The organism is Helcobacillus massiliensis, from assembly GCF_014191425.1.
GTDB lineage: Bacteria > Actinomycetota > Actinomycetes > Actinomycetales > Dermabacteraceae > Helcobacillus > Helcobacillus massiliensis.
The window spans coordinates 1-49,458 of sequence record NZ_JACHWP010000010.1 but is presented as its reverse complement, the minus strand read 5'-3'; the positions used below and the strand labels follow the sequence as shown (position 1 = coordinate 49,458).

The window sequence follows — 49,458 nt, the reverse complement described above, 5'->3', positions numbered from 1 at the left end:
TGGGACTTCCCGACCACCGTTCTCGACGTGGTCACGATGGGCACCTACGGCACGCTCGGCTGGGTCCGCCGCCCCGGCAAAGCCGAGCGCGCCCGCGCGATCGCAGCACTGGAACAGACCGGGATCCCCGATCTTGCCTCCCGGCAGATCGGAGAGCTCTCCGGCGGACAGCGCCAGCGCGTGTTCCTCGCCCGCACCCTCGTGCAGGCTCCCGAGCTGTACTTCATGGACGAGCCGTTCCAGGGCATCGACGCGAAGAGCCAGCAGGCCATCGTCACCGTGCTGCACGCGCTCAGGGAGCAGGGCAAGACCGTCGTGATCGTGCACCACGACCTGGCGACCGTGCGCGACTACTGCGACCACGTCACTCTGCTGAACCGCCGCATCGTCGCCTCCGGTCCCGCCGACGAGGCGTTCACCAAGGAGAACATCCGCACCGCCTACGAGGTCACCGCGGACGATGACACCTTCCTCGAGTTCGCGTCATGAGCCTGATCGAGTTCTTCGATAACCACACCTACCGGATGGTGTTCTTCGGCACGATGACGATCGGCCTGGTCGCCGGCGCGCTCGGGAGCTTCGCGTATCTGCGCAAGCAGTCCCTTATCAGCGATGTCAGCTCCCACGCGGCCCTCCCCGGCACCCTGCTGGCCTTCCTCACCGCCGTGGTCGTCCTCGGCGTCGACGGGCGCAACATGATCGGGCTCATCATCGGAGCGGTCGTCGTCGGCACGATCGCGGTGCTGTTCGCCAACGGCGTGACCCGCACCTCGAAGATCCACATCGACACCGCGATGGCTGTGGCGCTGACGATCTTCTTCGGCGCGGGGATGCTGCTCATGCGGATCATCGCCAACGGCGTCTTCCCCGGCAAGGGTGGCATCCAGGACTATCTCTTCGGCAACGCCTCTGTCATCACCATCGCCGATCTGACCACCAGCATCATCGTCGGGTCGCTCGCGCTGGTATTGATGCTGGTGTTCTGGAAGGAGTTCGCGCTGCGCACCTTCGATCCCGACCACTCCACCGTGCTCGGCTTCCGAGCGCGCACTATCGACATGCTCATGTTCACCACGATCGTGATCGCCACTGTGATCGGGGTGAAGGCCGTCGGTCTCGTTCTCATGGTCGCGTTCGTCGTCACCCCGCCCGCCGCCGCCCGCCAGTGGACGCGCACTCTGCCCGGCATGGTGGCCTTGTCGGCCGTGTTCGGCGCGCTGGGCAGCGGCGTCGGCGCCTACCTGTCGATCGTGCTCGGCAAGGTGCCCACCGGGCCGTTGATCGTGCTCACCCTGTTCGCGATCTTCCTGTTCTCGCTGCTGTTCTCGCCGCGGCGCAGCATCATCACCCGGATTGTCACCCGGGCGCGGGCGCGATCCGCTCTGAAACGCGAACTCGTCCTGGAAGGAGCCGCCCGATGAGCTTCGTCGTCGGCACGACCCTCCTCGCCGTCGTCACGGCCCTGGCCTGCGCACTGCCGGGCACTTTCGTGGTGCTGCGGAAGAACTCGATGCTGGTCGACGCGATCAGCCACGCGGTGCTTCCCGGGATCGTCGTCGGTTACTTTTTCACCCACAACCTCGACTCGCCTCTCCTCATCATCGGAGCTGCACTCGCCGGCCTCATCGTCATGCTCGGCAGTGAATGGCTCACCCGCACGGGTCTGCTCACCGGAGACGCCCCACAGGGGCTCATCTTCCCCGCCCTGTTCAGTGCCGGCGTGATCCTCGTCAGTCTGAACTTCGCCAACGTCCACCTCGACACTCACGCCGTGCTCGTCGGAGACCTCAACCTCGCCGCGTGGGAGCAGCTCATTATCGGCGGCACCTCGTGGGGCCCGTCCTATCTGTATGTGATGCTGGGCGTGCTCGCCCTGAACATCGTGTTCCTCGGCGCGTTCTACTCCAAGCTCAAGGTCACCACCTTCGACGCGCAGTTCGCCACCAGCCTCGGCATTCGCACCGGCTTGGTGAACACCGCGTTCATGTTCCTGGTCTCGCTCACCGTCACCGCAGCGTTCAACGCCGCGGGGGCGATCCTCGTCATCGCGCTCATGATCGTCCCGCCTGCCACTGCGTACCTGCTCAGCCGGTCCCTGCCGGTCATGATCGCCCTCACCGCTGTCATCGCCGTCGCGGGTGCTCTCGCGGGGTTCTGGATCGCCTATGTGTTCAATGCCGCCACCAGCGCCGGGATGGCCGTGTTCTACGGGCTCGTCTTCGTGATCGTGCTCGCCGCCACCCGGCTGGCGCAGCGTGCGCGGCAACGGGAGAGGCGACGCCCCCGGGTGGTAGCACCCGCCTGACCGGGGCCGGGGCGGGAGGGAAGCGCATGCGTGAGACGACGGCGACGCAGTACCTCAAGACGATCTGGCGCCTGGAAGAACGCGGACTGGCCCGCGTGGGCGTCACCACACTCACGGAACACCTCCGCAAGTCACCAGCGACCGTCTCCCAAGCCGTCCAATCCCTCACCTCGACAGGTCTGATAACCCACGAGCGCTACGGCCCCATCACCCTCACCCGTCCTGGACGCAGGGTTGCGGTCGTCGCGATCCGTCAGGAGCGCATTGCCCGCGCGTTCCTCCACAAAGTGCTCTCCTGGCCGTGGCCGAACATCGGCGAGGAAGCCGCAACTCTCAGCCCTGCTCTCAACGACGAGCTGGCCGAACGGATGCACCTCACCGCGGGAGCGCCGGGCGCAGACCCGTATGGGCACCCCATCCCGGACGAGCAGGGGAACATCACGAGGATCAATGACCGTCCACTCAGCAGCTTCGCCGCGCCAATGACCGTCCGGGTGACTCGCGTCGATGACCGCGATACCAGCATCCTCGAACGGTTCCATAAGCTCGGACTCATCCCTCACGCAGTGGTGCAGATCAGCGGCCTCGACCAAGCCATCGGCGTCATTACCCTGACCACACCATGTGGTCCGGCGAGCATCGGACTGGGCAGCGCCGAACACACCGCGGCGATTGCCACACCTCCAACGCGCACGCGCTGACGGCTACGAGACCGGCGTCACCCATACCGCGTCGGTAGCCGACCGGCCCAACGGCAACGGTCTCCCGCCCTCCTCGGTCACCACCTCGATGGTGTCCGAATAGGGGGCGGCAGCCCGAGTCTCCAGCACAGTCCCGTACCCGATACCGTGATCCGCGAAGAACTGCAGCAGCTGCGAGTCCTTGTCCGAGATCCGCTCGACACGAACCTGCCGCCCTGCGTCCAGCCCCGTTAACAACACCGCATCGGGCCTGGAGACAGTGCCGTCCGCGCCGGGGATCGGATCGCCATGAGGGTCGCGGTCAGGATGCCCGAGATGTTCATCGATCCGGTCGATCATGAAGTCCGAGACCGCGTGCTCCAGCGTCTCCGCCTCATCGTGCACTTGATCCCATCGGTACCCAAGCACCTCCACCAGGAACGCCTCGATCAGTCGGTGTCGACGCACCATCGCCACCGCGTGCGTCCGCCCTGCCTCGGTCAACGTCACCGCGCCATACGGGGTGTGCTCCAGCAAGCCCTGATCGGTCAGCTTCCTGATCGCATCCGATGCCGTCGACAGCTTCACCCCCGTCCTCGCAGCTACGGTCGACGCTGTTACTGGCTCGTCAGACCACTCCCCAAGGCTCCACACCGCCTTGAGGTAGTTCTGACTACTCGCTGAAAGAACTGAAACCGTCACGCGATGAGAGTACCAAACATCACAATACGATGCGCCGAACTTTAGGTCTGCTTCGGCGAATCATTCACCTCAGGCCTTGGCAGCCGTGACTGGCCCGAGAGCCCGCTATTTCCCCACACGTCTGGCACTAAGAGTGCGGGCCGCGCCCTGCGCGCGCACCTGACCCCCGAGATCGCCCCTCCCGTGACGGTCTCGGGGAGGGGCCGTCGTGGTGATGACGATCCGGGTCATGTCGTCCGGCAAGGGGTACGAGTACCTGTTGAAATCGGTCGTCGTTGGTGACGGCGACCGGGTGATGAGCAGCCCGCTGACCCGGTATTAGACCGAGACCGGGAGCCCGCCCGGAACGTGGGTCGGTACCGGACTGCTGAGTCTCGACGACGGGCTCACCCGCGCGTTGGCGGAGGGCGACACGGTGACCGAGGATCACCTGGCCCGACTGCTGGGCGAGGGCATTCACCCGGTCACCGGCGCGAAGCTCGGCAAGAGGTTCCCCTCGCTGCAGCCGCCGCGCGAGCGGATTGCGGCCCGTGTTGCGCGCCTCGATCCCGGATTGCGGGGCGAAGCGCGGGCAGAGGCGGTGCAGCGCATCCGCGAGGAAGAGGTTGCGAAGAAGCCGCGCACCGCCGTTGCAGGGTTCGACCTCACGTTCTCACCACCCAAGTCGGTCAGCGCGATCTGGGGCGTGGCCGACGCGGGCACGCAAACGCTGATTGCACAGGCGCATCACGCCGCGATGCGCGACACGATCGCATTGCTGGAAGATCGCGTCGCCGTGACACGGGTTGGCCGGGGTGGTATTGCGCAGATGCCGGTCGTGGGAGTGATCGCGACCGCGTTTGACCATTACGACTCGCGGGCAGCGGATCCGCAACTGCATACGCACGTCGTGGTGTCGAACAAGGTGCAGGGCGAGCACGGACGGCAGCCCTCACCCGCGACGATTGCGAAGTTGCGGCAGCAGGCGACCTTGGAGACGCGGCCTGAGAAAGAACTGCACTCGCAGGCAAAGCTGACCGCCGATTGGCGGGAGCGGGCCGAGGTGGTGCTCGGCGAGGATGCCACGACTTGGGCGCAGCATCTACTCGACCGGGGTGCGGCCGAGGCGCGGCTGCGTGCGGACGATCTCGGGCTGGAGCAGATCGAGGATCTTGCCTCCGGGGCCGCCTGGCGGTCCTCATCCCGATCTATGCAGTGTTTGCGCTGGTCATGGTGAGTGTGGGTGTGGCGGCAGGTCGGGCGGTCCGGTTGGATGGGGCGGGCCGACGGGCCCTGGTCTTCTCCGGTGCCACCCGGAACTCGCTGGTGGTGCTGCCGCTCGCACTGGCGCTGCCGCCGGCGTTCGCTCTCGCGCCGGTGGCGGTGCTGACGCAGACCCTGGTGGAGCTGGTCGTCATGGTGGTGATGGTGGCGGTGCTGGAGCGCAGGCCTGTAACCGAGCGGCGGCCGGTGCTCGAGCGCAGTTCTGACAGTGCGCTTGACCCTGACGCGGCGTGAGGCGGAACGGTGGAGCCATGGCACGAGATGACGACACAGATCAGCAGCGGCTCGGCGTGGATCAGCCGGCTCGCGACCGCTCCGTGGGGGAGGTCGCCGACCTCTTCCGGGTGACGGTGCGGACCCTGCATCACTGGGAGGAGATCGGGCTGATCTCTCCGAGCGGCCGCACCTGGTCCGGGTACCGGCAGTTCTCCCCGGAGGACTGCGAACGGATCCAGCAGGTGCTGATCTACCGCGCCACCGGCATGCCGCTGAAGCGGATCGCCGAGGTGATCGCGGAGCCGAGCACTCGCGCCATCGACCACCTGCGCGAACAGCGCCGGCTGCTGGAGAACAGGCTGCAGCAGCTGGAAGGGATGGTCGCCGCACTCGACGCCCTGATGGAGGACGCCATGACCACTGACAAGACCACGAACACCCGCACCGGCGGCGACCCGACCGGCGCCGACGCGGCAGGAGACGCCGCGTCGGCCACCAGACGGGGGGACCGGTCACCGCTGAGTGTTGAGCAGCGCGCCCAGATCCTCGGCGACGCCCAGTTTCCCGTCTACGCAGCTGAAGCGGAGGACCGATGGGGCGGCACGGATGACTGGGCCGTCTCGCAGAAGCGTGCCGACGCCATGACCGCGGATGACTGGACCGCCGCGAAGGCCGGCACCGACCAGCTCGAAGCCGACCTCGCGGACGCGCTCGCGCGCGGCGTGGAGCCGGGCAGCGACGAAGCGAATGCGCAGGCGCACGGGGTGGACCTGTCGGCCGTCCAGTGGGAGTGAACGGACAGAGCTGACCGAACTTCAGCAGAACGGCATACCTGTGGGGCCCGGCGCAGCCCAGTCCGAGCCAGTGCCCGGGCCCCGTCACGCCCCGGGGAGGCGGAGCTGCGCACCGTCAGCGGCGGACGGTCGGCAGCATCGCGGCGCGGGAGTCAGAGGTGCTGACCACGGTCTTCCCGAACGGGAAGCACGTCACCGGGATCAGCTTGATGTTCGCCCACGCCAACGGCAGGCCGATGATGGTGACGGCCTGCGCCAGCGCCGTGGTGACGTGCGCGATCGCGAGCCACAGACCCGCCACCAGGAACCAGACGATGTTGCCGAGCCCGCTCAGGGCCGACGCGTGCCCGGTGTCCACGGCCTCGCGGCCGAACGGCCACAGCACGAAGCCGGCGAGGCGGAACGACGCCACGCCGAACGGGATCGGCACGATCGGCAGGCACGCGAGGACACCGAACACGATGTAGGCGATGAACAGGGGCACGCCAGCGGTGACGAGCCAGATCAGGTTGAGGATGAAGCGAATGAGTCCCATGGACTGAGCCTAGGCAGATCGCATGTGCGACGGGTGGGATCCGTCGGCCTCCCCGGCCTCGCCTGACCCGCGTCACCTCCGTCATGGCGGGTCTGGTCATGCTGGGGCTCGGGGCGACGCTGCTGGAGGAGAAGGGGTTCGAGATCCTGGCATAAGCGCCTGATTCGTCACACATAAGCTGTAGTTATCGCGCGGTGGGGCGGTGGCGCCTACAGTGGGTGCCATGAGCACCAGCACCGATCCCCGCACCGAGAGCGCCCCCGCGCCCGGAGGCCCCCAGAACCCGTCGGGCCGCCCCGGCCCCGTCCGCCGCGCCTTCGACGCCGTCGCCGGCATCCCCTTCGGCTACCAGGTCATCGCCGGCCTCATCCTCGGCGTGATCCTCGGCTTCATCGCCGCCCAGATGGGCCCCGCCGCCCCCGCCACCGGTGACGCCGACCCCGTCCCCAACTGGCTCACCGTCACCCTCGACACCATCGGCACCACCTTCATCACCCTGCTGAAGGCCCTGGTCCCGCCGCTGATCTTCCTCGCCGTCGTCGCCTCCATCGCGAACCTCCGCGAGGTCACCGGCGCCGCCCGCCTCGCCTGGAAGACCCTCCTGTGGTTCGGCATCACCGCCCTCATCTCCGTGGGCGTCGGCATGGCAGTCGGCACGGTAATGAACCTCGGCTCCAACACCGGCCTCAGCGCGGACGCCGCCCAGGCGCCCGACAAGTCCGGCACCTGGCTCGACTTCCTCACCGGGCTCGTCCCCTCCAACTTCATCGGCCTCACCGCCTCCGCATCCGACGACGGCGTGAAGCTCACATTCAACGCCCTGCAGATCCTCGTCATCTCCATCGCCGTCGGCATCGCCACCCTGTCCATCGGTGAGAAGGCCGAACCGTTCCTCGCGTTCGTCCGCGCCGCCCTGGAAGTGGTGCAGAAGGTCCTCTGGTGGGTCATCCGACTCGCCCCCATCGGCACTATCGGCCTCATCGGCTACGCCGTGGTCGACTACGGCTGGTCCACGATCGGCGCGCTCGGCTCCTTCGTGCTCGCCCTCTACATCGGACTCGCCATCGTCGCGGTCGTCGTGTACCCGCTGGTGCTGAAGGCCAACGGCCTCGGCGTCATGGACTTCTACCGCGGCGTGTGGCCCGCCACCCAGCTTGGCTTCGTGTCCCGCAGCTCGCTGGGCACCATGCCCGTCACCAAGGCCGTCACCGAGAAGAACCTCGGTGTCCCCGCCCACTACGCCTCGTTCGCGGTGCCGTTCGGCTCCGTCTCGAAGATGGACGGCTGCGCCGCCGTGTACCCCGCCCTGGCCGCCATCTTCGTGGCGAACTTCTTCCAGGTGCCGCTGGGCGTCACTGACTACCTGCTGATCGCGTTCGTGTCCGTCCTCGGATCGGCCGCCACTGCGGGCATGACCGGTGCCGTGGTGATGCTGACCCTGACCCTGTCCACCCTGGGCCTTCCGCTCGCCGGCGTGGGCCTGCTCATGGCCGTGGACCCGATCGTCGACATGGGCCGCACCGCCCTCAACGTCACGGGGCAGGCGCTCGTGCCGGCCGTGGTGTCCAAGCGCGAAGGCATCCTCGACGAGGCCGCGTACCGGTCGCGGGAGAACACCGCCGTCGCCGGCTGAGGCGCCGCGGCGGCGGGTCCGCGGGGACCCGCGCCGGGCCAGCCTCAGGTCCGCGCCGGGCCGCCGGGTCCGGCCTCCGCGCCGGGCCAGTCTCGGGTCCATGTCGGCCCAGCTGAACAAAAACCGACCGGAAAACGCTGTTGACGACTTCTAGAGCGCCGCAGAGTCGATTTCCGGTCGGTTTTTGCACGGCCGCCGCTGCCCCGCAGCCCCGCTGATCCGCTGCCCCGGCACCCCGGACCCCCGCTGCTCCGCTGCCGTCGGCTGGAGGCGGCCGGGCTGTCCGTGGCGCGCGGCCGCCCCAGCGTCCCGCAGCAGGCCCGGCCGAACGCCGCGCATCAACTGAGACGGTGTTCCACTCAGTGAAACTCGCCCGTATCATTGCCGCATGACCACGCCCGACCCCGCAGCAGATCCCGCAACGGCCGCAGATTTCGTGGCCGCCCGCGCCAAGGAACCCGGCGCAGCCGTCGGCGCCGGCGCCCGCGTTGACGCCCGCCCCGGGGACTCTGCACAGCCCGCCACCGACCGGCTCGTGCGGTGCACCCCTGCTGACGCTCCGGCGCTCGCGGCGCTGCGCCGCGAACGAGAACAGTGGATGCAGGAGCAGGGCATCACCCAGTGGAAGCTCGGTTCCCTCCCGGAGGAGAAGATCCGCGAGCAGATCGCAGACGGCGATTGGTTCGCGCTGCTCATCCCGGACGGTCCGCACGCCGGTGAGATCGGCGCAGCCGCTCGCATTCTCGATGCGGACCCGCTCTATTGGGGCCACACGGATCTGCACGATGACCCCGCCACGTACACGCACGCGCTGATGGTGTCGCCGCGCGCGGCCGGCCGCGGGTTCGCCGCGCGGTTCCTGGAGGCGGGGCGCGCTGATGCCCGCAGTCGCGGCGCCCAGTTCCAGCGCCTCGACTGCCGGGACCAGCTGCTGCGGATCTACGAGCCGCTGGGGTTCGTCCGCGTCGGCGAGAAGGAGTTCCCGGCCGACCAGGTGGGGCTGTCCGGTTTCAGCGGCTACCGCGTCAACCTCATGCAGAGGGAGGCCTGATCACCTGATGGCCCAGTTGGAGGATCTGGGTCCCGTGGAGCAGCTGCGGGCGGGGCGTCTGCCGCTGCGGATCCTCTGGCTGTTCCTCGGTCTGACGGGTTTCGGTGTGGGCGCGGGGATGCTGCTCCTCTCGGCGCTCGGCACGCAGCCGTGGAACGTGATGGAGGCGGCCATCGCGGAAAGAACCGGGCTGACCATCGGCACCGTTGTGGTGATCGTGGCGTTCCTCGTGCTGGCGCTGTGGGTCCCGCTGCGGGAGAAGCCGGGCCTGGGCACGTTCGCGAACGCCCTGTGGATCGGCCCGGTCATGGACGTGACGATCGCGCTGATCCCCGCGCCGGAGGGCCTGCCCGGCAGGGTGGTGATGATGTTCGGCGGGATCCTCGTGGTGGGCGTGTTCGATGCCGTCTACATCGGCGCGCAGCTGGGGCCCGGCCCCCGCGACGGTCTGATGACGGGCCTGCACAGGCGCTTCGGGATGCCCGTCGGCCCGATCCGCCTCGGCATCGAAGTGGCGGTGCTGGCGGTGGGGTGGCTGCTCGGCGGCCCGGTCGGTGTGGGCACGGTGGCGTTCGCGCTGCTGGTGGGCCCGGTGGTGCACTGGGCGCTGCCGCGGGTGACGATCCCGGTGACGCCGCCTCGTCGGCGCGGGACGACGCCGCCACGCCCGCGCGGGACGGGGATTCAGGCGGGCCAGCGGTAGCCGCGGGTGGTGGCGGTGCGCTCCCACCCGAGCGCGTCGTACAGGGCGAGGGCGGCCTCGGAGGTGTCGGCGACGGTCAGGGTCATGTCCTCGCCCGGCAGGTGCGCGGCGAGCGCCCCGATCAGGCGGCGCGCCACGCCCTGCCGACGGTGCGCGGGGTCCACCGCGAGGAAGTCCAGGTAGACGTCGCCGTCGTCCTCCTGCCCGGTGATGAAGCCGATGACCTTCCCGTCACTGCTGCCGGGGCTGCTGTCCGCGACGAGCGTGCGGTACCCCTGGTCGCCGTCCACCAGCTGCCGCGCCGTCGCGTACGTTCCCGGGAACGCCGCCTCGTGCAGTGCGCGGACCGCGTCGAGGTCGCCCGGCCGGACGGGGCGGACGGATCCGTCGGCCTGTGCCGCTGCCTCCCGGCTGATCCTCATCACGCAGTGCGCCGTCCCGCCGCGCCAGCCCTGGTCGGCGGCGAGGTCGGCGAGGCGCGTGTTGGAGAGGTCGGCGTAGATCTCGTGGCGGCCGACGGGTGCCTGCTCAACGGCGGCGCGCAGCAGGTCCACGGCGTCGCGGTCCCAGGTGTCGGGGGTGCACCAGGGTCCGTGGATCCAGCTCATGCCCACCTCATCGTCCCATTCGAGGAGGACCGCGCCGGTGATGGAGCCGTCCGAGTCGAGGCAGACGCGCAGGGTGTCCATCCAGTCCTGGTCCAGGTCCTCCAGTTCGGTCTCCAGACCCTCCTCGAGGGTGCCGACGTATGCGGTCGCCGTGGCGGGGTCCGTCTGCATCGAGGCGATGAAGCGGAGGGCGGCGGCACGGTCGGAGCAGGCGGCGGGGGCGCTCGCGGGTGTGGGCTCAGTCATGGCCGTGAGTGTACGACCACTTCTCCACAGAGCCCAGCGATTTCCTCCCGGCCGACGGGTTCTGCAGAAGGCTGGGCGCATGACGAAGAGAACCGCACCCAGCACCCGCCATCCGGCGTTCGACACCGCCTGCCCGCCCGGGCTCGACACCCTCGCCCACTACCTCATGCTCGCCATCGCGACCGGCACCCCGCCGGGGACCGTGGCCGGCCTGCTCGATTCGATGTCCCGCCTCGGCGGCATCGCCGACTTCTTCCCCGACCAGGCCCCCATCGACCTGGAGGAGGCGCTCGCGCTCCTGGGGGAGATCATCGGCGCGCACAATGCCTGCACCCGCACCCACTCCCCGCACACGCGCATCTTCCGCCGCGCTCAACAGGACTTCCTGGCCGACGGGGTCGTCCTTCACCTCAGCACCTCGCTGGACGATCCGCCGGAGGATGTGAAGGCGATGTACCTGGAGCGCATGGCGGACCGGTACGAGCCGTTCGGTGTGCACCTGCGCGCGTTCGTCAGCTCCACCGCGGCGGGGTCCTTGGAGATGCTGCGCACGGGCACACTGCGGCTGCAGGTGCGGATGATGGAGGATGCGCACCTCGAGGCGGACGGGGCCGAGCAGGGCGCGGCGCGGGACGAGCTCGCCGACGATGTCGCCGACTACTTCCGCTGCCACGGTTGGAGCGTTGCCCGCGAGGAGGAGGCGGTGATCCGCATTGAGGGCCTCACCTGGCGTGTTGTCGCCGACGCTGCACCGTGCGGTCCGCTCGAGGCGCACTCCTGTTATGACTGCCCGGACTGCTGACAGTGCGCTGTTGACGACGCGCTGCTGATGGCGCGGGGTCGGCAGTGCGGTGTTCGGTCAGGGCGTCTGTTCGCCGTGGCCCGACGGGTTTGAGCCGTTGTCCCCGCCCAGTCCCTGCAGGATGCTCGTCTCCTCCGCTGCCGCGCCCGAAGGGTCCACGCCGAATGCCCGCAGCGTGAAGTCCCCGGTCCGGTCGCGGTCCATCACGCAGATGGATGCATTCGGCAGCGGGTCGAGGATCGGGCCGGCGGCGAGGGCCAGCAGCACCTTCAGGGTGAGGCCGTGCGCCACCAGCATGACGGTGCGCCCCTCGGCCGGTCCCTCCGCGCCCTCTGCTGCGGCGGTTTCGCGCGCGACGATGTCGTTGAACGCCGACCGCACCCGTGCCACGAAGTCCGCGCCGCTCTCACCGCCGGGCAGGGCCTCGGCGGTGCCGGTGAACACGGAGCGGAAGAACCCGGCGAGGTCCGGGACATGGCGCTTGAACTCCTCTGAGGGCCTGCCGTCGAAGTCGCCGAAGCTCAGTTCCCGCAGCCCGTCCACAGGTTCCACGGTGAGGGCGTCGTGGTGATCGGCGATGATCTCGCCGGTGCGCATCGCGCGCGGCAGCGAACTGGCGTATGCGGCGGCGATCGGGGCGGCGGCGAGGAATTCGGCGGTGGTGCGGACGTTCGCTTCACCGTTCTCGGTGAGCGGGGCGTCGGTCCAGCCCTGCATGATGCCGGCGCTGTTGAACTCGGTGCGGCCGTGGCGGATCAGCAGGAACCGGGTCGTGCCTGCGGGCGGCGGCGCCGTGGCGAGGGCTGAGGCGTCGGCGGCGGCGGAGGCGTCGCATGCGGTGGGGGAGGTGTGCGGGGAGGTCATGCCTCCACCGTATCGGGGCGTCCGGGGCCCGGGGCCGGGGCGCGCTTGGGTGATGGTGCGGGCCGCGCCTGGGGGATGGTGCGGGCCGCGCGGCCGCGCAGGTGTGCCGGCGGCGCCTCTGGGCAACGGCGCCCGCGGCACGGGCGGTGACCGTATTCTGGGCGCATGGGCACCACGATCTATCTGACCGGTGAGGCGAAGTCACCGACCAACAACCCCATCACGTCGAAGTGGGGGCTTTTCTTCGTGGGCCTCATCGTGAATAATGAGACCCACGTCATAGTCAGGGCGGACTGCAGCGCCACCCTCGGGCTCACCGTGGACTTCATCCGCGAACTCCTCGAAGGCCGCTCCCTCCTCGACGATGACGCACTGGTCGACACGATCACCACGAGGTACCACGGGTCCTCGCAGCGCGCACTGGCCGCAGCCGTCCGCAACGCCGCCGCGAAGTACCGCGACCTCCTGGACCGCGACACCAGCACACCCTGACCCCATAACCGCACCGTCAGCCCGGAACCTCGCCGAACCGGAACCCGTCGGAAGCACTGCCCCGGCGCCGCCCCAGCGGCCGCCGACCGTCCAGCCGCCACCGCGCGGCCAGGCCGGACCGTGCGCACCGAGCGAGCGTTCCCCGCGGCAGGCTTCCGGCTCTCCAGGTCCTCGACGCCCGGGCAGGCATCCGCACAAGGAGCCCCGCCATGATCGAGAACGGCCTGCTGATGCTCAGCGTCATCCTCGGCCTGTCCTGCATCCTCATCGTCCTGGAGAAGACCACCGGCTGGAAGCTGTTCAAGTTCGTGCCCGGCATGGTCATGATGTACCTGATCTGCGCCGCGCTGAACTCCGTCGGCGTCTTCTCCGACGCTGAGGAGACCCGCCAGGTCGCCGCCGATGTCAAAACCGTCATCCTCCCCGCGATGATCTTCCTGTTCCTCTTCGGCTGCGACTTCCGCCGGATCATCAAACTCGGCCCGAAGCTGCTGCTCACGTACTTCGTGGCCGCGGCGTCCCTCGCCATCGGCGTCGTCGTGGTGTTCCTGGCGTTCAAGGCACTGCTCCACCCCGAATCGTGGAAGGTGTTCGGCGCCCTCCTCGCCTCCTGGACCGGCGGCAGCGCCAACATGGTCGCCGTGCAGGACGTCCTGCAGGCACCCGAAACGATCTTCGGCTACGCCCTCATCACCGACACCATCGTGTACTCCTTCTGGCTGATGGCGATGTTCTCCTCCGTCGCCGTCTCCGACCGCTTCAACCGCTTCACCAAGGCGGACACCTCCGTCATGGACACCGCCCTGGACCTCGGTGACACGGACGAGAAGCCCATCACCGCCGCATCCCTGGCCCTCACCGTGTTCGGGTCGCTGACCGTCGCGATCCTCGCCATCGAACTCGGCGACCTGCTGCCCGAAGTGGGCGATGTCCTCAACGGCACCGCCTGGACGATCATCATCGTGTCCATCCTCGGCGTGATCGTGGCGCACACCCCGCTCGGCAGGATCGGCGGCTCCACCGAGATCGCCACCCTCATGCTGTTCATCGTGATCGGCCAGATCGCCACCGGCTCCGACTTCTCCGCCATCACCCAGGCACCGCTGTACCTCGTGGCCGGCTTCCTCGTGCTGCTGGTGCACGTGATCATCATGGTCATCTACGCGAAGCTGACCCGGACTGAACTGTTCTCCCTGGCGGTGGCGTCGACGGCGAACATCGGCGGCATCGCGTCCGCCCCCGTGGTGGCGAGCGCGTTCAGCCGGCAGATGGTGCCCGTCGGCGTCCTCTACGCCCTCATCGGGTCGCTGCTGGGCACGTTCATGGGCCTGGCGGTCGCGCAGCTGCTCAGCCAGCTGGTCTGACCGGTGGAGGGCACCGTGCAGATGACTGCCGTGCAGATGACTGCTGTGACGCAGCCGCTGACCGTGCGGAGCGTGCGGGTCCACCGCCGCCGCGCCCCGCTGCTGCGGCCGTTCGTGACGGCGAAGCGCCGCACCGACGCGGTCGAGTACGTGGTGGTGGACGTCGAAGTGGAGGCGGCCGACGGGACCCGGGCGGCCGGCCAGGGCTCCGCGGCTGAGACCCGCGCCGTCACCGGCGAGGACGCCGACACGATGACCGCTGCTCTCCAGGGCCCGCTGGCGGCCGCGCTGGAGGGAGCCGATGGGACCGTCACCGACCTGGACCGACGCATCGCCGCCGCGGTCGACGGCGCCACCAGCGCGAAGTCCGCGCTGAGCGTGGCACTGCACGACGCATGGGCCCGCACCCTCGACCTCCCGCTCGTGCAGGCGCTCGCCGCGCTGCGGGGGTGGCCGGTGGATCCGGACTGGTCGATCGAGGCGGACATGACGGTGTCGCTGGAGGATCCGCGCACGATGGCGGGCCACGCCGAAGACGCGGCAGCCGACGGGTACCGCATCCTCAAGGTGAAGCTCGGATCCAGTGAACAGGAGGACCGGCAGCGGCTCGAAGCAGTGGTGCACCGAGTCCCCGGGGTGCGGCTGCGGCTGGACGCGAACCAGGGGTGGCAGCCCCAGGAGGCCATCCGGATCCTGAAGGGCCTGGAGGACTCGGGCCTGCCGGTGGACCTCGTGGAGCAGCCCTGCCCCGCCGCCGACATCACCGGGATGGCCGAAGTCCGTGAGGCGGTGGGCATCCCGATCATGGCGGACGAGTCCCTGTGGGACGCGGACGACGCCCGCGCACTCATCGATGCGGGTGCCGCCGACCTGTTCAACATCAAACTGGCCAAGACCGGCACCATCACCGGCGCCCTCGCCATCGCCGATGCGGCGCTGGAGGCGGGGATCGCCTGCATGGTGGGCGCGATGATGGAACCGCGGATCTCCATCACCGCCGCCGCCCATGTTGCGGCCGCGCACCCCGCTGTCACCATGATCGACCTCGACTCCCCGGACTGGTTCGCTGAGCGTGACCCCGTCGGCGGGTACGAGGTGGCCGACGGCACCCTCCGCCTCCTCGGCGGGGCGGGCCTCGGCCTGGAACGGCTCGACGAGAAGGAGACGAATCAATGAGCTGGAACGGCACCATCACCCGACGTCAGAGCATCGCCGCCGCGGGCACCGCTGCCGGTGCCGCAGCACTCGGCGGCACCGCGGCCGCCGTCGAACCCGTCGGCCGCCCCGCCGTCGCGGAGCCCGTCGGCCGCCCCGCCGCCGCGGAGCCCGTCGGCCGCCCCGCCGCCGCGGAGCCCGTCGGCCGCCCGTCCGCTGGGGAGGTCCGCGCCGGCGACCGCGCCTTCATCGCCGTGTCCGCCGCGACCGTGTGGGTGGAGCCCGGCCTGGAGCGCCCGCAGGACGCGCCGGCGCTGGCGAACCCCGTGGACATGGACGAGTGGAACGCGTCGATGGAGGACACGGAGGCCCGGCGGTGGCTCGTCGGCAAGCTGGAGACCGCGGCCGTGCTCGGCTCCGAAGTGATCGTCGATGAGGTCGCGGGGGAGTGGGCGCGGATCGTGGTGACGCACCAGGGCACGCCGCGCGATGCCCGCGGCTACCCCGGCTGGGTGCCGGTGCGCCAGCTGGTGGTGGATGAGCCCTTTGCCCGCGCCGCCGCCACCCGCCCCGTCGCCGTGGTGACCGCGTTCCGCACCGTTCTGCGGCCCACTCCCGCACCCGGTGGCGCGCCCGGTCGCGGTGGCGGCCTGGACGCGTCCTTCAACACGGAGCTGCCGGTGCTGGGGCGCGTCCGCGACCTGGTGAAGGTGCAGGTCCCGGGTGCGAAGCCGATGTACGTGCCCGCCTCCGACGTGGTGGTGCGCGGCCAGGGAGAGAAGCCGCCTGTGCCCACCGCGGAGGACATCATCGCGACTGGCGCGATGATGCTGGGGCTGCGCTACCTGTGGGGCGGTGTCAGCGCCTACGGGTACGACTGCTCCGGGTTCACGTTCTCGATCTTCCGCCACCACGGCATTGCGATGCACCGCGACGCCGGGCCGCAGCTCACCGACTCCGGGTTCGAGCCGGTGGACCGTGCGGACCTCGAGCCGGGCGACCTGCTGTTCTGGTCCACCAAGCCCGGGTCGGACTCGATCCGGCACGTCGCGATGTACATCGGCAACGACCAGATGATGCAGGCGCCGAACTCCGAGCGCTCCGTAGAGGTCACGGACTTCCCGCGTGACGGCATGGAGGACGACTGGGCGGGTGCGGTCCGCGTCCAGGCGCTCCGGCGGTGATGCGCTGATGTGCTGACGCCCCGGCGCGCCGACGCGCTGAGGCCTTGGGACCAGCGGCGTCCCGTGCCCCGAGGGGGAGGCGCGGGGCGCCGCTCATCTTCGCCCGGCTGCCGGCGGGCTGTTTCGGACGTCCGACGGAAGAGCCTGCTCTTACGGCGACCTCGATGTTGGTCCACAGGGACACGGCCTGTCATTCATCCACAATCTTCTCTAGGTCCCCTAGGGTGGCAAAACAATCCCCTATTGTCTTAGGGTATGGGTAGGCCGATTCCGTACCGTGAAGTCAAGAGAGAACTGGTCAGCCGCGGGTGGTTGCGAGCGCGCGTCAGAGGCTCACATGAGCAATGGGTGCCGCCGGAAGGCGGGAAGCCGTTGACAATCCCTCGACACCGCGAGATCTCTGCTGGTGTGATGCGCGTGATTGTCCGCCGGCTCGGCGGGTCGGTTCCGAGGAACTGGAGGTAGTGGTTGTGGCACAGAAAGTGATCCCGGCAGTTGTCCATCGGGAACCCACATGGTGGGTGATTGAACTTCCGTCATTGGACATCGCCACGCAGGCCCGGACGCTGCGGGAGGTTCGTGCGATGGCGACTGAAGCGGCCGCTCTTCAGCTTGATGTGGAGGACAGCGAGATCTGCATCGAGCTGGAGATCATCCTCCCCACCGACGTGGCCGAGCTCTGGCAGCGGGCACAGGGACTGGAGCGGGAGTCCCGTCGGATCTCCGCGGAAGCGGCCCAACTGTCGCGCCGAGTCGTTCGGGAACTGCGTGAATCAGGTATCAGTCAGCGTGACTCTGCCGAAGCACTGGGCCTGTCTCCGCAGCGAATCGCACAGTTGGAGAAGCGGACCGCGTGATTCGCCTCGGCGCGCCATGACCAACTGGGAGGGGAAAGCGGGGGTCAGAACGTGCCGGGCACGGACTGCTTCGCGGCGGCGCGGATCGCCTCGTCGGCCTCATCCTCGCTGGCGAAGCCCTGCGTCATCACCGCGATGACGACACCGGCATCGAGCCCGGCCGCGGGGCGGATCCACGCCGCGTCATGCCGGAACCCCGGCACCCAGCCCGACTTCGACCCGCACCGGAACCCGTCGGTCACCCCCACTGAGATGATGCGGATCTGCTGCGCGTCCAGCGCCTGCACCGCCAGCTCCCGCGAGGCGGGGGAGAGGGCCGCGGCGGTGCCGACGGGTGCCTCACTCACCAGGGCCCGCAGCATCACCGTGAGGTCCCGCGGGGTCGTCTCGTTCGTCAGGCCCGCTGCCAGCGCCGAGGCATCACCGATCTGTCGCTCCAGGCGCGTTCCCGTCAGAGCGAGCGCCTCGATCTCGCGGGCGACCGCGCCGTTCGGCAGCAGCCCCATCAGGTGATTCGTCGCCTCGTTCGAGGACCGGTCGATCATGCGCAGCGCCAGGTCACGCACCATGACCGGTGCGCCCTCGGCGGGATGCGTCGGGTCGAGATGGTCGCCGTCGAGGGTGAACGGTTCGCCGTCATGCCCAGTGAAGGTGCGGGTCGCAGGAACCACCGCGTCCAGATCCAGAGCGCCCGCATCCGAGGCGCGCAGAGTCGCCAGGAGGACCAGCAGTTTGATGGTGGACGCCGCATAGAACGGCCGGTCGGCACGGTCCTCGGTGATCACGGACCCGTCGGCGCGCACCGCACACACCGCGACGGCGCGCTCCGTGGGCGCAGCGGCAGTGGGCAGGGGCGACGCGGCAGGCTCCGGGGTGCTCATGCCCGTGACACTAGCAAGCCGCGCACCCGTCGGCTGGCGCCGAGACCTGGAAGAATCGGGGCATGCGCATCGTCATCGCCCCCGACTCGTTCAAGGAATCCGTCACCGCTGAGCGGGCCGCCGCCGCGATCGCCCACGGCGTCCGCACCGTGGTGCCCGGCGCCGACTGCCGCGAAGTCCCCATGTCCGACGGCGGCGAAGGCTTCACCGACGCGATCGCCGCCGGCCTCGGCGCCGACCTCATCGACGTCCCCACGACCGACCCCCTCGGCCGCCCCGTCACCGCCCGCATCGCCGTCGCGCCCGCCCGCCCCAGCGTGGGCGGGACCAGTGCCGACGGGACCTCCGCGACCGCGGTCCTCGACATCGCCAGCGCCGCCGGCCTCGACCTCCTCACCGCGGGCGAGCGCAATCCCCGCCGTGCCACCACCCGCGGGCTCGGCGCCCTGCTGCGCGAAGCCGCCCGACGGGTGCAGCCCGGCGGGCGGATCATCATCGGACTCGGCGGCTCCGCCACGAACGACGCCGGCATGGGCATGCTCGTTGACCTGGGCCTTCGCCTGCTCGACGACTCCGGCACCGACGTGGACCCCGTGCCTGAGGACCTCGGCCGGGTGGCGCGGGTGGACGCGACCGGGCTCGACCCAGTGCTGCGCAGAGTCAGCATTCACGCGGCGTGCGATGTCGCCAATCCTCTGCTCGGCGCGAACGGCGCCAGCGCGATCTTCGGACCGCAGAAGGGCGCGGACGACCAGGCCGTGCGGGAGCTCGACGCGGCGCTCGCGGCCGTGGTCCGCGCTGCGGCCGGGGTCGAGCTGCCCGGCAGCGAAGGCCGCACCATCGACCCCGCCTCCGCGAACGAACCGGGAGCCGGCGCCGCCGGCGGACTCGGCTGGGCCCTGCGCGCCGTGCTCGGCGCCGAGATGACGCCCGGGATCGAGCTGGTCGCGGACACCGTCGGCCTCGATGAGCAGGTGGCCGGCGCCGACCTCGTCATCACCGGTGAAGGCAGCGTGGACGCGCAGACCCTCGAAGGGAAGACCCCCGCGGGCGTCGCCGCGGCCGCGCAGCGCCACGGCGTGCCGTGCGTGGTCCTCGCGGGCCGCGTCCACGCCGACGCCGATGTGCTCCACGACCACGGCGTCACCGCGCTCGTGCCGATCGTCCAGGGCGTCACCGATCTTGAGGCCGCGCTCGCGGACGGCGAGGCCAACCTGGAGCGCGCCGCCGCGATGGTGATGCGGCTCGTGACCGCGCGCTGAGTCCCCCCGGGGGGTCAGGCGCTGGGCGAGGCCCCGTCGCCGCGAGTGCCGCGCGTACCGCCGCCGAGGAGGCGGAACACCACAGAGTCGTCGAGCCGGCCCATGCCCTCGTCATGCCCGCGCTGGTAGAGAGCCTGCGCCGCGCCCGCGAGCGGGGCCTCCTGGCCCACGAGACCAGCGGCCTCATTCACCAGCCCCATGTCCTTCACGAAGATGTCGAGCGCACTGCGGACATCATCGAACGCGCCGGCGACCATGCGGGAGCCGCGGTCACCGAACATGAACGACTGGGCGGCACCGGCGCCGAGCACCTCATGCACCTGCGCAATATCCAGTCCCATCGAATCAGCGAGCGCGAGCGCCTCACCGGCGGCGGCGATGTGCACACCGCACAGCAGCTGGTTGACCACCTTGAAGCGCTGCCCGTCGCCGACCTTCGAACCCACCACGGGCGCGTTCGACGCCATGGCGTCCAACAGGGGCCGTGCAGCGGCGACGTCCCCGTCGGCCCCCGACACCATGACCAGCAGGTCACCCAGGCCCGCGCGGGCCACGCCGCCGGAGACGGGCGCATCCACGAACCGTGCGGTGTGGGGAGCGAGCTTCGCAGCGGCCTCCTCGATCGCGGCGGGGCCGACGGTCGCCATCACCATCACCACCGTGTCCCGGGTGAGAACGTCGGCGATGCCGGTTTCGCCGAACAGCACGCTCATCAGCTGCGGCCCGGTGGCGACCATGATGACCACGGCGTCGGCGCCGGCAGCGGCGTCGCGGGCCGACGGGGCCGCGGCGACATCCGGGGCGACGGCCTCCAGGGATGCCGGGTTCATGTCGAACGCGGTGACGCGGTGGCCTGCCTGGGCGGTGACGCGGGCCATCGGTCCGCCCATGGCGCCGAGGCCGATCCAACCGACGTTCAGTGCGTCACCACCAGTGGGAGCGGTAACGGGCGCAGCATCGGAAGCGGGCACCGTGGCATCAGCAGTCTGATCGGTGGGGTGGGAGGGCGAGGTAGTGAAATCGGAAGACATGACGGTCCTTTCGGTCATGCGGCGGCAGCGACGGCTGCGCGGAGACGGTCGATGACGTCGGCGAGGGCCTCCCGGCCGCCGACATTGCCGGGGAACACCACATAGGGGACGCCGAGCACGTCCTCGGGTGCGTCCTCAGCGGTGAAGAGGCTGATCTGGCCGGGGAAGAACTGACCGGCCACGGTGGCCCGACGGATGCCGAGTCCGGATGCCGCCACCTCATGGGAGGTGATGCCGCCCTTGGCGACGACCCACGCGGGGCGGGCCGGCCGTACGCCCTGCACAACGGCGACCACGGCGTCGGAGACGCTCCGCGCGATCGCGAGGGACTCCTCCTTCGAATCGGTGGAGACCAGGGTGCGGCTGGTGTAGACCACGCAGTCGGAGCCGTCCAGCCCGGAGCGGATCGCGGCGATCGTCTCCTCCAGGTGCTGGTCGCGGCGCTCAGGATCCAGCAGCGCTTCCACGTCGAGTTCGAACTCGGTGAGGGCGCCGCGTTGCTGCACCACTTCCAGCTGCTGAGTCGTCAGCCCCACATGGGACCCGACCACGACCAGGCCGTGCTCACCTCGACCGGACGCCACCGGCAGATCGGCTTCGCCGAGCACCACAGCACTCGACTGGCCGGCCAGGGGTCGCACGAACGACGGGCCGCAGCGAGTGACGAACACGCGCCCGTCGGCCTGCAGGCGCCGAACGGCCTCCGCCACCACGTCCATGTCGCTGTACTCGGTCGCGTTGACCACCACCCAGGTGCGCGAGCGCGCCCCCGTGAGGACCGCTGCGACCCGGTCGACCCCGCCCTCGCGGATGTCGTCCAATGAGATCGAGAGGACGTCCCCAGCTGCGACCGCGCCACCGGAGCGCTCCTGCAGGAACGCCCGCAGATCCGAGTTCGAATACCCGAACGTGGCGTCACGGGCGAAGTCCGTGTCCTCCACGCGGCGCGCCTCGCCATCGACCACGGCGAAGTGGACATCGCCCTCGGTGAACCGGCCCGCCTCGATCATCGCGGGGCAGAACAGGAACGCGTCCACCTCGATGCCCTTCTCGGCAAGGGCATCGGCGATCGCCTCCGGCTCCGCGATCACGTGCCCCCGCAGCGTCGAATCCGAACGGGAGATGACATGCAGGCCCGCCGGATCCTCCAGGCGGTCCAGCACACCGCCCACGATGCGGCGGTTCAGCGCGACGGCGTCCCCTTCATCGAGGGCACGGGAATTGGTGAGCACGAAGCACGCGCCGGACCCGTCGGCCAGCAGATCTGCGGGGATCGCCGGATCGAGGTCGAACGCGGCCGAGACACCGGCCACGCACTGCGACCCCGTCGGGTCATCATCCAACACGAGCAGGCGGGGCTGAACAGGCAGCGATGCAGACAATGCAGTCTCCTTACGCAGGGGTGGGGTCAGCCGACGACGGCCAGCAGCGCCCAGAGGACCAGGGCGACAGCGAAGCCGGCGAGCGACATCAGGGTCACAGTGACGGTGTAGGACTTCAGAGCGGTGGAGGTCTCGACGCCGAAGTAGCGGCTCCACACCCAGAACAGGGAGTCGTTCACGTGGCTGAACGCCATCGAACCGATGCCGATTGTGACGGTGACCAGGGCGATCTGCGGGGCCGAGAGCCCCATGCTGGCGGTCATCGGCAGGATCAGCGGCGCCGTGGTCAGGGTGGCGACGGTGGCGGAGCCCTGCGCGGCACGGATCATCGCGGCGAGCAGCCACGCCAGCACGAGGATCGGCAGGCCGGTGGAGGTGAGCAGGTCGGCGACGGCGTCGGCCACACCGGTCGCGGTGAGGACCGCGCCGAAGGTGCCGCCGGCGCCGGTGATGAGGATGACGGCGGCGGTGGCGGGCAGGGCCGCGGCGAGGACCTCTTCGAGGCGCGACACGGACCAGCCGCGGGCGAAGCCGAGGGTGACGGATGCGAAGAGGACGCCGATCAGCAGGGCGATCGGGGAGTTGCCGATGAAGGCGAGGAAGTCCGCGATTGGGTCGCCCTCGTCCATGAACAGAGCGGACACGGTGCCGGTCATGATGAGCGCGAGCGGCAGCAGGATGGCCGCGAGGACCATGCCGACCGACGGGTCAGCGGCACGGGCGGATGCGCCGTCGGTGCCGTCGGTGTCATCGGCAGCGGCGCCGGACAGCTCGGCGTGCAGCTCAGGAACCGGGGAGAACACGCGCTTGGCGATCACGGAGGAGAGCCACTGGCCGACCAGCCACATGACGATCGAGGGGATCAGACCGATGACCAGGACGAGGCCGACGTCGGCCTTCATGACCTCGGCGCCGCCGACGATGCCGGGGTGCGGCGGCAGAACGACGTGGACCGTCAGGAGTGCGGCAACCGTCGGCAGGGCGTAGGCCAGCATGTTCACGCGGCCGCTCATGCGGCGGGCGACGGCCAGCACGATCGGGACGAGCACGATGGTGGCGACATCCACGAACACGGGGATGCCGAACAGGAAGGATGCGGCACCGAGGGCGAGTGGTGCGCGCTTCTCGCCGACTGCTCGTTCGAGGGCAGCTGCGAGGACGCGGGCGCCGCCGGAGATGTCGACGATCGCGCCGAGCATGGCGCCGAGGGTGACGATCAGGGCCACGCCCCCGAGGGTGCCTCCCATGCCGTCCTTGAGGAGGGGCACGACCTCGCGAAGGGGGATGCCCGCCACCAGCGCCAGGGCGACCGAGACCAGGAGAAGCGCCAGGAAGGGATGGGTGCGGGCCTTGATGATCAGGACCAGGATGGCGAGCACGGACGCGAGTCCGAGCAGCACGAGCACTGTGGGTGACATAGAAATCCTCGTTGATTCCATAGGGATCGCGGTGCTGGCGATCGGGATGTGTGCGGGGGAGAAGACCCCCGCGCCTATCAGATATCTGACAACTTAGGGCGCGGAGGGTAGTCTGTCAACGTCCCGGTTGATCCAGCAGAGCAGCCAGAAAGTGGAGACGTCGATGAAGACCGCCGACCGCGCGCTGCGCGGCATCCTCCAACGCATCGCCGACGGCACCTACCCGATCAAAGCCGAACTGCCCCCGGAGAGCGACATCGCCGCCGAGCTCGGCATGTCCCGCCTCTCGGTCCGTGAAGCCATGAGGGAGCTCATCGCCGACGGAGTCATCGCCGCCAAACAGGGACGCCGCCACCGCATCGCCCCCACCATTCACTGGTCGGTCCGCTCACGCGAACTCGCGACCACGGTCGCCGCGCTCGAGGGCGGCTCGCAGCGGCTGGTCGATGAACTGCTGGAAGCCAGGCAGGTCCTCGAAGTGGAGATCTGCCGCCTCGCCGCCACTCGCATCACCGATGAACAGCTCGAGCAGATGCAGCAGCAGGTGGACATCATGGAGTCGACCCGCGACTCACTCGATGAAGCCGACATCGCCGCCAACGTGGCCGCTGATCTGGTCTTCCACCAGGTGATCGTGGACGCGGCCAGGAACCGCTTCCTCGCCACCGGCATGCGCCCACTGGCCGACATGCTCTTCGCAGTGCGCGAGCAGACCTCCCGGAGCGCGGAGGTCCGCACCGACGCTCTGCACCACCATCGACAGATCCTCGCGGCGCTCACCGACCGCGACCCCGGCGCAGCGGCGGACGCCATGGCCGCCCACATGGACCAGACGATGGAGGCGAGCCACGGGCTCAGTCTCAGTTGACGCGCGATCCCGTCGGCCCCGGCTCTCGCTGTCCCTCGTTCCGGCCCCGCGCCGCCAGCTCACCCCCCCTTGTACGCGACTATTCGAAGGAGACTCATGCACGTTCTCATCACCGGCGGAGCCGGATTCCTCGGCACGATGCTCACCCAGGAGCTGCTCGACCAGACCGATGCCGGGCGGCTGGACGTGGGCGGCCGCGGCGGCATCACCGCCATCACCAGCCTCGACATGGCGCCGAGCCGAGTGGATGATGCGCGGGTGCGCTCCGTCGTCGGCGACCTCAACGACCCGGGCGACCTCGCTGACGCCCTCACCGGCGGGGCCGACGTCATCGTCCACCTCGCGGCGGTCCTCTCCGGCGGTTCCGAGCAGGACTTCGACCTCGCGGACCGCGTCAACATCGACGGCACTCGTGCTCTCCTCGACGCCGCTCGCCGTCAGAGCGCCGAGACCGGTGCCGCTGCGCGGTTCGTGTTCACCAGTTCCCTCGCCGTGTTCGGCGGAGACGTGCCCGGCACAGTGCCGGAGCACTGGGCCGCCCAGCCCGAATCCACCTACGGCGCGCACAAGGCGATCGGCGAACTGCTGGTCAACGAGTACGGGCGCAAGGGGTTCGTGGATGCGCGGATCTGCCGCCTCCCCACCATCTCTGTGCGCCCCGGCCGCCCGAACTCGGCCGCGTCCTCGTTCGCCAGCGGCATCATCCGCGAACCGCTGAACGGCGAAGTCGCGCCCCTGCCGGTCCCGCAGGACACGCGCCTGTGGCTGTCCTCCCCGCGTGTTGTGGTGCGCAACCTCGTGCGGGCCATCGCCATCGACGGGGCCGTTCTCGATGAATCCGCGAAGGGGCCATGGCGCGTGATGAACCTGCCGGGCATCACCGTCACGGTCGCCGAGATGCTCACCGCGCTCGAAGCGGTCGCCGGTCCAGAGGCCCGCGCCCTTGTGCGCGACGAACCGGATGCGGCGGTCGCCGCGATCGTCACCAGCTGGCCCGGGGCGTTCGATGTGGAGCGCCTGCGCGGGCTCGGCTTCGAGGCCGACGGGTCCGTCGAGGACATGGTGCGGCAGTACCGCGACGACTTCTGCGCCTGAGAGCGCCGGCGCTTCGACTCCGTGTCCGCGCGCTGAGCCGCGCCTCGCCCGCCGTCACCCGTCGGCGAGGAGGTCCTGGTACTCGGGGTGCCGGTCGATCCACCCGGCCACGAACGGGCAGGCGGGGTTGACGCGGTGTCCGTCGGCGCGGATCGCGTCGAGCGCGGCGCGGACGAGAGCGGATCCCACGCCCTGCCCCTCGAATTCGGGGTCCACCTCGGTATGGGGGATGGTGACGATGCCGCCGGGGGAGAGGCGGTAGTCGGCGAACCCGGCGAGGCGGTCGTCGAGGTGCGCTTCGAAGCGTGAGCGCTGCTGGTTGTCGGTGACGATCGGGGCGGCCATGGGTCCTCCTGGAGGTCGCTGGGCAGGTCCCACTTTAAATGTCGCACCCCTCTTCTAGGCTGGATGCATCACGCCCAGCCAGGGTCCTCGCCGGTCGCGCCGGCCGGGCTCCCGGCGGAGAAGAAGGGGATGAACATGCAGGTCAGGTTCGGGTGGACGCTCGATGGTGCGCCGTGGGCGCCGCGGATTGCGGCGGAGGGTGCGCGTGCGGATCTGACGCTGGGCCCACGCGGTCTGATCGAGCTGCTGCAGGTGCGGTTGGGTCTCGCGCATCCACCGGTGGCGCCGTCGGTGCGGGTCGCGCAGTACCGGTCGGCGATGCAGGTCGCGGACCATCACTGGTTCCGTGAGTCGTTCGCGGTGGATCCGTGGAACACGGCCGCGCATGTGCTGACGCTGCGGGATGCGGCGGTCGAGGCGGGGTGGGACGGTTCTCGTCCCCAGGACCCGTCGGTGCTGCCGCGCCTGGATGCGCTGGCGGCGATCGAAACGCAGATTCAGGTGGGTCCGGACGGTGCGGAAGGGACCACGCTCGTGCCGGGTGCCGCGGATGATCTGCGGGATGTGCTCTCTCACCTGACGGACCTGTCGGCGTCGGCTGCGGCGTGGCCGCTGGGGATCGACGTGATTCGCGTGCAGGAGCCGGTGGCGGAGCTGCCAGGCCTGTTCCCGGAGGTGTTCGCGCAGCTCACAGCGCTGGGAGTCGAGGTGGTGGATGCCGAGGTGGAGACCGAGGGGAATGGGCCGACGGGTGCCGCCACCGGCACGGTCCCGCGCCTGCGGATCATCGAGGCGCCGGAGGAGTTCAGCGCGGCGGAGGCCTGCGCGCGGGTCTTGGCGGATGTCGCTGAAGCGTCGGACGGAGAGGGCCCGTCGGCTGCGGCGGTGCTGGTGGGGGCACCCACGATCCTCCTCGATCACGAACTGGGCCGACGGGGCCTGCCGACCCTCGGCGCGGCGGATGCGTCCCGCAGCCGGCTCACGGGGCAGCTGCTGCCGCTGTTCCTGTCGATCATCCGGCCGCAGCTGGACGTGTACGACCTCGCGGCGTTCCTCGACTTCACCATCACCTGCACGGATGAGGACGGCGCCCTGATGCGGGTGGGGATTCTGCCGGCACCGGTGCGTCGGGCGCTGCTGGGGGCGCTCGAAAAGGAGCCCGGTGTGCAGCCCGCTGCTGCCGCGGGGGCCGCGGGAGCCTCAGCCCCTGCGGCCGGCGATGACGCCGCTGACGCCGATGACATGACCGCGTGGGACCGCGCCATCGCGGGCCTGGAACCGACGCACGCGCAGATCGCGCGGGACCTCACCGCGCTGCTCCAACCGGACGAGGAGGCGTACGGCGGAGGCGGCACCGTCAACACGGACCTGCTGACCGCCCGCCTCACCTGGCTGAACGACCGCCTCACCGCGCTCGGCCGCAGCGACGGCGCACGGGAGGCCGCGCAGCAGATCCGCGGCCACATCGACCTGTTCACCCGCCTCCTGGATGACACCACGAGCGACCCGACCGGCGGCAGGCGCCCCATCATGGAGAGGGAACTCGCGGACATCGTGGCCGCGTCGGCCCCCAGCACCCGGTCCAGCCTCACCACCCGCACCGCATCCGCCTGGACCGTCCTCACCGACCCGGCGCACCTCGACCCCGCACCCGGCACCCACCTCATCTGGTGGTCCGGGATCGACGACACCCGACCCACCCCCACCATCTGGGACCCGGCCGAAGCCGCCGAACTCACCCGCGCCGGCGCCCGCATCACCCCCGTGGAACAGGTCGCCGCGCTGCAGGTCGCGGGCCGTCTCACCGCCCTGCGCGCCTACGAGCAGATCACCGTGGTGATCCCGAAGCGCCGCGCCGGGGAGGCCATCGCGATCCACCCGTTGCTGTCTCACCTCGCGCTCGACATCGCCGCCCACGACCGCGAACTCCACGGGCGCGACGTCGACAAGGTCCTCACCCATCCCAAGATCCGCACCACCGCCGCGGACCAGGCCCGCGCCCTCCTCGACACCGGCCGCGCCACCCTGCCCGAGCTGCAGATCCCGACGCCGCCCACCACGCTCGAGCGCACCCTCCCCGGGGGAGGGGAGCACCTGCTGCCGCGTCGGCTCTCCTTCACCCAGATCGACACCCTGCTGTCCGACAACCTCACCTGGGTGCTGAAATACGGGTACGGCATCCGCCGCGGCCACATCGCCGAAGTGCCCGCCGGCAGCCGCATGATCGGCTCCTTCATCCACGCGGTCGTGGAGACCCTGGTGAAGCGCGAATCCGTCGGCCCCCAGCAGGTGCCCACCGAGGACACCATCACCGCCGTGTTCGATGAGCTCGCGCCCCGCTTCGCCAGCCCGCTCACCCTCCCCGGAGCCCGCGCCGAACGCGAGTCCGTACGCCGCAGCACCGTCGACGCGCTGAGCACCCTGTTCGGCACCCTCGCCGAGCAGGACATTGCGATCCGCGGCGTCGAAGAACCGTTCCATGTTCCCCTCGACCTCGCCATCACCCGGCCGGGCGAAACCGCAGAGCACCGCACCTCGGAGCTGATCGGCTCCATCGACCTCAGCGCGCGCGACCGGGGCGGCGACCCCGTCGTCATCGACCTGAAATGGACCCGTGCCGTCCGCTACTACCGCGACCTCGTCACCACCTCCCGCGCGCTGCAGCTCGCCACCTACCTGCACGCCCTCTCCCGCGAAGAGGGCCGCTCACCGGCCGACGGGTACGGCACCGCTGGGTACTTCCTGCTCGAACCCGGTGAGTTCATCAGCGACGACCCCCGTATCGGCGACCTACCGGCCGGGCCCGATACCCACCCGGAACTGTTCGCGAAGATGCGCGCCACCCTCGACCTCGAACTGTCCCGCATCGCTGCTGGTGACATCGGGTCCGACGCCGCCGACCTCGCCATCGCCACCGGACGCATCGGCGACTCCAGCTCGAGGACCCGCAAGGAGCATGCTGATGCCGTCGGCCTGCGGGACGCCGCTGCGGCCGAGGACGGTCGCCTGTTCCACGACCACCGCTTCGACTTCAACGACTTCACGCTGATCACCGGCCTGACGGGGGACTTCACATGAACCGCACACTCATCACCGCGTCCGCCGGCTCCGGCAAGACCTACACCCTTACCGAACGCATCGCCGCGCGCCTCGCCCCCGAGGACGGCAGTGAGGCGGTCAGCCCGTCCGGCATCATCGCCACCACGTTCACCAAACGCGCCGCCGCTGAGATCACCGAACGGCTCCAGCAGAAACTGCTCGACCGCGGCATGGTCGATGAGGCCGGTGAGATCTCCACCGCCCTCATCGGCACCGTCAACTCGGTCGCCGGCCGCATCGTCACGGACTACGCCATCGACACGGGCCTCTCACCCGAGCTGCGGATCCTCGACGAGCACGCCAGCGATGCCGCATTCCAAGCCGCGATCGACACCCGCATCGCCGAAGCGGAGGGCCGGCACATGCCGATGCTGCGCCGCCTGCGCCACAACGGCGACCCCGCCGACGACCGCCCCGCCTACATGCAGACCGAGATCGCGTGGGCAGCGCTCGTCAAACAGGTGGCGGACAGGGCCCGCGCCAACAACCTCACGGCCGCGGAGGTCAGGGCCGCGGCCGACGCCTCCTGGGCTGAGCTCGAAGCGCAGCTGAACCGCATCGCCCCCGTTGCCGACGAGGACGCCCGCGCCGAGTGGATGCGCATGTTCGACACCTGCCTCGACACCGTCCGCGCCGACGCCGCCGCCTGCGAGGACCCCGACGGGCCGCCCAGCCACTGGCCATCCGACGGCGCGAAGCTCAACTCCCGCTCGGTTGCCAACGTCGTCGGCTCCGTGCCGAGCCTGGAGGCGTACCGCCGCCGCATCCTGAAGGACGGCCGCGACCTCGACGCCGTGCCGTGGGCGGCATGGGCGAAGGCCGCCACCGGCAAAGTGCCCGCAGCCGCGGGTGGGAAAGCACCCGGCACCCGCATCGTCGCCGCGTTCGAACCGCTCACGGCACTGATCACCCCGGTCACATTCGAGGACATCGAGGACGGCCCATCCACGCAGGCGGCCGACGGGGGCCTCTTCTCCAACCCGGCGCTGCGCGACGACCTGCGCGCCCTCGTGGACCTCGTGTTCCACACCGCCGCGGACTCCCTCGACGCCTACCGGGAGCACAAGCGCGCCCTCGGCGTCATGGACTACGTGGACCAGGAAGTCCTCGCCCTCGAGCTCATCACCGACAACCGGCGAGTCCGCGACTCCCTCGCCGCACGGTTCCAGATGCTCGCCGTGGACGAATTCCAGGACACGTCCCCCATCCAGCTCGCCCTGTTCCTCGCCCTCGGGGAGCTCGTGGACCACGTGCTGTGGGTCGGTGACCGCAAACAGTCCATCTACGGGTTCCGCGGCGCCGCCCCCGACCTGATGGAAGCGGCCGTGGACGCCGGCGTGATCGGCGCGGCCAAGCCGCTGCGCTACTCCTACCGTTCCACGCTCGGCCCGCTCAGCGTCTCCAACGCCCTGTTCTCCGCCCTGTTCCACGACCAGCCGCAGGCTGACGTCACCCTCGACGTGCCCGACTCCCGCCAGAACATCCAGCACCTCGGCGGGGCCGAGTTCTGGACGTTCGAGAAGGAAGAGGCATCGCGGATGTCGAACGCGGTCGTCACCGCCGGCATCGCGAATGGTGTCGCGGACCTGCTGGAGCGCACCCCCGAGATCGATGGTGAGGCCGTGCGGCCGCGGAACGTGGCGGTGCTGGTGCGTGCGAACGCGCAGATCCCCGAGCTGGTGGCGGCGCTGGAGCAGCGGGGCGTCCCCGCGACCGGATCCGCCCAGAGCGTGCTCAGCACCCGCGAAGGGCAGGTGCTGCGGGCCGGTCTCGCGTCGTTGCTGGACGCGGAGGACACCCTCGCCCTCATCGAACTGGTGACCCTGCTGCCGGACCATGCCGCGCATTCGACCTGGTTCACGGACCTCGGTACCGCCCGCGGGGAGGACGGCCCGGAGGATCGGCCCGGGGCGGGTGATCGTCGTGCCCGCCGTGAGGTGTTCCGCCGCATGCAGGACGACCCGACCCTCGCCGCGCTGGGGCGGCTGCGCACAGCAGCGTCCGGCCTCACCCCGCACGAGCTCATCCTCGCTCTGATCGACGCGCTCGACCTGCCGCAGCGCATCAAATCGTGGACGTCGCCGGACGTCCGTCTGGAGACCCTCGACGTGTTCCGCCGCCTCGCCGCCGACTACGAGGAACGGCAGGAAGCGGAGAACGCGCCGCTCAGCATCACCGGGCTCATCGCCCACATCGACGCCGAAGCGGACAACATCGAACCCACCTCCGATGCGGACGCCGTCCTCGTCACCACCGTCCACCAGGCGAAGGGCCTCGGCTGGAAGGTGGTGGTGTCGGTCCTGCCGGATCAGAAGGACCACCGCCGCGATGCGATCACCGTGATCCCGCGCGGCCCGTCCGAGTTCGACGCTCACCATCCCCTGGAGGGTCGACGCCTCCAGTACCTGCCGGAGGTTCCCGGTCTTGGGCTGCTGGAGGACGTCATCGCCGCGAGCGAAGCCGGGAAGCGTGCCGCGGCGGCGGCACGGGAAGAGGCGAAGCGCGTGCAGTACGTGTCACTGACCCGCTCGAAGTTCATCACCGTCCTCACTGCCGCCAGTGACGACCTGACGAAAACAGTGCTGGGCTCCCTCGACGACTCTGTCACCGTCTCCCTCACCGGGGACGAGGCAGGGGAGCGGAAGACACCGGCACCGCGGCGGCTCACCGTTCAGGCGCCGACGGGTCCCGATGGGGAGCGCCGGTCCGGCAGCGCGGAGGTGGTGCACCGCGTGTTCACGGACTCCACGGCCCGCGTCGGCGGGCACGGTGCGGCGCGGTCCCCGATCGCTGCAGCTGACCTCCCGGTTCGCCCCGGTCCCATGGAGGTGTCCCTGCCGGCCCGCATCGCCGCCAGCAGCGTGCCCTCGGACGGGATCGACGCTGATGTGCGCATCGTCGCCAGCCTCGGCCCCGCCCTCATCGCGTCCGGCGACGAACGGTGGGAGCTCGTCGGCGAAGCAGTCCACGCCTATCTCGCCGCCCCCTACGCGCAGCTGCGGCAGGAGCAGCAGGTGGCGCTCGCGGAGCGCGTCCACCGCCGGTGGCTGTCCGCGCATCCGCGCGCTGCCGCGAAAGTGACCCCGCACCACTTGATGTCTGCGGGTCAGCGATGGGCGGACTGGTGCGATCGTGAATTTCCCGGCGCCCACACGGCGACGGAGCAGCCGCTCGCGTGGTGGAGCGCCGAGCAGCAGGAGATGGAGGGCTGGATGGATGCCCTGCTCACCCTCCCCGACGGCCGCACGATCGTGGTGGACCACAAGACGTTCCCGAACGAAGAGCCGTCGGCGATCATCCAGCACATCCGGGAGAGTTACCTCGGGCAGATGGCGACCTACGCCCGTGCGCTGGAGGAGACCACGGGGGTGCGGCCGTCGCGGCTCCTGATCCACCTGCCGCTCAGCGGAACCGTCGCCGAGGTGATAGTGCGGTGAGCCAGATGAACGACTCCGGAGGCGCGGCGCCCTCGGTGACGCCTCCTATCAATGAACCGGGCCTCCCGACCGGCGCCACTGTCCGTCCGGCGACGGACGCGGATGTGCACGCCGTTGCCGACGCGTTTCCGGACATGCAGCCGGATCGGTGGCGGGGCGGCGACAACCGCCGCTCCTTCGCTGCCCTCGCCGACGGACACGTGGTCGGACATTGTCGCGGGATCGACAACGTGTTCCACCCCGGCACTCGCACCCTGGTGTTCGAGATCGATGACGCGCACCGCGGCACTGATTTGGAGGATCTGCTGCTCGCCGCACAGATCGCGGTGTCCACGGTCCCGCTGACGGTGAAGCTCACCCGCGACACCCCCGCCATGACCGCGCTCAGCGCACGGCGTAGGGGTTTCGCGTACCAGCTCTGCCCGCCGTGGGCGTATGTCGTCGGCCCGGAGATGCGCGCCTGGGCTGCCCGACACATCGCTGCCCACCGGGCCCCCACTGCGGGGGATTCGCAGGCGCTCGCGCAGCTCGAAGCCGAGCACTACGCGGCCCAGCATGCCGCGTGGAACCCGTCGGCCCCCATCGACACGATGCTCGACGCGTTCGCCGATGACCACGACCCGGACGCGCCCGGGTATGACCGCGACCGCAGCGTCGTGATCGAACGGGACGGCAGGGTCGTTGCCGCCGCGCTCGTCTGGCCCGGCAGCAACGCCGTTCCCGACCTCGACCTCACCGGTGAGGCAGAAGAGGGCGGCAGAGAAGTCACGCTCCTGTCCAACCCGTACGACTCACCCGCGGCATGGCGCGACAAAGCAGCCTGCATCGCCGCCGTCGTTGAGCGCTCGGCCGATGGGGACCGCCTGCTGATCGACTCCCACGCCACACAGCGGGGCGAGATCGCGCTGATGGGAAACGTTCCGGGGCTTGACCCCGCGCATGATGACGAATGGACCGCGCTCGTCGCGATCCCCGCCGGAACCGGCGCGAACGCGCAGGTCCGCCCACTGCCCGCGGACGCGCTGCCAGCGGACCTGTCGGCCGCCGGGCTCACCTGGGCGCGGCCCCTGCTCACCTGACCCGTGCCCATCCGGGTCTTGCCCACGGTCCACTAGATTGCTAGCATACTAGTCATGGTGGCGCAGAAGAAGGACCAGCCTGGGGCCGAAGCACCCAGCAAGGACGACCCGAAGAAGCAGTTCAACGTCTACCTGCCGGCGTCACTGATCAAAGAGATCAAGTTCGCCGCCATCGATGACCAGAACTCCCTGTCGTCCTTCGTCGAAAAAGCGATGCGCGACTACCTCACAAGGAGCCGACCATGACCCACCTCAGCCCCATCCGATTCACAGCGGCACCCGCAGCAGTCGCCGACTTCTACACACTGCTCGGCCTGCGTGAATACACTGCCGAAGCATCCGACGGGTGGCGCCCCATGCTCGGCGGCCCCCAGCCCGGCCGGCTCAACATCCATCACGCCGACGAGGCTCGCGGTGACGCCCACCTCCATGCCGTCGACCTGCACCTCGACACCGACGAGGGTGAATCGCTCGAAGCGCTGCACCGGGCACTGCAGGACGCCGGGCATGAGCCCGGCCCCATCATTGACGAAACCTTCGGCCGGTTCTTCCGCGCCGTCGATCCCGACGGGTACACCGTGCAGGTCAACGACACCGACCACGAACTCCAGTCCCGCCAGTACACCCTCGGCCAGTAGGCGCCGCTGTCGAAGCCTGGCCCCTCGGCTCAGCAGTGCCCAAGTCGCAGCCCAGGCGGGCCTGCGTTCACTGCAGCGGGATCTCGCCCGTCTCGCCGTCCCCGCGCGGACCGACGATGCGGCGCTCGTCCTCGCTGATCGGCACGTCGTTGATGCTGGCTTCGCGGCGCTCCATGAACCCGTCGGCGTTGAACTGCCAGTTCTCGTTGCCGTAGGAGCGCCACCACTGGCCGTCCGCGTCATGCCACTCGTACTGGAAACGGACGGCGATGCGGTTCTCCGTGAATGCCCACAGGGACTTGCGCAGCGCGTACTCCTGCTCCTTCTCCCACTTCCGGGTCAGGAACTCCACGATGGCCTCGCGTCCGGTGATGAACTCGTCCCGGTTCCGCCACTGCGAATCCGGGGTGTAGGCGAGAGCGACCTTGTGCGGGTCGCGCGTGTTCCACGCATCCTCCGCGGCCTGGACCTTCTTCGCGGCCGTCTCGGCGGTGAACGGCGGCAGCGGCGGCTTCTGATCGGACATGACTGCTCCTCCTCGAACATTCGTGAGCGTCGCCCGCGGCCTGCGCCGCGGGTCACCCCGAGTGTCCCGAGTTCACCTGGGCACCACCTGCCCGGCGCCCCTGCTTCCCCGCCCAGCGCAAGAAGCTTCAGCAGAACGACGCACGTCTGGCGCGCCTCGTGCGTGCGGCATCCTGCTCAATTTCGACCGGGGAGGTGTCCCTATGTTTCGAGTCAAGCCGCGAGAGCGGTCGGCTCGGGGGTAGGGGCGGTTGTCGGTGGCTGGTAGTAGGTGCCGTCGCGGAGCATGGCGTAGATGACGTTGCAGCGGCGGCGGGCTAGGCAGATCACGGCGGCGTTGTGCCGTTTGCCTTCGGCGCGTTTGCGATCGTAGTAGGCCTTGGAGATGGGGTCGTGGTTGGAGGCGACCCAGGCGGAGTAGAACAGGGCGTTCTTCAGGCGTTTGTTCCCTGACCGGGCGGGGAACTCTCCGCGGATCGAGGTGCCTGATCTGCGGGTGACCGGCGCGATCCCGGCATAGGCCGCGAGGTGGCTGGCGGACTCAAACGCGGAGCCATCACCGATCGCGAGGAGGATCTGGGCGGCGGTCTTGATGCCGATCCCCGGCATGCTCATCAAGACCGAGGCGAGAGGGAAGTCCTCCAGCATGCCCTCCACTTCGTGGGCCACGGTCGCGCGCTGTTCTTTCAGCTCTTTAACCTGGCCAGCGACTCGGGGGATCACCAGCTCAACCGCTGCGGTGGCGGGCACGATGACGGTCTGCTCGCTAAGGGCTGTGAAGATCTGCTCGACCAGCGTCTCGGGGTCGCGGCGTGAATGCGCGCGGGCGAACCGCAGCACCTTCCCTCGGCCGGCACTTCGGAGGCCGGTGGGTCCGCCAAACTTCTCCAGCAGGTCCAGCACGAGCCCAGTGGAAAGCTTCCCGCCTGCGAAGACGCGCTCGAGCGCGGGGTGGATCTGGGTGAGCAGGGACCGGATCCGGTTCAGCGCCCTTGTGGTCTCGTGAGCGAGGTCCTCGTCGAAGCCGGCAAGGACCTTCAGTGCGGAGAGGACCTCGCTGTCACGATCGACGCTGCGCAGGGTATGGGGCATGGTCCTGGCGGTGTCAGCGATGATGAAAGCATCCCGCGCATCGGTCTTTGACCTGCCCGGATACAGATCCGCGGCCTTCCGCATCGCCAATCCGGGAAGGTAGGCGACTGTGCAGCCGGTATCCCGGGCCACCGCGATCGGCAACGCTCCGATGGTGTTGGGCTGATCGACGACCAGCAGAACTTCGCCGTGGTTCTGCAGCTGGGTGAACAGCTCGCGAAGTTTGGTCTCGTCCTGCGGGAGGGGCTTGTCGAACAGCTTGTTCCCCTCCGGGTCGAGTGCGCACGCGTGGTGAGCTGTCTTCCCGACGTCCAGGCCGATCACGACCGCGAACCCTGTGTTCATGACGCTGTCCTCCTCATCACTGCTGGCCGCAGTCTCGACACCCGATGCCGGCACCCACGTTACGAAGAGACCTCAGACAGAGCTGGGCCGTGTCCCTATCAGCGGTCAACGCGTGTCTCTCGACCGGGCGGCAACACCCCCCGGACCATCAATGGCAGGGCAACAAAGCCATACCCGGCCGAGCGACCAGACCCCGTCCATCGGGGTGCTCACAAGGTAACGGGCATGCGACCACGCACCCGCCACCCGCAGACCGTAGGCTGGAAGGATGGCTGAGAACCCTGCCCTGCCCGTGATCGACCACACGCACCTGCAGCGGCGCTTCGGCGACACGGTGCTGGAGCGCGCGGAAGGACTGATCCGCCGCGGCCAGGTCCTCCACGCCGACTGGTCGCCGGAGAACGGCTCCATCGACGCCATGGTCCAGGGGACCGATCCTCAGCCCTACAGCCAGACCATCAAACTGCGCCGCGCCGCCGGCGACCCCTCCCGCTGGAGCGTCACACTCGCGCACTGCAGCTGCCCCGTCCGCCTCGACTGCAAGCACAGTGCGGCGGTCCTCCTCGACATCGCCCGGGACGCCGCCGCTCTCGCTGCCGCTGACCGCCTCCGCGGCGGATCCGCCGACACCACAACCGGCACCCGCCCCGCCGGCACCACCCGGCACGCCGGGCGCACCGAACACGCTGGGCACCTCGATCACCCGGAGCACGCTGAGCGGCCCGCCACCCCGGAGTGGCGCACCGCCCTGTCCTCCCTGCTGCGGGACGAGCCGCGCGAGCAGGAGCAGCCGACCCCACTGGCAATCGGCTTCGAGCTCGATGCCGAGAAGATCGACAAGCGCCCCTTCGAATGGGGGCAGGAGCCGGCCGCAGCGGAGCACATCGCCGCTGGCAAGCCCCTGTTCGTCAAGATTCGGCCGCTGAAGGCCGGCAAGCGCAACAACTGGGTGCGCTCCGGGCTGTCCTGGCGTACCTTCGAGTTCCGGATGCGCAGCCTCGGCTACGTCCCCGAGCAGGCCGATGCGCTCCACCGCATCTTCGCCGCCGCCGAATCCGAACGCTCCCACGTGTCCGGCACCGTGGAGCACCTGTGGCTGAACTCCATCAACACCGACATGCTGTGGGAGGCGCTGCACCGCGCGCGCGAGGCGGGCGTGGCGTTCGTGGGCCTCGGCTCGGTGAAGGACGTGGAGCTCGCGGACCGCGCCGCCGTGGACCTGCGGCTCTCGCGTCCTGGAGAGGAGCAGGCCGACGGATCAGCCGCGCCCGATGAGCCCGGCGACCTCGCGCTGCGTCCCGTGCTCACCATGGACGGTGAGGAGATGGAGATCGGCCGAGCCCTCGGCGCGCACGGCGCGCTCGCCGTCACCCACATGACGCGGGCGAAGCAGCCGAAGTTCTCCATCCGGATCGGCGGGATGAACGAGCCGATGCCCACCCAGCTGCAGAGCCTCCTCGCGCGCCCGGAACCTCTGGTGATCCCGGCGGAGGACCGTGACATGTTCCTGCTGGAGGCGTACCCGCGGCTGCAGCGCACCGTGCCCGTCACCACGCGTGATGACTCGATCGATCTGCCGCAGATCCGGCCGGCGACCCTGGAGCTGACCGCCTCGTACGGCAAGGAGGACTCCCTCAACCTGGACTGGGCGTGGCGGTACCACGACCCGGAGCGGACTCTGCCGATGAACCAGCAGGTGGGGGCGCGCCGCACGATCGAGCATGAGGATGCGGTGCTGGCTCAGGTGCGGATGCTGTGGCCCACCGCCGGCGGCACTGCCACGGAGCGTCTGCACGGCGTGGACACCGCCGAGTTCACCACCACGGTCCTCGACCAGCTGATGGAGATGGACTTCGTTGAGGTGCGGATCACCGGGACCCGTCATGCCTACCGGGAGCTCGACGACGCCCCGCACGTGAGGGTCACTCAGACCGAGTCACCGGGGAAGAACGACTGGTTCGATCTCGGCTTCCACATCACCATCGACGGCCGTGAGATCCCGTTCCCCACCCTGTTCGTGGCGCTGGCGAAGGGCCAGTCGAAGGTGCTGATGCCGGACAAGACGTTCTTCTCCCTGGAGCGGCCCGAATTCGATGCGCTGCGCGAACTCATCCAGTCCGGTGAGCAGATGCAGGAGTGGGAGCCGGATGTTCAGCGGATCTCCCGCTACCAGATGGACCTCTGGGATGACATCGAAGCGGTCGCGCAGGAGGCGGAGACGGCGGCGACCTGGGATGCGGCCGTCGGCCGGCTGCGCACCCTCACGGACCTGGAGGACGTGCCTGCCCCCGACGGGCTGAACGCGCAGCTGCGGCCGTACCAGCGTGACGGGCTGACCTGGCTGGGGTTCCTGTGGCGGCATGGCCTCGGCGGCATCCTCGCCGACGACATGGGGCTCGGCAAGACCCTGCAGGCGCTCGCCCTCATCGCCCACGCGCGCGAGCGGCAGGCTGCCGGTGACGAACCCGTCGGCGGCGAGGGCCCCGTCGGCGCGCCCAGCGGGGGAGGGGGCGACGGGTCCGCGCATTCCCCGGGTGCCGCCTCCCGCCCATTCCTCGTGGTCGCCCCCAGTTCGGTTCTCGGGGTGTGGCAGGAGGAGGCGGCGCGCTTCACGCCGGGCCTGCGGGTTGGTGTCATCGACCAGACGCGCCGCGCCCGCGGAACGTGGGTGGAGGATGAGGCCGACGGCTTCGACATCCTCATCACGAGCTACACGATCCTGCGGATCGACGCCGATGACTTCGCCCGCCTCGACTATGACGGCGTGATCCTCGACGAGGCGCAGTTCGTGAAGAACCGCGCCTCGCGCGTCCACCAAGCGGCGGCGCGGCTGCAGGCGCCGTTCCGCCTCGCGATCACCGGCACCCCGATGGAGAACTCGCTCGCCGACCTGTGGTCTCTGCTGTCGCTGACGGCGACGGGCCTTTTCCCGTCCCCGATCACGTTCCGTGAGCAGTTCACGAAGCCGATCGAGTCGGGGGAGCATCCGGAGCGGGTGGATGTGCTGCGTCGACGGATCCGGCCCTTCATGCTGCGCCGCACGAAGGAATTGGTGGCGAAGGATCTGCCGGCCAAGCAGGAGCAGGTGCTGAGTGTGGAGCTGGAGAAGCAGCATCGGAAGCTGTACGACTCGGTTCTGCAGCGGGAGCGCAAGAAGGTGCTCGGGCTGCTGGATGACATCGACAAGAACCGGTTCATCGTGTTCCGGTCGCTGACGCTGCTGCGGATGTTGGCGCTGGACCCGGGGATCGTGGATGAGACGGAGCATGAGGGCGTGGAGTCCTCGAAGCTGAATTCGCTGTTCGAGCATCTGGAGGAGGTGCTGTCGGAGGGGCACCGGGTGCTGGTGTTCAGCCAGTTCACGTCGTTCCTGCGGCGCGTGGCGGGACAGTTGGAGCAGCGTGGGGTCGCGTTCTCGTATTTGGATGGGTCCACCCGCAACCGCGGTGGTGTCATCGAGGAGTTCCGTGAGGGCGCGAACCCGGTGTTCCTGATTTCGTTGAAGGCGGGCGGTTTCGGATTGACGCTGACAGAGGCGGACTACGTGTTCCTCCTGGATCCGTGGTGGAACCCGGCGGCGGAGGCGCAGGCGGTGGACCGTGCGCACCGCATCGGGCAGCAGCGCAATGTCATGGTGTACCGGATGGTTGCGCAGGACACGATCGAGGAGAAGGTGCTGCAGCTGCAGCAGAAGAAGGCGGCATTGTTCTCCTCCCTGACCGACGGCGGCGACGCCTTCGCCGAGACCCTCAGCGCTGACGACATCCGCGGCCTGCTGGAGGGCTGAGCCGGGGGACCCTGCCGCCGCTACAGTTGAGCGATGAGCATCCCCGAGGACCACGGACCTCTCTACGCGGTCGTCACCTCCGACGACCGCGAGCACCTGGCGCGGCTGCTCGCCTCGTTCCCGGACTATGCACGGCGCGTCGGCGGCCTGCGGGCTGACGGAACCGTCGACGGCGACTGCGCCGCGCGCGACGTGCTGGAGACCCTGCCGCCGGGGGTGGATGCGTCGGCGAAGAATCTGCGCGGCCTCTGGGGGTCGGCACCCGTCGGCCCCTCCGTGCATCCCGACCGGGAAGCCTTCGCCGGGCGCCCCACTCCCTCCACTCACCCGGCCGCGGGCCTGTCCGGCATGGGCCTGATAGCCGTGGCCGACGTGATCCGCGGCTGGCCCACCGACTCCACCGCGTTCATCGGGATCCTGTTCGTGCACGGTGAGCAGCAGGGCCGCGGCCTCGGTGCCGCGTTCTACCGGCGCGTGGAGAAGGAGATCTCCCGCTGGGCCGAGATCGACCGGATCGAGCTGCGGATCGTGGAGACGAACGCGGACGCCGCAGAGCCGTTCTGGCGGCGCATGGGCTTCGAGCCGACGGGGGAGACCAGCCCGTTCGAGCGAGGCGAACCAGGCGAGGCGGGGCATGTGAGCAGCACGTCGGCCCGCTGGGCGAAGGATCTGCCCCGCCGCTGACTGTCGTCAGGAACCAGGAACGTCGGCTGGCGAGCGTCGAAGCAGGCCCGGGACACCATCGAAATCCCGGTCCGCCGAAACTATTTCATTGAATCCAGCGAGGAACGCCGTTGCCGCGTGGACGGCATCGCGGCCCCCAATTCGCCCAGCCGACGACAGCTCAACTGACTTGCGAAGAACTGCCTGGTCGAACGAATGCCAAAGCACAAGTCTGTCAACGATGCGGAACTCCTGAGCTGCCTGAGCGCCGCCCACACGGCGCATACGGTGGAACAAGAACTCCTGCCCCGCCTCAACGCTTGCGTGCAGGGTGACACGGCTTTCGCCTGCCGCCCCTAACAGTATGCGGCTCGGTTCGCGCATCGGATGGGGGCCTCCGACAGCATGGAGGAGCACTGTTGAGTCGATGAAAAGCGAGGTCACCAGCGATCCGCCTTCGCGATGAGTTCTGCGTCCATCTCGTCGCGGACGCTTTCGACCTCGCCTGCAGCCACAGGAGGCTCGGAGTCATCATTACTGGCGGTCAGAGCGAGCAGTTCGCGTGCTGCCTGTGCGCGCACTTCCACCGCATCCGTTGCGAATGATGCGTCGATGGCGTCGCGGACCACCGCGGACACAGAAGTTCCCTGCTCGGCGGCGCGCTTACGGAGCTGATCGAGCCGCTGCGCATCGAGAAGCAGTTGAAGACGGTGTTCCATAACGCTCATAGCCAGATCATACACATGCTCATGCTCATATGTGTTCGAGCTGATGGTCGCAGATCCGCCACAACGCTCCGTCACAGGCAGAAACATGGCCCCTCATTGCGTTCTCTAAGCGGCTTATGGTGAGGGGCATGACTCACAGCGACCCCTTCGACATTCCCCTGTCCGAACTGCGCCAGCGCCGCAGCATGAAATGGTCTGCGGTCGATGCCGACGTGCTCCCGCTGTGGATCGCTGAAATGGACGTGCGCCTGCCCGAACCGGTCCGCAGCGCCCTCCACCGCGCCATCGACCTCGGCGACACCGGCTATCCCGGTTCCCTGCCCGGCTTCGCCGCTTCGTTCGCCGATTTCGCGCACCGCACCTGGGGCTGGGACATCGACCCGGGCCTGTGCCGCGGATTCCCTGACCTCGCGGCGTCCGGCCAGGCGCTGCTGCGCCACTTCGCCGGCGACGACGCCCGCGCCGTCATCACCCCGCCGGTGTACAACAACTTCTTCGCCTGGCTGCGCGCCGCCGGCATCACCGGGGTGGAGGTCCCCGTCGGCCCCGACGGCGCCCAGGACCTCGACGGCATCGAAGCCGCGTTCGCCGACGGCGTGCGGGTCGCCCTCATCTCCAACCCGCACAACCCCCTCGGCCGCATCTGGACCGACGCGGAACTGGAGCGCCTCGCCGACCTCGCCGCCCGCTACGACGCGTTCGTGATCGCCGACGAGATCCACGCGCCCGTCGTCCACCCCGGCCGCGCCTTCCGGCCCTTCCTCACCATCAGCGACGACGCCCGACGACGCGGCGTCGCCCTCCACTCGGCATCGAAGGGCTTCAACATCGCCGGCCTGAAGTCCTCCCTCCTCATCACCGCGGCCGACGGGCCCCACCTGCCCGACGAGCTCGACGGCTTCGCCGCCGTCGGCCACCTGGGCGCCCTCGCCAGCGAAGTCGCGTTCTCGCCTGCGTGTGATGACTGGTTCCAGACCGTCCGCGAGGGCATCGCCGCGCGCACCGCGCATGTGGCCACGCGCGTCACTGAGGAGATCCCGGGCGCCCGCGCGGACGTGCCGGAGGCGAGCTACCTGGTGTGGGCGGACCTGCGCGAGCCCCTGGCTGCGGACCTTGCGGAGGGCCGACGCGCCGGTGACGTGATCCGTGAGCGCGGCCGTGTGCAGTTCGCGGACGGTGAGGACTATGGGCGTGAGGGCCGCGGGTTCGTGCGGATCAACTGCGGGACGTCGTGGGAGGTGCTGGACGAGGCGATCGACCGGCTCGTCGCTGCGTGCCGCGGTGGCCGCTCCGCTGACTCCGCTCGTGCCGGCGCGGCCTCTCCTGCCGGCGCCGCAGCGGCCACCGTCGCCGCGCGCCGCTGACCGGGGCCCGATCCGTCGTCCGATTCGGGATCCGCAGCGCGAAGAAGCCCGAATGCGCAGAAGGATCGGCTCAGCGCGCGGCCGGCTCCGCGGTGGTCACCTCACGGTCCTTGATCGCGCCGTAGAGGGCCACGAGCAGGGCGATGAGGCCGCCGGTGATGAGCATGTGGCCGAGGCCGGCGATGCCGGGGATGGCGGCGGTGGTCATCTCCTCCGTCTTGCCCTGCAGGGTGAGAATTCCGCGGATCACCATCATGACGCTGGTGAGGAGGACACCGGCGTTGTACACCCAGAAGAACACGGTGAACGAGCGCCGGCCGGACAGGCGCAGAGAGGCGTCCAGGGCGATCATGATCAGCGCCATCAGCAGGCCGAGGGCCAGCAGGTGGGTGTGCACGGTGGACAGCTGGGACTTGACGCCGACGGCGTCGATCGACTTCGTGTACTCGCGGTAGAACAGGCCCGAGACCAGGCCGAGGATCGTGTACATGACTGCGGCAGCGTAGTTCTTCATCATGCCCGTCAGACTACGCATCGGGGCGCGGGGGCAGATCAATCGAACGGTTGAACCCGTCGGCCCCGCGCCGCCGGACCGCGTCCGGCCGCAGCCGGGCGTGCTGACGCTCCCGCCGTACACTGGCCGCATGCCCCACGCCACCGCACCCGCTCCCGCCCCCGAGCATCTGCCGCGCTTCCTTCCCGCCCCCACCGCGAGGGACCACAAGTACACGCGCGGCGTCCTCACCGTCGCCACCGGCTCCGCGCAGTTCCCCGGCGCGGCCCTGATCGGCACGGAGGCCGCGGCCCGGGTCGGCATCGGCATGGTGCGGTACGTCGGCGCGGAGTCCGTGGGCCGCCTCGTCCTGGCCCGCACTCCCGAGGTCGTCCTCGGCGAGGGCCGCTCGCAGGCCGTGGTCGCCGGGTCGGGGTGGGCCGTCCCGGCCGACGGAGCCGGGGAGCCCGAGGGACCCGCTGCACCCGACGGGTTCGAGACCGTTCTCGAGGCGTCCGGCCGCATCCCGCGCCCGGGCGAGGCGTCGAAGCCGCGGCCCCTGCCGCTGGTGCTGGACGCCGGCGCGATTCCCGCGATCGTCGGCGATGACCGCGTGGGCGACTGGGCGACTGTTCTCACCCCGCACGCCGGTGAAGCCGCGGACCTCCTCAGCGCGCTGCTGGATGCTGGCACGATCACCACGGAGCAGCTGACCGGCGCGGGCCTGTCACCGGTGTGCGCAGGCGCCGGCCCGGGCGACACCGCCCCAGGCGACTCACGCCCGGATCGCACCGCCGCGGACGGGAGCGATACCGCCCCGATCACCGTGCCCCGCGCCGCGGTTGAGTCAGAGCCGCAGGCAGCGGCCGCGCTCCTCGCCGAAGCGACCGGCTCCACCGTGGTCCTCAAGGGCCACACCACGCACATCGCGACCCCGGAGCACGACGGCCCGATGGACTCCGCATTCACCGTCACCGCGCCCACCACGCGGCTCGCCACGGCCGGGTCGGGCGACGTGCTCGCGGCGATCATCGGCGCGCTGCTCGCGCTGAACTCCGACGAGATCCAGGAGGCGCGCGCCTACTTCGCGCCGGCGGCGCAGGAGATCATCGCGATGATCGCCGCCGCTGGCGTGGAGCTGCACGGCCTGGCGGCGCTTCGGGCGTCGCAGGCACTCGCGGGAGGGGCAGCGCCGAACGGAGCAGCGCCGAACGAGCGGGCCGACGGGGACGCCCCCGCCGAACTCCCCTCCGCCGGAGCACCGATCCTCGCCGCGGACATCACCCGGTTCGTCCCGCAGGTCGTCGCCGAGAACACCCGTGCCTGACCCGGACCCCCGCGACACGCCCGGCCCGGCGGAACCGCCCGCGCCCACCTCGGCGGTGGACCGGCTCGCGCCCGAACCGACCTCGGTCGCGGACCTGCTCGCCGAAGCGCGTGCGGCCCAGCGCGCGGCCGGCATCCGTCGGCCCACCGCGGCTGAGCTGCCCGCGCTCCTTACCGACGGCGCCCACCTCATCGACATCCGCACCCCGTGGACCCGTGACACCGAGGGGCACGTTCCCGGCGGGATCGTGGTGGAGCACACCGTGCTGCTGTGGCGGCTCGACCCCGCGAGCCCGAACCGGATGGCGGGCGGTCCCGGCCCGGACGACCTCGTCATCGTCATGTGCAACGAGGGCTACCAGTCCACCCTCACCGCCGAGATGCTGCGCCGCCTCGGGTTCTCCCGCGCCACTGACCTGGCAGACGGGTTCCGCGGGTATGCCGCCGCCGGACTGCCCATCGCGGCGCACCCGACCCGCTACGTGACCTGACCTGCGGCTCATTCCCGGCCGGCCGCGTGACCTGACCGGCGCTGCCGGCGCGGCGTTCGACACACCGCCCGCCGACCGCCCCGCCCGCAGCTGTGCGGCTGAGGGGACTGACGGGGGAATATCGTGGTGCGGCCTGTAGTGTTGCCTCATCTTCCCGCATCCGCCGCGCGGGCCCCGCCGTGGGTCCCGCCGGGTGCAGTCGGCGAAAGGAACCCTATGGGCGGCACACTCTCAGTGCAGTTCGAAGTCATCACCCTCGCGGTGCTGGTCGCAATCCTGGTGGTGGACCTGATCCTCGTGGTGAAGCGTCCGCACATCCCCTCGGTCAAGGAATGCCTCGGCTGGGTGGGGTTCTACGTGGCGCTCGCGCTGGTGTTCGCCGCTGTCCTGTTCTTCTTCGCCGGTGGCCAGATCGCCGGCGAGTTCGTGGCCGGTTGGCTCACTGAATACTCGCTGAGCGTGGACAACCTGTTCGTGTTCCTGGTGATCATGTCGCGCTTCGCGGTGCCGAAGAAGTACCAGCAGGAAGTGCTGATGGTGGGCATCATCATCGCGCTGATCGCCCGCGCCCTGTTCATCCTCGTAGGCGCCGCGGTGATCGACCGCTTCGCCGGCGTGTTCTACCTGTTCGCGATCTTCCTGCTGTGGACCGCGTGGCAGCAGGTCAAGGGTGAGGGCGATGAGGACGACGGCGAGTCCTTCATCATGCGCTCCCTGAAGAAGCTCATCCCCGTCTCCAACGAGTACGACGGCAATAAGCTGCGCACCGTGGAGAACGGCAAGAAGGTCTTCACCCCGATGCTGCTGGTGTTCCTCGTGATCGGCCTGACGGACGTCATGTTCGCCGTGGACTCCATCCCCGCGATCTTCGGCATCACGCAGAGCGCGTTCATCGTGTTCACCGCGAACCTCTTCGCCCTGATGGGTCTGCGCCAGCTGTACTTCCTGCTGGGCGGCCTGATGGACCGCCTGGTGTACCTGCACTACGGCCTCGCGGCGATCCTCGCGTTCATCGGCGTCAAACTGCTCATCCACGCGGCGCACGAAGCGCCGTTCTGGTCGGAGAGCTCCGGCTTCGGTCGCTTCGTCCATTCGATCCCGGAGATCCCGATCTGGCTGTCGCTCTCCGTCATCATCGGCTCCATGGCCATCGCCACCATCGCGTCTCTCGTGCGCGCACCCCAGGTGGCATCGGCGGGTCGCGACGAGGACGACGACACCCCGACCGCGTGATCTGAGCGACGTTCCGGGACCCTCCCACGGCTGGCGGGGCGGGCGAGGACAGGCTCACTAGCCTGGCCAGGCGGGTCACGGACGCATAACGTCCGAGGCATGAACGCCTCATCGTCCCGTCCTGCTTCCACGTCTCCGGCGTCGAAGCCGGCCCGCGCGGTCCCGTCGGCCTCCTGCCTCAACCAGCTGCGCACCATCGCCGGCGGCGTGCTCGCCATGGCGGTCACGTACGGCATCGGCGCTCTGGTGGGCGTGGCCGTCTGATCGGCCGACGGTTGCCCCGCGCCCATCGGCCCTGCGCCGCGCGGACCCTGCCGCGCCACCGCTGTGCTCAGTCGGTGTGCTGGGAGGGTGCGTAGCCGCGTGCCTGCACGGTGAACATGTCGTAGTACTGGCCCCGCGCAGCCATCAGCTCGCGGTGCGTTCCCTGCTCCACCACGCGGCCGTGGTCGAGCACCACAACGCGATCGGCAGCGGAGACGGTGGAGAAGCGGTGCGTGATCAGGAGGGTGATGCCGCCGGCGGCGCTGGTCTCCTCCGCGGCCGCGGCGTACTTCCTGAAGAGTCGGTCCTCCGTCTCGGGGTCGAGGGCGGAGGTCGGTTCGTCGAGGATGCGCAGCAGGGGAGCGGTGCGCATCATGCCGCGGGCGATGGCGAGGCGCTGCCACTGCCCGCCGGACAGGCCCACACCGTCGGGCCAGGATGTGCCGAGCTGCGTGTCGAGGCCGTGCGGCAGGGCGGTGAGGACGTCGGTCGCCGACGCCCTCTCCAGGGCCCGCATCGCAGAGTCTGCGCTGTCGTCCCCGCCGAGGTCGCCGACGGTGATCGTCTCCCGCGCCGTCGCTTCGATGTTCGCGTGGTCCTGGAACGCGCCCGCGCACTGTGCCCTCCATGCCGCGAGGTCCATGTCCGCGAGCGGGACCCCTTCCACGTCGATGCTGCCGCTGTCGAGGTCGTGCAGGCCGAGCAGCAGTTCCACCAGGGTGGTTTTGCCCGCTCCGTTCTCGCCGACGAGCGCGATCGTGGACCCGGCGGGCAGGTCGAGTGTCAGGTCATCGAACACGGGGGAGGACGCCCCCGGGTGGGTGAAGGACACGTTCCGCAGACGGATCCCGTCGGCCAGGCCGGCCGGCGGCAGCGCGGTGCCCGCGTGCGCCTCCGCCTGCCCGCGCGCGTAGTCCTCGAGCCAGAGGTAGCGGGCAACGGAGCGCGCGCAGTCGTCGAGGGTGGTGATGGCGGTGCGCACACCGCCCGCGGCCTGCTGCAGGCCGGACAGGCTGGTCAGCGCCACCGTCATCGCGCCGAGGCTGACCGTTCCCGCGACGGCGTCCATGCCCATCCAGACGAGGACGCCGACGGCTGCCGCGAGGTAGATCAGCTCCATCGCGAGCGTCAGTGCGGACGTGCGGGCGGTGCCGCGCAGCAGGACGCTCTGCCAGCGCTGTGCAGCGGCCCGCAGTTCGGCCCGGAGGAACCCGCGGGCGCCGAAGGTTCGGGCCTCACTGCCGCCGGGGCGGCTCGCGGCGATGTCCATGAGCGCACCGAGCCGCTTGGAGTCGTCGGCGGCGGCCTCTTCGTGCTTCTGGCTGATGGAGGAGATGCGGCTGGTGATGAACAGCTGCGGGACCGCGGCGAGGACCACGAGGATGAGGCGCCAGTCGGCGGTGACGGCGACGGCGACGGTGGCGATGGGGGCGAGCAGCCACCGCAGGGCGTTGAGCACCATGTTGTAGGTGCCGCCGATGCCGCCGGCGAGGTCCCGCAGCAGCTGCACCTTCGCGGACATCGTCGGGTCGTGCAGGTGCGCGGTGGTGGGGATGGAGGCGAGCAGCCGCGCGGTGCGGCCCTCGAAGCGGGCGGTGAGGCCCGCCATCAGGCTGACCCGGTGGGTGATGCCGATGAACGTCAGCAGCATGCCGGCGCCCGTCTCCAGGGCCAGCAGCGTACCGCCGGCGATCGCGAAGGACCATGTACCGGTGGCGATGCCGGTAACGATGAGGGCGAAGAACACCGGCTGCAGGGCCTCGGCGAGACGGAGCAGAAGCTCCAGCAGCGCCAACAGGCTGGAGCGGGGGCTGAGCGCCCACGCCTCGCGCAGGGCGAAGCGGACGGCGGTGATCCGGGAGCCCTTCGCGACGGGCTCAGGCGTCGTCGTCATCGTGTCCACCTGCTTCCTGGAACCGCTGGGCCTGGGTGGTGAACATGCGGGCGTAGGCGCCGCCGGCGGCCATCAGCTCGTCGTGCGTGCCGTCCTCGGTGATGCGGCCGGCGTCGAGGACCACGATGCGGTCGGCGCGGCGCACCGATGAGAGGCGGTGGGAGACGAGCAGTGTGGTGGCGCCGCGGGTGACGCGCAGGAAGTCATCGAAGATCTCCGCTTCGGCGCGCACATCCAGCGCGGAGGTGGGCTCGTCGAGGACGAGCACCTGCGCGCCGGCGTCCACGGCTGCGAGGGCGCGGGCGAGCGCCACCCGCTGCCACTGGCCCCCGGACATCGACGTTCCGCCCTCGAATCCCGGGGCGAGGATCGTGCCGAGGCCGTCGTCATCAGTGGTCAGGCGGTGCAACAGGTCCGTGCCGCCGGCGCGCCGCACCTGCTCGGCGACCTGCTCGTCGTCGGCGGGGCGGCCGAGCGTCACGTTGGCGCGGACATCCAGGGGGTAGCGGGAGAACTCCTGGAAGATCACGGCAGCCGTCGGCCTGCCCTCCGCGGCGGGCGTGAGCGGCCGCCCGCCCACCTCGATCGTGCCGGCGGAGGGGCGCTCCAGCCCGGCGATGAGGGACATGAGGGTGGATTTGCCGGCGCCGTTCACTCCCACCACGCCGACGCTCTGACCTGCGGGGATGCTGAGGCTGAGGTTGTGGAGGGTGTCGGTGTCGCGGCCTGGGTAGCGGAACGCGAGGTCGCGGATCTCGATGCCGGCGCCCGGGGCCGACGGGGGCAGCGCGTCTGTCGGCGCCCCAGCGGTCGGCTGGACGGTGCCGGCGGCGGGATGGGAGGGACCGGCGACGAGGCGGGAGGCTCGGGCGAGATCGTCGATGCGGCGCTGCAGGCGACCCGACACGATCATGTGCAGGTGCGGGTCGCCGATCGGCCCCACGAGTGCCACGAGGGACACGGCCGCGACCACGAGCGCGGCTATCTGCCCGGGGCTGATGCGGCCCGCGGTGGCGTCAGCGATGATCAGGACGATGGTGCCGAGCAGCGCCACGAGGCCGAGCAGCATGGCAAGGACCTGTGGGCGGCGCAGACTCATCTCCTGCGAGCTCTCCCGCAGGGAGTCCTCCGACCCGGCGAGGTGCGGAGTGATCCACGGCAGCAGGCCGAACAGCCGCACTTCCTTCGCGGCGGCGGGCCCGGTGGCGAGGTCGAAGAAGTAGCGGCTGCGGCGCTTCGCCGGGCCCGGCGGCTTCGTCAGCGC

Annotated in this window: 47 protein-coding genes and 1 pseudogene; 32 read left to right on the top strand and 16 right to left on the bottom strand. The window is 69.9% G+C overall.

Going from position 1 to position 49,458, the window contains the following annotated elements; all coding sequences use genetic code 11:
* The 4 genes from FHX50_RS10105 to FHX50_RS10090 form a co-directional block, all read left to right on the top strand.
* On the top strand, window positions 1–489 hold a 489-nt coding region (locus tag FHX50_RS10105; RefSeq protein ID WP_183377081.1), incomplete at its 5' end, for a metal ABC transporter ATP-binding protein.
* Entirely contained in the window at window positions 486–1,421 is a 936-nt protein-coding gene (locus FHX50_RS10100) for a metal ABC transporter permease (protein WP_183377080.1), read from the top strand. The genes FHX50_RS10105 and FHX50_RS10100, both read left to right, overlap by 4 nt.
* The gene (locus tag FHX50_RS10095; RefSeq protein WP_183377079.1) at window positions 1,418–2,305 is read left to right on the top strand and encodes a metal ABC transporter permease; all 888 of its coding nucleotides are present in this window, start codon (window positions 1,418–1,420) and stop codon (window positions 2,303–2,305) included. The genes FHX50_RS10100 and FHX50_RS10095 overlap by 4 nt, the downstream gene beginning before the upstream one ends.
* A 26-nt stretch (window positions 2,306–2,331) precedes the next feature.
* A complete protein-coding gene (locus FHX50_RS10090) occupies window positions 2,332–3,006 on the top strand; it encodes a metal-dependent transcriptional regulator (protein WP_183377078.1) in 675 nt (224 codons plus the stop codon).
* A 3-nt stretch (window positions 3,007–3,009) separates the two neighbouring features.
* Here the strand turns inward: FHX50_RS10090 and FHX50_RS10085 are convergent, their stop codons facing one another.
* Window positions 3,010–3,687 carry a metal-dependent transcriptional regulator gene (locus tag FHX50_RS10085; protein ID WP_183377077.1) on the bottom strand — a complete coding sequence of 226 codons (678 nt, stop codon included), beginning with the start codon at window positions 3,685–3,687 and terminating at the stop codon, window positions 3,010–3,012.
* Window positions 3,688–4,024: 337 nt separating this feature from the next.
* Here FHX50_RS10085 and mobF point away from each other — a divergent pair.
* The 3 genes and pseudogenes from mobF to FHX50_RS10070 form a co-directional block, all read left to right on the top strand.
* Window positions 4,025–4,903: pseudogene (mobF, locus tag FHX50_RS10080) on the top strand (MobF family relaxase); the annotation flags it as partial.
* Window positions 4,882–5,184, top strand: a complete 303-nt coding sequence (locus tag FHX50_RS10075; RefSeq protein WP_183377076.1) for a hypothetical protein — start codon at window positions 4,882–4,884, stop codon at window positions 5,182–5,184. The pseudogene mobF and the gene FHX50_RS10075, both read left to right, overlap by 22 nt.
* Before the next feature lie 17 nt (window positions 5,185–5,201).
* On the top strand, window positions 5,202–5,960 hold the full coding sequence (locus FHX50_RS10070; RefSeq protein WP_183377075.1) for a MerR family transcriptional regulator: 759 nt from the start codon (window positions 5,202–5,204) through the stop codon (window positions 5,958–5,960).
* Window positions 5,961–6,075: 115 nt separating this feature from the next.
* On the opposite strand, the gene FHX50_RS10065 is transcribed toward FHX50_RS10070, so the two are convergent.
* Window positions 6,076–6,495 carry a YccF domain-containing protein gene (locus FHX50_RS10065; protein WP_183377074.1) on the bottom strand — a complete coding sequence of 140 codons (420 nt, stop codon included), beginning with the start codon at window positions 6,493–6,495 and terminating at the stop codon, window positions 6,076–6,078.
* A 223-nt stretch (window positions 6,496–6,718) separates the two neighbouring features.
* Here FHX50_RS10065 and FHX50_RS10060 point away from each other — a divergent pair, with 223 nt between their 5' ends.
* The 3 genes from FHX50_RS10060 to yczE all read left to right on the top strand — a co-directional run bounded on the left by FHX50_RS10060 (window position 6,719) and on the right by yczE (window position 9,882).
* A complete protein-coding gene (locus FHX50_RS10060; RefSeq protein ID WP_183377073.1) occupies window positions 6,719–8,128 on the top strand; it encodes a dicarboxylate/amino acid:cation symporter in 1,410 nt (469 codons plus the stop codon).
* Window positions 8,129–8,516: 388 nt separating this feature from the next.
* Window positions 8,517–9,179: a GNAT family N-acetyltransferase gene (locus tag FHX50_RS10055; RefSeq protein WP_183377072.1), complete on the top strand. Its 663-nt coding sequence runs from the start codon at window positions 8,517–8,519 to the stop codon at window positions 9,177–9,179.
* Between the two features lie 7 nt (window positions 9,180–9,186).
* Window positions 9,187–9,882 (top strand): membrane protein YczE, encoded by a 696-nt coding sequence (gene yczE, locus FHX50_RS10050; protein WP_183377071.1) that lies wholly within the window; start codon window positions 9,187–9,189, stop codon window positions 9,880–9,882.
* On the opposite strand, the gene FHX50_RS10045 is transcribed toward yczE, so the two are convergent.
* Window positions 9,864–10,736, bottom strand: coding sequence for a GNAT family N-acetyltransferase (locus tag FHX50_RS10045; RefSeq protein ID WP_183377070.1), 873 nt, complete (start codon window positions 10,734–10,736; stop codon window positions 9,864–9,866). The genes yczE and FHX50_RS10045 overlap by 19 nt on opposite strands.
* A gap of 79 nt (window positions 10,737–10,815) precedes the next feature.
* On the opposite strand from FHX50_RS10045, the gene FHX50_RS10040 reads away from it, so the two are divergent.
* A complete protein-coding gene (locus FHX50_RS10040; RefSeq protein ID WP_183377069.1) occupies window positions 10,816–11,538 on the top strand; it encodes a hypothetical protein in 723 nt (240 codons plus the stop codon).
* A gap of 57 nt (window positions 11,539–11,595) precedes the next feature.
* Here the strand turns inward: FHX50_RS10040 and FHX50_RS10035 are convergent, their stop codons facing one another.
* The gene (locus tag FHX50_RS10035) at window positions 11,596–12,402 is read right to left on the bottom strand and encodes a histidine phosphatase family protein (RefSeq protein ID WP_183377068.1); all 807 of its coding nucleotides are present in this window, start codon (window positions 12,400–12,402) and stop codon (window positions 11,596–11,598) included.
* 165 nt (window positions 12,403–12,567) lie between these two features.
* On the opposite strand from FHX50_RS10035, the gene FHX50_RS10030 reads away from it, so the two are divergent.
* The 6 genes from FHX50_RS10030 to FHX50_RS10005 all read left to right on the top strand — a co-directional run bounded on the left by FHX50_RS10030 (window position 12,568) and on the right by FHX50_RS10005 (window position 17,454).
* Window positions 12,568–12,894: a DUF3870 domain-containing protein gene (locus FHX50_RS10030; protein WP_183377067.1), complete on the top strand. Its 327-nt coding sequence runs from the start codon at window positions 12,568–12,570 to the stop codon at window positions 12,892–12,894.
* A gap of 209 nt (window positions 12,895–13,103) precedes the next feature.
* Window positions 13,104–14,258, top strand: a complete 1,155-nt coding sequence (locus tag FHX50_RS10025) for a DUF819 family protein (protein WP_183377066.1) — start codon at window positions 13,104–13,106, stop codon at window positions 14,256–14,258.
* Between the two features lie 21 nt (window positions 14,259–14,279).
* Window positions 14,280–15,434 carry a dipeptide epimerase gene (locus FHX50_RS10020; RefSeq protein ID WP_183377086.1) on the top strand — a complete coding sequence of 385 codons (1,155 nt, stop codon included), beginning with the start codon at window positions 14,280–14,282 and terminating at the stop codon, window positions 15,432–15,434.
* The gene (locus tag FHX50_RS10015) at window positions 15,431–16,597 is read left to right on the top strand and encodes a C40 family peptidase (protein ID WP_183377065.1); all 1,167 of its coding nucleotides are present in this window, start codon (window positions 15,431–15,433) and stop codon (window positions 16,595–16,597) included. Before FHX50_RS10020 ends, FHX50_RS10015 begins: the two co-directional genes overlap by 4 nt.
* A 255-nt stretch (window positions 16,598–16,852) precedes the next feature.
* Window positions 16,853–17,062 carry a type II toxin-antitoxin system HicA family toxin gene (locus FHX50_RS12460; protein ID WP_183377064.1) on the top strand — a complete coding sequence of 70 codons (210 nt, stop codon included), beginning with the start codon at window positions 16,853–16,855 and terminating at the stop codon, window positions 17,060–17,062.
* Between the two features lie 5 nt (window positions 17,063–17,067).
* Window positions 17,068–17,454 carry a hypothetical protein gene (locus FHX50_RS10005; RefSeq protein ID WP_183377063.1) on the top strand — a complete coding sequence of 129 codons (387 nt, stop codon included), beginning with the start codon at window positions 17,068–17,070 and terminating at the stop codon, window positions 17,452–17,454.
* A gap of 44 nt (window positions 17,455–17,498) precedes the next feature.
* Here the strand turns inward: FHX50_RS10005 and FHX50_RS10000 are convergent, their stop codons facing one another.
* The gene (locus tag FHX50_RS10000; protein WP_183377062.1) at window positions 17,499–18,335 is read right to left on the bottom strand and encodes a serine hydrolase; all 837 of its coding nucleotides are present in this window, start codon (window positions 18,333–18,335) and stop codon (window positions 17,499–17,501) included.
* Window positions 18,336–18,397: 62 nt separating this feature from the next.
* On the opposite strand from FHX50_RS10000, the gene FHX50_RS09995 reads away from it, so the two are divergent.
* On the top strand, window positions 18,398–19,597 hold the full coding sequence (locus FHX50_RS09995) for a glycerate kinase (RefSeq protein ID WP_183377061.1): 1,200 nt from the start codon (window positions 18,398–18,400) through the stop codon (window positions 19,595–19,597).
* A 14-nt stretch (window positions 19,598–19,611) separates the two neighbouring features.
* Here the strand turns inward: FHX50_RS09995 and FHX50_RS09990 are convergent, their stop codons facing one another.
* From FHX50_RS09990 to FHX50_RS09980, 3 genes are read right to left on the bottom strand one after another with little or no spacing between them, the layout of a single operon-like run.
* Window positions 19,612–20,628, bottom strand: a complete 1,017-nt coding sequence (locus FHX50_RS09990; RefSeq protein WP_183377060.1) for an NAD(P)-dependent oxidoreductase — start codon at window positions 20,626–20,628, stop codon at window positions 19,612–19,614.
* Between the two features lie 14 nt (window positions 20,629–20,642).
* Entirely contained in the window at window positions 20,643–22,010 is a 1,368-nt protein-coding gene (locus FHX50_RS09985; RefSeq protein WP_246371010.1) for a four-carbon acid sugar kinase family protein, read from the bottom strand.
* Between the two features lie 26 nt (window positions 22,011–22,036).
* Window positions 22,037–23,428 (bottom strand): GntT/GntP/DsdX family permease, encoded by a 1,392-nt coding sequence (locus FHX50_RS09980; protein WP_183377059.1) that lies wholly within the window; start codon window positions 23,426–23,428, stop codon window positions 22,037–22,039.
* Window positions 23,429–23,591: 163 nt separating this feature from the next.
* On the opposite strand from FHX50_RS09980, the gene FHX50_RS09975 reads away from it, so the two are divergent.
* Together FHX50_RS09975 and denD are read left to right on the top strand one after the other, a co-directional pair.
* On the top strand, window positions 23,592–24,296 hold the full coding sequence (locus FHX50_RS09975) for a FadR/GntR family transcriptional regulator (protein WP_183377058.1): 705 nt from the start codon (window positions 23,592–23,594) through the stop codon (window positions 24,294–24,296).
* Between the two features lie 96 nt (window positions 24,297–24,392).
* A complete protein-coding gene (gene denD / locus FHX50_RS09970) occupies window positions 24,393–25,391 on the top strand; it encodes a D-erythronate dehydrogenase (protein WP_183377057.1) in 999 nt (332 codons plus the stop codon).
* A gap of 54 nt (window positions 25,392–25,445) precedes the next feature.
* Here denD and FHX50_RS09965 read toward each other — a convergent pair whose 3' ends face one another.
* Entirely contained in the window at window positions 25,446–25,736 is a 291-nt protein-coding gene (locus FHX50_RS09965; RefSeq protein ID WP_183377056.1) for a GNAT family N-acetyltransferase, read from the bottom strand.
* Between the two features lie 135 nt (window positions 25,737–25,871).
* On the opposite strand from FHX50_RS09965, the gene FHX50_RS09960 reads away from it, so the two are divergent.
* Genes FHX50_RS09960 through FHX50_RS09940 form a run of 5 tightly spaced genes read left to right on the top strand, consistent with a single transcriptional unit; the run spans window position 25,872 to window position 33,989 of the window.
* Window positions 25,872–28,814, top strand: coding sequence for a PD-(D/E)XK nuclease family protein (locus FHX50_RS09960; protein WP_183377055.1), 2,943 nt, complete (start codon window positions 25,872–25,874; stop codon window positions 28,812–28,814).
* Window positions 28,811–32,272, top strand: coding sequence for a UvrD-helicase domain-containing protein (locus tag FHX50_RS09955; protein ID WP_183377054.1), 3,462 nt, complete (start codon window positions 28,811–28,813; stop codon window positions 32,270–32,272). Before FHX50_RS09960 ends, FHX50_RS09955 begins: the two co-directional genes overlap by 4 nt.
* The gene (locus FHX50_RS09950) at window positions 32,269–33,351 is read left to right on the top strand and encodes a hypothetical protein (RefSeq protein WP_183377053.1); all 1,083 of its coding nucleotides are present in this window, start codon (window positions 32,269–32,271) and stop codon (window positions 33,349–33,351) included. Before FHX50_RS09955 ends, FHX50_RS09950 begins: the two co-directional genes overlap by 4 nt.
* Before the next feature lie 54 nt (window positions 33,352–33,405).
* A complete protein-coding gene (locus FHX50_RS09945; RefSeq protein ID WP_183377052.1) occupies window positions 33,406–33,597 on the top strand; it encodes a ribbon-helix-helix domain-containing protein in 192 nt (63 codons plus the stop codon).
* On the top strand, window positions 33,594–33,989 hold the full coding sequence (locus FHX50_RS09940) for a VOC family protein (protein ID WP_183377051.1): 396 nt from the start codon (window positions 33,594–33,596) through the stop codon (window positions 33,987–33,989). Before FHX50_RS09945 ends, FHX50_RS09940 begins: the two co-directional genes overlap by 4 nt.
* Before the next feature lie 67 nt (window positions 33,990–34,056).
* Here FHX50_RS09940 and FHX50_RS09935 read toward each other — a convergent pair whose 3' ends face one another.
* On the bottom strand, window positions 34,057–34,515 hold the full coding sequence (locus FHX50_RS09935; protein ID WP_183377050.1) for a nuclear transport factor 2 family protein: 459 nt from the start codon (window positions 34,513–34,515) through the stop codon (window positions 34,057–34,059).
* Between the two features lie 212 nt (window positions 34,516–34,727).
* Window positions 34,728–35,951, bottom strand: coding sequence for an IS110 family RNA-guided transposase (locus tag FHX50_RS09930; RefSeq protein ID WP_183377084.1), 1,224 nt, complete (start codon window positions 35,949–35,951; stop codon window positions 34,728–34,730).
* Between the two features lie 268 nt (window positions 35,952–36,219).
* Between FHX50_RS09930 and FHX50_RS09925 the strand changes: the two genes are divergently transcribed.
* Together FHX50_RS09925 and FHX50_RS09920 are read left to right on the top strand one after the other, a co-directional pair.
* Window positions 36,220–39,738, top strand: coding sequence for a DEAD/DEAH box helicase (locus FHX50_RS09925; RefSeq protein WP_246371009.1), 3,519 nt, complete (start codon window positions 36,220–36,222; stop codon window positions 39,736–39,738).
* Between the two features lie 33 nt (window positions 39,739–39,771).
* Window positions 39,772–40,422 (top strand): GNAT family N-acetyltransferase, encoded by a 651-nt coding sequence (locus FHX50_RS09920; protein ID WP_183377049.1) that lies wholly within the window; start codon window positions 39,772–39,774, stop codon window positions 40,420–40,422.
* Between the two features lie 6 nt (window positions 40,423–40,428).
* Here FHX50_RS09920 and FHX50_RS09915 read toward each other — a convergent pair whose 3' ends face one another.
* Both FHX50_RS09915 and FHX50_RS09910 read right to left on the bottom strand, forming a co-directional pair.
* A complete protein-coding gene (locus tag FHX50_RS09915; protein ID WP_183377048.1) occupies window positions 40,429–40,845 on the bottom strand; it encodes a PIN domain-containing protein in 417 nt (138 codons plus the stop codon).
* On the bottom strand, window positions 40,842–41,129 hold the full coding sequence (locus FHX50_RS09910; RefSeq protein WP_183377047.1) for a hypothetical protein: 288 nt from the start codon (window positions 41,127–41,129) through the stop codon (window positions 40,842–40,844). Before FHX50_RS09910 ends, FHX50_RS09915 begins: the two co-directional genes overlap by 4 nt.
* 128 nt (window positions 41,130–41,257) lie before the next feature.
* Between FHX50_RS09910 and FHX50_RS09905 the strand changes: the two genes are divergently transcribed.
* Window positions 41,258–42,493, top strand: a complete 1,236-nt coding sequence (locus FHX50_RS09905) for a MalY/PatB family protein (protein ID WP_183377046.1) — start codon at window positions 41,258–41,260, stop codon at window positions 42,491–42,493.
* A gap of 70 nt (window positions 42,494–42,563) precedes the next feature.
* Here FHX50_RS09905 and FHX50_RS09900 read toward each other — a convergent pair whose 3' ends face one another.
* Window positions 42,564–43,010, bottom strand: coding sequence for a DUF2871 domain-containing protein (locus FHX50_RS09900; RefSeq protein WP_183377045.1), 447 nt, complete (start codon window positions 43,008–43,010; stop codon window positions 42,564–42,566).
* Window positions 43,011–43,137: 127 nt separating this feature from the next.
* Here FHX50_RS09900 and FHX50_RS12165 point away from each other — a divergent pair, with 127 nt between their 5' ends.
* From FHX50_RS12165 to FHX50_RS09880, 4 genes are all read left to right on the top strand, one after another.
* A complete protein-coding gene (locus tag FHX50_RS12165) occupies window positions 43,138–44,313 on the top strand; it encodes an ADP-dependent NAD(P)H-hydrate dehydratase (protein ID WP_183377044.1) in 1,176 nt (391 codons plus the stop codon).
* Entirely contained in the window at window positions 44,306–44,803 is a 498-nt protein-coding gene (locus FHX50_RS09890; RefSeq protein ID WP_259922345.1) for a rhodanese-like domain-containing protein, read from the top strand. The genes FHX50_RS12165 and FHX50_RS09890 overlap by 8 nt, the downstream gene beginning before the upstream one ends.
* A gap of 216 nt (window positions 44,804–45,019) precedes the next feature.
* Window positions 45,020–46,036 (top strand): TerC family protein, encoded by a 1,017-nt coding sequence (locus tag FHX50_RS09885; protein ID WP_183377043.1) that lies wholly within the window; start codon window positions 45,020–45,022, stop codon window positions 46,034–46,036.
* Between the two features lie 99 nt (window positions 46,037–46,135).
* Entirely contained in the window at window positions 46,136–46,300 is a 165-nt protein-coding gene (locus FHX50_RS09880) for a hypothetical protein (RefSeq protein ID WP_183377042.1), read from the top strand.
* A 67-nt stretch (window positions 46,301–46,367) separates the two neighbouring features.
* Here the strand turns inward: FHX50_RS09880 and FHX50_RS09875 are convergent, their stop codons facing one another.
* Entirely contained in the window at window positions 46,368–48,194 is a 1,827-nt protein-coding gene (locus FHX50_RS09875; RefSeq protein WP_183377041.1) for an ABC transporter ATP-binding protein, read from the bottom strand.
* A partial coding sequence (locus tag FHX50_RS09870; RefSeq protein ID WP_183377040.1) for an ATP-binding cassette domain-containing protein occupies window positions 48,178–49,458 on the bottom strand: 1,281 nt, incomplete at its 5' end. The genes FHX50_RS09870 and FHX50_RS09875, both read right to left, overlap by 17 nt.

Bases quoted from the DNA above. Each gene is read 5' to 3' on its own strand.
- FHX50_RS10045 (WP_183377070.1), bottom strand. From the start codon at position 10,736: ATGACTGAGCCCACACCCGCGAGCGCCCCCGCCGCCTGCTCCGACCGT.
- FHX50_RS10015 (WP_183377065.1), top strand. From the start codon at position 15,431: ATGAGCTGGAACGGCACCATCACCCGACGTCAGAGCATCGCCGCCGCG.
- FHX50_RS09930 (WP_183377084.1), bottom strand. From the start codon at position 35,951: ATGAACACAGGGTTCGCGGTCGTGATCGGCCTGGACGTCGGGAAGACA.
- FHX50_RS09920 (WP_183377049.1), top strand. From the start codon at position 39,772: ATGAGCATCCCCGAGGACCACGGACCTCTCTACGCGGTCGTCACCTCC.
- FHX50_RS09940 (WP_183377051.1), top strand. From the start codon at position 33,594: ATGACCCACCTCAGCCCCATCCGATTCACAGCGGCACCCGCAGCAGTC.
- FHX50_RS10055 (WP_183377072.1), top strand. From the start codon at position 8,517: ATGACCACGCCCGACCCCGCAGCAGATCCCGCAACGGCCGCAGATTTC.
- FHX50_RS09925 (WP_246371009.1), top strand. From the start codon at position 36,220: ATGGCTGAGAACCCTGCCCTGCCCGTGATCGACCACACGCACCTGCAG.
- FHX50_RS10020 (WP_183377086.1), top strand. From the start codon at position 14,280: ATGACTGCCGTGCAGATGACTGCTGTGACGCAGCCGCTGACCGTGCGG.
- FHX50_RS09910 (WP_183377047.1), bottom strand. From the start codon at position 41,129: ATGAGCGTTATGGAACACCGTCTTCAACTGCTTCTCGATGCGCAGCGG.
- FHX50_RS10035 (WP_183377068.1), bottom strand. From the start codon at position 12,402: ATGACCTCCCCGCACACCTCCCCCACCGCATGCGACGCCTCCGCCGCC.
- FHX50_RS10025 (WP_183377066.1), top strand. From the start codon at position 13,104: ATGATCGAGAACGGCCTGCTGATGCTCAGCGTCATCCTCGGCCTGTCC.
- FHX50_RS09965 (WP_183377056.1), bottom strand. From the start codon at position 25,736: ATGGCCGCCCCGATCGTCACCGACAACCAGCAGCGCTCACGCTTCGAA.
- FHX50_RS10060 (WP_183377073.1), top strand. From the start codon at position 6,719: ATGAGCACCAGCACCGATCCCCGCACCGAGAGCGCCCCCGCGCCCGGA.
- FHX50_RS09975 (WP_183377058.1), top strand. From the start codon at position 23,592: ATGAAGACCGCCGACCGCGCGCTGCGCGGCATCCTCCAACGCATCGCC.
- FHX50_RS10070 (WP_183377075.1), top strand. From the start codon at position 5,202: ATGGCACGAGATGACGACACAGATCAGCAGCGGCTCGGCGTGGATCAG.
- FHX50_RS09980 (WP_183377059.1), bottom strand. From the start codon at position 23,428: ATGTCACCCACAGTGCTCGTGCTGCTCGGACTCGCGTCCGTGCTCGCC.
- FHX50_RS10065 (WP_183377074.1), bottom strand. From the start codon at position 6,495: ATGGGACTCATTCGCTTCATCCTCAACCTGATCTGGCTCGTCACCGCT.
- FHX50_RS09960 (WP_183377055.1), top strand. From the start codon at position 25,872: ATGCAGGTCAGGTTCGGGTGGACGCTCGATGGTGCGCCGTGGGCGCCG.
- FHX50_RS09900 (WP_183377045.1), bottom strand. From the start codon at position 43,010: ATGATGAAGAACTACGCTGCCGCAGTCATGTACACGATCCTCGGCCTG.
- FHX50_RS10095 (WP_183377079.1), top strand. From the start codon at position 1,418: ATGAGCTTCGTCGTCGGCACGACCCTCCTCGCCGTCGTCACGGCCCTG.
- FHX50_RS09905 (WP_183377046.1), top strand. From the start codon at position 41,258: ATGACTCACAGCGACCCCTTCGACATTCCCCTGTCCGAACTGCGCCAG.
- FHX50_RS09990 (WP_183377060.1), bottom strand. From the start codon at position 20,628: ATGTCTTCCGATTTCACTACCTCGCCCTCCCACCCCACCGATCAGACT.
- FHX50_RS10040 (WP_183377069.1), top strand. From the start codon at position 10,816: ATGACGAAGAGAACCGCACCCAGCACCCGCCATCCGGCGTTCGACACC.
- FHX50_RS10090 (WP_183377078.1), top strand. From the start codon at position 2,332: ATGCGTGAGACGACGGCGACGCAGTACCTCAAGACGATCTGGCGCCTG.
- FHX50_RS09945 (WP_183377052.1), top strand. From the start codon at position 33,406: ATGGTGGCGCAGAAGAAGGACCAGCCTGGGGCCGAAGCACCCAGCAAG.
- FHX50_RS10000 (WP_183377062.1), bottom strand. From the start codon at position 18,335: ATGAGCACCCCGGAGCCTGCCGCGTCGCCCCTGCCCACTGCCGCTGCG.
- FHX50_RS09935 (WP_183377050.1), bottom strand. From the start codon at position 34,515: ATGTCCGATCAGAAGCCGCCGCTGCCGCCGTTCACCGCCGAGACGGCC.
- FHX50_RS09995 (WP_183377061.1), top strand. From the start codon at position 18,398: ATGCGCATCGTCATCGCCCCCGACTCGTTCAAGGAATCCGTCACCGCT.
- FHX50_RS10030 (WP_183377067.1), top strand. From the start codon at position 12,568: ATGGGCACCACGATCTATCTGACCGGTGAGGCGAAGTCACCGACCAAC.
- FHX50_RS12460 (WP_183377064.1), top strand. From the start codon at position 16,853: ATGGGTAGGCCGATTCCGTACCGTGAAGTCAAGAGAGAACTGGTCAGC.
- denD (WP_183377057.1), top strand. From the start codon at position 24,393: ATGCACGTTCTCATCACCGGCGGAGCCGGATTCCTCGGCACGATGCTC.
- FHX50_RS12165 (WP_183377044.1), top strand. From the start codon at position 43,138: ATGCCCCACGCCACCGCACCCGCTCCCGCCCCCGAGCATCTGCCGCGC.
- yczE (WP_183377071.1), top strand. From the start codon at position 9,187: ATGGCCCAGTTGGAGGATCTGGGTCCCGTGGAGCAGCTGCGGGCGGGG.
- FHX50_RS09885 (WP_183377043.1), top strand. From the start codon at position 45,020: ATGGGCGGCACACTCTCAGTGCAGTTCGAAGTCATCACCCTCGCGGTG.
- FHX50_RS09955 (WP_183377054.1), top strand. From the start codon at position 28,811: ATGAACCGCACACTCATCACCGCGTCCGCCGGCTCCGGCAAGACCTAC.
- FHX50_RS10100 (WP_183377080.1), top strand. From the start codon at position 486: ATGAGCCTGATCGAGTTCTTCGATAACCACACCTACCGGATGGTGTTC.
- FHX50_RS09875 (WP_183377041.1), bottom strand. From the start codon at position 48,194: ATGACGACGACGCCTGAGCCCGTCGCGAAGGGCTCCCGGATCACCGCC.
- FHX50_RS09880 (WP_183377042.1), top strand. From the start codon at position 46,136: ATGAACGCCTCATCGTCCCGTCCTGCTTCCACGTCTCCGGCGTCGAAG.